Source organism: Pseudozobellia sp. WGM2 (genome assembly GCF_017810075.1).
Classification (GTDB): Bacteria; Bacteroidota; Bacteroidia; order Flavobacteriales; family Flavobacteriaceae; genus JADNYK01.
Window position 1 is genome coordinate 403,699 of sequence record NZ_JADNYK010000004.1, and the last position, 57,671, is coordinate 461,369.

General features: G+C 38.8%; 44 protein-coding genes and 1 tRNA gene (2 of these 45 only partly in view). 8 read left to right on the plus strand and 37 right to left on the minus strand.

Translation table 11 applies throughout. From position 1 onward, the window contains the following. The 8 genes from IV512_RS11625 to IV512_RS11660 all read right to left on the minus strand — a co-directional run. Window positions 1-2,648 carry the 5' portion of a T9SS type A sorting domain-containing protein gene (locus tag IV512_RS11625; protein WP_209403520.1) on the minus strand. It extends 469 nt beyond the left edge of the window, so only the first 2,648 of its 3,117 coding nucleotides appear in the window; the start codon lies at window positions 2,646-2,648; the stop codon falls past the left edge of the window. 24 nt (window positions 2,649-2,672) lie between these two features. Then, on the minus strand, window positions 2,673-3,218 hold the full coding sequence (locus IV512_RS11630) for a hypothetical protein (protein WP_209403522.1): 546 nt from the start codon (window positions 3,216-3,218) through the stop codon (window positions 2,673-2,675). A 951-nt stretch (window positions 3,219-4,169) separates the two neighbouring features. Then, window positions 4,170-5,300 (minus strand): Fic family protein, encoded by a 1,131-nt coding sequence (locus IV512_RS11635; RefSeq protein WP_209403524.1) that lies wholly within the window; start codon window positions 5,298-5,300, stop codon window positions 4,170-4,172. 355 nt (window positions 5,301-5,655) lie between these two features. Further along, window positions 5,656-6,123 carry a DUF6730 family protein gene (locus tag IV512_RS11640; protein WP_209403526.1) on the minus strand — a complete coding sequence of 156 codons (468 nt, stop codon included), beginning with the start codon at window positions 6,121-6,123 and terminating at the stop codon, window positions 5,656-5,658. Between the two features lie 4 nt (window positions 6,124-6,127). Then, window positions 6,128-6,997, minus strand: coding sequence for a relaxase/mobilization nuclease domain-containing protein (locus tag IV512_RS11645; RefSeq protein ID WP_209403528.1), 870 nt, complete (start codon window positions 6,995-6,997; stop codon window positions 6,128-6,130). After that, complete coding sequence (mbpA, locus tag IV512_RS11650; protein ID WP_209403530.1) at window positions 6,994-7,290, minus strand: mobilization protein MbpA; 297 nt, start codon at window positions 7,288-7,290, stop codon at window positions 6,994-6,996. The genes IV512_RS11645 and mbpA overlap by 4 nt, the downstream gene beginning before the upstream one ends. Before the next feature lie 267 nt (window positions 7,291-7,557). After that, a complete protein-coding gene (locus IV512_RS11655; RefSeq protein WP_209403532.1) occupies window positions 7,558-7,851 on the minus strand; it encodes an AlpA family transcriptional regulator in 294 nt (97 codons plus the stop codon). 119 nt (window positions 7,852-7,970) lie between these two features. Continuing rightward, the gene (locus IV512_RS11660; RefSeq protein ID WP_209403534.1) at window positions 7,971-8,642 is read right to left on the minus strand and encodes a DUF6617 family protein; all 672 of its coding nucleotides are present in this window, start codon (window positions 8,640-8,642) and stop codon (window positions 7,971-7,973) included. An 85-nt stretch (window positions 8,643-8,727) separates the two neighbouring features. Here IV512_RS11660 and IV512_RS11665 point away from each other — a divergent pair, with 85 nt between their 5' ends. Beyond that, on the plus strand, window positions 8,728-8,916 hold the full coding sequence (locus IV512_RS11665; RefSeq protein ID WP_209403536.1) for a hypothetical protein: 189 nt from the start codon (window positions 8,728-8,730) through the stop codon (window positions 8,914-8,916). A gap of 577 nt (window positions 8,917-9,493) precedes the next feature. Here the strand turns inward: IV512_RS11665 and IV512_RS11670 are convergent. The 5 genes from IV512_RS11670 to IV512_RS11690 form a co-directional block, all read right to left on the minus strand. Continuing rightward, window positions 9,494-11,821, minus strand: a complete 2,328-nt coding sequence (locus IV512_RS11670; protein ID WP_209403538.1) for a hypothetical protein — start codon at window positions 11,819-11,821, stop codon at window positions 9,494-9,496. 351 nt (window positions 11,822-12,172) lie between these two features. Beyond that, entirely contained in the window at window positions 12,173-14,074 is a 1,902-nt protein-coding gene (locus IV512_RS11675; protein WP_209403540.1) for an ATP-dependent helicase, read from the minus strand. Continuing rightward, on the minus strand, window positions 14,062-16,143 hold the full coding sequence (locus IV512_RS11680; protein ID WP_209403542.1) for an ATP-dependent endonuclease: 2,082 nt from the start codon (window positions 16,141-16,143) through the stop codon (window positions 14,062-14,064). Before IV512_RS11680 ends, IV512_RS11675 begins: the two co-directional genes overlap by 13 nt. A 326-nt stretch (window positions 16,144-16,469) precedes the next feature. Beyond that, the gene (locus tag IV512_RS11685; protein ID WP_209403544.1) at window positions 16,470-17,720 is read right to left on the minus strand and encodes a site-specific integrase; all 1,251 of its coding nucleotides are present in this window, start codon (window positions 17,718-17,720) and stop codon (window positions 16,470-16,472) included. A 226-nt stretch (window positions 17,721-17,946) separates the two neighbouring features. Further along, window positions 17,947-18,020 (minus strand) — tRNA-Pro (locus IV512_RS11690). Window positions 18,021-18,156: 136 nt separating this feature from the next. Here IV512_RS11690 and IV512_RS11695 point away from each other — a divergent pair. Continuing rightward, window positions 18,157-19,080, plus strand: a complete 924-nt coding sequence (locus tag IV512_RS11695; protein ID WP_209403546.1) for an aldo/keto reductase — start codon at window positions 18,157-18,159, stop codon at window positions 19,078-19,080. A 4-nt stretch (window positions 19,081-19,084) separates the two neighbouring features. Here the strand turns inward: IV512_RS11695 and IV512_RS11700 are convergent, their stop codons facing one another. The 3 genes from IV512_RS11700 to IV512_RS11710 are packed head-to-tail and all read right to left on the minus strand — an operon-like array spanning window position 19,085 to window position 22,688. Continuing rightward, entirely contained in the window at window positions 19,085-19,999 is a 915-nt protein-coding gene (locus tag IV512_RS11700; protein ID WP_209403548.1) for an alpha/beta hydrolase, read from the minus strand. Between the two features lie 18 nt (window positions 20,000-20,017). Further along, window positions 20,018-20,737 carry a M15 family metallopeptidase gene (locus IV512_RS11705; RefSeq protein WP_209403550.1) on the minus strand — a complete coding sequence of 240 codons (720 nt, stop codon included), beginning with the start codon at window positions 20,735-20,737 and terminating at the stop codon, window positions 20,018-20,020. Between the two features lie 22 nt (window positions 20,738-20,759). Then, window positions 20,760-22,688 carry a DUF5060 domain-containing protein gene (locus IV512_RS11710; protein ID WP_209403551.1) on the minus strand — a complete coding sequence of 643 codons (1,929 nt, stop codon included), beginning with the start codon at window positions 22,686-22,688 and terminating at the stop codon, window positions 20,760-20,762. A gap of 99 nt (window positions 22,689-22,787) precedes the next feature. On the opposite strand from IV512_RS11710, the gene IV512_RS11715 reads away from it, so the two are divergent. After that, window positions 22,788-24,608 carry an arylsulfatase gene (locus IV512_RS11715; protein ID WP_371743290.1) on the plus strand — a complete coding sequence of 607 codons (1,821 nt, stop codon included), beginning with the start codon at window positions 22,788-22,790 and terminating at the stop codon, window positions 24,606-24,608. Here the strand turns inward: IV512_RS11715 and IV512_RS11720 are convergent. The 6 genes from IV512_RS11720 to IV512_RS11745 form a co-directional block, all read right to left on the minus strand. Next, window positions 24,605-26,239: a sulfatase gene (locus IV512_RS11720; protein ID WP_209403553.1), complete on the minus strand. Its 1,635-nt coding sequence runs from the start codon at window positions 26,237-26,239 to the stop codon at window positions 24,605-24,607. The genes IV512_RS11715 and IV512_RS11720 overlap by 4 nt on opposite strands. A 110-nt stretch (window positions 26,240-26,349) precedes the next feature. After that, a complete protein-coding gene (locus IV512_RS11725; protein WP_209403555.1) occupies window positions 26,350-27,168 on the minus strand; it encodes a sugar phosphate isomerase/epimerase in 819 nt (272 codons plus the stop codon). Window positions 27,169-27,261: 93 nt separating this feature from the next. Further along, the gene (locus IV512_RS11730; RefSeq protein WP_209403557.1) at window positions 27,262-27,981 is read right to left on the minus strand and encodes a gluconate 2-dehydrogenase subunit 3 family protein; all 720 of its coding nucleotides are present in this window, start codon (window positions 27,979-27,981) and stop codon (window positions 27,262-27,264) included. Between the two features lie 2 nt (window positions 27,982-27,983). Further along, a complete protein-coding gene (locus tag IV512_RS11735) occupies window positions 27,984-29,702 on the minus strand; it encodes a GMC family oxidoreductase (RefSeq protein WP_209403559.1) in 1,719 nt (572 codons plus the stop codon). Window positions 29,703-29,822: 120 nt separating this feature from the next. Beyond that, window positions 29,823-31,997, minus strand: a complete 2,175-nt coding sequence (locus IV512_RS11740) for a thioredoxin domain-containing protein (protein ID WP_245224763.1) — start codon at window positions 31,995-31,997, stop codon at window positions 29,823-29,825. Continuing rightward, a complete protein-coding gene (locus IV512_RS11745) occupies window positions 31,994-33,382 on the minus strand; it encodes a sialate O-acetylesterase (RefSeq protein WP_209403561.1) in 1,389 nt (462 codons plus the stop codon). Before IV512_RS11745 ends, IV512_RS11740 begins: the two co-directional genes overlap by 4 nt. A gap of 114 nt (window positions 33,383-33,496) precedes the next feature. On the opposite strand from IV512_RS11745, the gene IV512_RS11750 reads away from it, so the two are divergent. The 3 genes from IV512_RS11750 to IV512_RS11760 all read left to right on the plus strand — a co-directional run bounded on the left by IV512_RS11750 (window position 33,497) and on the right by IV512_RS11760 (window position 37,305). Beyond that, window positions 33,497-34,870: a Gfo/Idh/MocA family oxidoreductase gene (locus tag IV512_RS11750; RefSeq protein WP_209403563.1), complete on the plus strand. Its 1,374-nt coding sequence runs from the start codon at window positions 33,497-33,499 to the stop codon at window positions 34,868-34,870. Between the two features lie 234 nt (window positions 34,871-35,104). Continuing rightward, window positions 35,105-36,217, plus strand: a complete 1,113-nt coding sequence (gmd, locus tag IV512_RS11755; RefSeq protein ID WP_100871663.1) for a GDP-mannose 4,6-dehydratase — start codon at window positions 35,105-35,107, stop codon at window positions 36,215-36,217. A 5-nt stretch (window positions 36,218-36,222) separates the two neighbouring features. After that, complete coding sequence (locus IV512_RS11760) at window positions 36,223-37,305, plus strand: GDP-L-fucose synthase (protein WP_209403565.1); 1,083 nt, start codon at window positions 36,223-36,225, stop codon at window positions 37,303-37,305. Between the two features lie 58 nt (window positions 37,306-37,363). Here the strand turns inward: IV512_RS11760 and IV512_RS11765 are convergent, their stop codons facing one another. From IV512_RS11765 to IV512_RS11785, 5 genes are all read right to left on the minus strand, one after another. Then, the gene (locus IV512_RS11765; protein ID WP_209403567.1) at window positions 37,364-38,674 is read right to left on the minus strand and encodes a Gfo/Idh/MocA family protein; all 1,311 of its coding nucleotides are present in this window, start codon (window positions 38,672-38,674) and stop codon (window positions 37,364-37,366) included. 18 nt (window positions 38,675-38,692) lie between these two features. Beyond that, window positions 38,693-39,811, minus strand: a complete 1,119-nt coding sequence (locus IV512_RS11770; protein WP_209403569.1) for a glycoside hydrolase family 105 protein — start codon at window positions 39,809-39,811, stop codon at window positions 38,693-38,695. 52 nt (window positions 39,812-39,863) lie between these two features. Then, window positions 39,864-43,394: a sulfatase-like hydrolase/transferase gene (locus tag IV512_RS11775; protein WP_209403571.1), complete on the minus strand. Its 3,531-nt coding sequence runs from the start codon at window positions 43,392-43,394 to the stop codon at window positions 39,864-39,866. Window positions 43,395-43,630: 236 nt separating this feature from the next. Further along, complete coding sequence (locus IV512_RS11780; protein ID WP_209403573.1) at window positions 43,631-44,299, minus strand: hypothetical protein; 669 nt, start codon at window positions 44,297-44,299, stop codon at window positions 43,631-43,633. Window positions 44,300-44,312: 13 nt separating this feature from the next. Then, window positions 44,313-45,221: a LysR family transcriptional regulator gene (locus IV512_RS11785; protein ID WP_209403575.1), complete on the minus strand. Its 909-nt coding sequence runs from the start codon at window positions 45,219-45,221 to the stop codon at window positions 44,313-44,315. A 93-nt stretch (window positions 45,222-45,314) separates the two neighbouring features. Between IV512_RS11785 and IV512_RS11790 the strand changes: the two genes are divergently transcribed. Then, window positions 45,315-45,920, plus strand: coding sequence for an NAD(P)H-dependent oxidoreductase (locus IV512_RS11790; RefSeq protein ID WP_209403577.1), 606 nt, complete (start codon window positions 45,315-45,317; stop codon window positions 45,918-45,920). A 51-nt stretch (window positions 45,921-45,971) separates the two neighbouring features. On the opposite strand, the gene IV512_RS11795 is transcribed toward IV512_RS11790, so the two are convergent. After that, window positions 45,972-47,201, minus strand: coding sequence for a glycosyltransferase family 4 protein (locus IV512_RS11795; protein WP_209403579.1), 1,230 nt, complete (start codon window positions 47,199-47,201; stop codon window positions 45,972-45,974). A gap of 350 nt (window positions 47,202-47,551) precedes the next feature. Here IV512_RS11795 and IV512_RS11800 point away from each other — a divergent pair, with 350 nt between their 5' ends. Continuing rightward, a complete protein-coding gene (locus IV512_RS11800) occupies window positions 47,552-48,619 on the plus strand; it encodes a hypothetical protein (RefSeq protein WP_209403581.1) in 1,068 nt (355 codons plus the stop codon). Window positions 48,620-48,689: 70 nt separating this feature from the next. Here the strand turns inward: IV512_RS11800 and IV512_RS11805 are convergent, their stop codons facing one another. From IV512_RS11805 to IV512_RS11845, 9 genes are all read right to left on the minus strand, one after another. Continuing rightward, on the minus strand, window positions 48,690-48,941 hold the full coding sequence (locus IV512_RS11805; protein WP_209403583.1) for a hypothetical protein: 252 nt from the start codon (window positions 48,939-48,941) through the stop codon (window positions 48,690-48,692). A gap of 452 nt (window positions 48,942-49,393) precedes the next feature. Beyond that, a complete protein-coding gene (locus tag IV512_RS11810) occupies window positions 49,394-50,542 on the minus strand; it encodes a Gfo/Idh/MocA family protein (RefSeq protein WP_209403585.1) in 1,149 nt (382 codons plus the stop codon). Window positions 50,543-50,581: 39 nt separating this feature from the next. After that, on the minus strand, window positions 50,582-51,394 hold the full coding sequence (locus IV512_RS11815; protein WP_209403587.1) for a sugar phosphate isomerase/epimerase: 813 nt from the start codon (window positions 51,392-51,394) through the stop codon (window positions 50,582-50,584). A 10-nt stretch (window positions 51,395-51,404) separates the two neighbouring features. Beyond that, window positions 51,405-52,211, minus strand: a complete 807-nt coding sequence (locus IV512_RS11820) for an alpha/beta fold hydrolase (RefSeq protein ID WP_209403589.1) — start codon at window positions 52,209-52,211, stop codon at window positions 51,405-51,407. A 30-nt stretch (window positions 52,212-52,241) separates the two neighbouring features. After that, window positions 52,242-53,267: a sugar phosphate isomerase/epimerase gene (locus tag IV512_RS11825; protein ID WP_245224765.1), complete on the minus strand. Its 1,026-nt coding sequence runs from the start codon at window positions 53,265-53,267 to the stop codon at window positions 52,242-52,244. 34 nt (window positions 53,268-53,301) lie between these two features. Continuing rightward, window positions 53,302-54,510, minus strand: a complete 1,209-nt coding sequence (locus IV512_RS11830) for a class I mannose-6-phosphate isomerase (RefSeq protein ID WP_209403591.1) — start codon at window positions 54,508-54,510, stop codon at window positions 53,302-53,304. Between the two features lie 25 nt (window positions 54,511-54,535). After that, entirely contained in the window at window positions 54,536-55,603 is a 1,068-nt protein-coding gene (locus IV512_RS11835) for an aldose 1-epimerase family protein (protein WP_209403592.1), read from the minus strand. Window positions 55,604-55,622: 19 nt separating this feature from the next. Then, window positions 55,623-56,432, minus strand: coding sequence for a DUF1080 domain-containing protein (locus IV512_RS11840; RefSeq protein WP_209403594.1), 810 nt, complete (start codon window positions 56,430-56,432; stop codon window positions 55,623-55,625). Window positions 56,433-56,460: 28 nt separating this feature from the next. Then, on the minus strand, window positions 56,461-57,671 hold the 3' portion of the coding sequence (locus tag IV512_RS11845; protein WP_209403596.1) for a VCBS repeat-containing protein. The gene runs 52 nt beyond the window's last position; 1,211 of the gene's 1,263 nt are visible here — the last part of the coding sequence; the start codon falls outside the window, past its right edge; the stop codon is at window positions 56,461-56,463.

Here is a 57,671-nt window from a genome sequence, read left to right on the forward strand (position 1 = left end):
CCTCCAGAAACCGATACCGTTATAGTACCATTGGGGTCGGCACCATTAGGAGCCGTGAGATTAATTACTCCCCCCAATGTAATCTGTTTGGATACCGTTATCGATTGACAATTGGACACTGAATTCGATATAGTTGCGGTAATGGTTGCATTTCCATTAAAACTAGAGCTTTTTGTAAATGTTTTTGAACTAGAAGATGCCGATGGAAAGGTTGCTGCACTTGATGGGCTTATTGCCCAATTAACCGTAGTTCCGGCTGGGACGGAAACACTGTAAGTACCGGTGGTACAAATGGAGGTACTCCCCGCAATGGTTTGAGAACTACAAGAGAAACTGCAATCAAAAGTATCGGAACCCGAAACCGCGTCCATTTCACTGGCAAGCCATTTACCATTTCGGGCATTGAATGAGATATGGGATTCGTTGGTTCCAGAATTGTTATATGAAGTGGAAAAGTTGACAAACGGTACGGCCTTACCGCCCGTTGGCGGTGTCGCTGACGAATACTTTGCCAAATAATCAGAACTTACCAATGTTGTATTGTTCCTTCCCACATCAAGTGCACTCGTTGCCGAGATAAAATTAAAATTCGGGTTTAAATTGACGGTAAACCCATACTTAATCAAGGCATTGCTGATGTAAGAATTAATATTAGGGCTATTTGCACCTGAAAAACTAGGATTGACACCACCTGGATAGGAATCCAATGGGAGTTGTCCCGAAGGTGAGTTATAGGTTCGAAAGGTAATGTCCTTGCTGATTGGCAAGACCCATAACAGGTTTTTGGTGTAACGTACCTTGCCATAATATACCTGTGCGGTTCCGGAAGCGGGATAGGCGATTACCCTAAAATCTGAATTTATCTTACTTCTTCCTGGTAGGATACCAAGCAGAAAACCGGGTTCGTTGGTGGTTCTTGCAATTATGGTAGCTGCATTACCACCATTGGTCAACAATGCTAAAAGAATATCCGTCAAGAAAGTGGTCTTGCCATCTGCCGTTGCCTTGAATATCTGGGATCCTGCGGTTACACTTTGACCGGAAGCACAATGGCTGGCATTGCTCAAGGCGATATTTCTGGTCTGGGCCGGATAACCAATAGTCTTTAATTCGTTTTGAAAGGATGTTCTTAGTGAATTGTCGACCGCAAAATTACTGTTGACGTTATTTATAAGTAGCTGACGTGTTGCGGGTGCGTCCAAGAGTTCCTGGATATCGGAAACACCGATACCGCCGGAACTAATGGGGATGTCCAAGACATTGAGTGCCGATTTTATATATTGGTTGACCACATGCCTTGCCATATATAAAAACCCTATAGGTACGTTTGCGCCTTGGTGCGGTGCATCATGGCTGATATAAAGGCCCGTTTTATGCTGCTCACCGCGATTTTCCATATCCTTTAAGGCATAACGAGCAATGATTCCGCCCATACTTTGCCCAAGTATCACATTGGGAGTAGTACTGCCTGCGGCCGCTTTTTGGGTATTTACCCATTTAATGACCTCTTGGAGTACATAGGCATTGCGCTGAATGTAGTCGGTACCGTTGTCCCAGTTGACATAGACTACATCATAGTCTACGGAAGTATTATTTGTGATAAGGTTTCTGAGTTCTGGACTCAAAGATTGATTTACTTGATCTTGAAAAGTTCTATAATCACTATCTCCAATGCTTCCAGAAGCAGCCAACAAACCCGTATCAAAGCCTTCCGCTACGATCAAAGGCTTGCGTATTTTGGTATCCGTGCCGCCATAGGCAATCTGTAGCGTGGCCGATCCGGCAATGTTTAGATAACTGCGGGTGGCGGTGATGTTCTGTTGCGCAATGGGAAGCGGCCCTTTTGACGTAGTGGTCGATGTTATATTGTTTACCTTTAGTTTTTGACGGCTATAAAGGTAGCTGCCATTTGTCAATCGTAGGCGATATGTTAAAGCGTAGACGCCCGTGGATGTATACGTATTACTGGCCACGGCATTATTGAACAGGGTCTTGTAACCGCCGCCGCTACCAAAATCCACCTCAATATTACTAATAGTAGAGGCCTGATTGGTGTGCCATAGTGTAGAGGGCAAACTCAAGGACAAGGTAGCCTTGTTGAGTTCCAATATCGGTGTACTGATTACAAAAGCGGTCTTGGTCTCATAGGGGTTTTGCCAAACCCCGTTGATGTACTTATCATCGTAGGTATTATTGACTACGGTAATCCTGTTGCCCGAAAGGGCATCGCTACGGAAGCGGGAGTAGTTGTAGTAGAGACCGCTAAGGAGCATTTGGGCGGAAGAAGTGCCTTTGGAGGTTGTATTCTTACTTTTTTGACCTGATTTTGCCGCAAGTTCATCGGTCATTGGGGCCACGATACCGGGCACATTTGTAGCAGTACAGCTAGAGACCAATGTGCTATAAGTATCTTTGTAAACCCCGTTGTCTACGTAATTATCGGTGCGTAAAACCCCATCGTATTTCGTAATGTCGATAAATTCTATACCGTAATCAAGTAAAATATTGTGGGGAATGCGGTTCTTTTCCAAGGGGGCGAAAATTGTATTGGTTGCAGTGGCAACGGAGGTATCGGTGGTCTGTGCACTTAAGTAAGATAGGGACAATAAAACCATCGTTACGAAAACGACGGTACAGGTTTTTTTCATTGATTTTTTGTGTTAAGGTTGTTGTTAATTTGTGTATTTTACATCAAAGCGACCATTGGTTACTTTTATTTCTTTATTGTTCTTGTCTAAGATTGTAAATTCAAAATTTCCGGATATAATAAAGTTTTCGGTATCATGGTTAGTAATTATTAGTTTTCCAGGTTTTAAATCTGAGGTGGGTTGAGCGCTATCATTCAATCCATTATCTGTGAAAAGTCCAGTGAAGTTTCCAATTTTATCAGAAGTTAGATTATAAGTTTGTTCTTCAACAGCAGGTACTGAAATTCCGCCAATTACTATGAATTGAGATTCTGTGTTTATTTCACCACTTTCAGAGGATATACTAAGTGTATATAACCCATTCATATTTTGATAAAAGGCGTTTAGGCTGTTCTGGCCGAATTTCTTTGGCAAGAAAATTTCCCCATTCACCAAACACCCAAAAGTTTGGGCACCAATTTGGGTAGCGGGTGGTAAGGCATCCAAAGGGTTTTGAGTTTCATCGTCATCCTTTTTACAGCTTGTGATAAACAGGATAAACGTAGCTAATAAAATGTGTGTTATTTTCATATTGATTTGCTTTTAAGGCAATTGCTATTCAGTGTGTTTTACATCAAAGTGGGCATAGGTCACATTGACATATTTCTTGTTCTTGTATAAAAGTGTTAATTCTGTAAACAACCCTTTTAGTGCACCGCAAACAAGTTTTTACGGTGTTTTAAATGAAAAATTAATATGGTAACTAAAGGAGGTTATGCGGAAATACAGGGTCGGCTTTGTCCATCTGAGGGCAAATTGCCAGAGGATAGTTATAGGGTCCGCATTCTATTAGAGTTTTATAGACTAAATATACGAATTCTCTTAACGTACTTTATAAACCGCTCATTTTTTTTTAACAGAAATAAGTCCGATTAAAAGGCCGTTTTACGAAACTACCTAAGGATTCTGAACAAGAATCAATCGCCAGTTCCATTTCCCGTTCTTATTAGTAGTATCGTAAATTGACGGTTTATGGGACTAAATTATGGAAGTAAAATATACTCAAGAAAACAACCCAAAAAGCACCTTTTTAAACATCACTAGCAAAAACAAATTGAAGTAGCTCAAATGAAGAGATATCTATGGCATCGACATATATTTTAAGTATGTCGAAATTTTAGCTTTTTATCGACACAGTTAAGTAATCTATTTTAGTAAAACTAATCGACCACAAGGCCAATCAAGTTGCCGGAAAGGACTGGAGGATTCTAAAATCCAAACTACGCGAGAAATATATTACATGAAGTCATCATCAAACTGCGTCGTGATTGAATCAGCTACAGGTTTAATTTCAGTTCCTATTTATGAATTAGTGCCCGGGATAATAACTAGAAGGTTTATAAAATATCAATTATAAGCACCTAAAATCATCTTTTTTAAACTATTATTTTGGATGGGTTTAAAAAAACAACGAAAGGAAATAGCTTCAATCTGCAAAATCAACATGACCTTGACCAGCTCGTTGCAAAATCTTAGTTATTTTCAAAGGCTATTTTTAAACAAATCAATATAATCCTTAAAATTATAAAGTCGGTCTCTTTGAGATCCTGTTATTTCATGCAAAATTTCCAGTTCCTCCATTGACTTTATCAGTTTATAGGCGGAAACATTGGATTTTTCAATAATGCTTTCGACCCTATGAACATCAATTACTGGACGAATATAAAGGCTTTCGATAACCTTTCGGGCATCAACACCTCTGTTTCCCAACGTCTTTAGTTTAATTTCGAGAGTTTTTTGCAATTGCATGATGCTGTCAAAGGTCGTTACTCCCGATTTAGCAGTTTCAATGACACCGGAAAGAAAAAACTTGAACCATTGAGAAATGTCGTTATGTGTTCTGACCCGCATTAAATTATCATAGTAGAGCGTTCTATTTTTCTCAAAAAAGTCAGATAGGTAAAGTATAGGCTGTTTTAGTATGCCTTTACTTACTAGGTACAAGGTTATCATTAACCTCCCGACCCGACCGTTTCCATCCAGAAATGGATGGATAGTCTCGAATTGATAATGTATCAAAGCGATTTTGAGCAGATCGGGAAGATAGTTGAGTTCGTCATTGGCAAATTTTTCTATGTCCGAAATCAAATCTTTTATTGATGTGTGGACGGGGGGAATAAATACCGCATCGTTTAAGGTAGCACCGCCTATCCAGTTCTGGCTGGTCCGGTATTCCCCTGGCAATTTATTTTCTCCTCTTACTCCCTGTAAAAGAATCTTGTGTGTCTGTTTAATCAATCTTGACGAAAATGGCAATCTATGAAGCATTTTTACCGCCTCGTTCATTGCGGCAATATAATTTTGTACTTCTTCCCAATCATCCCTTTTTTCAACTGAAATTTCATCTTCTTTCAAAAAAGCCTCTTCCATATTCGTTTGTGTACCTTCTATTTTTGAGGATTGTGTGGCTTCTTTGGCGATATGCATACTAATGAACAAATCAATATTTACATACTCCGAATACATATCCAATCGACCCAAATGACGATCTGCTTTACTTAAAAGCGCAAGTACTTCCATATCATCAACCTGCCATTCTTTGCTAATCGGGTTAGGTTGAAAACTCTTATAATATCCTTGGTTGATTATTTTGCCTGCTTTAAATGATTTCATTGTGTTCCTTTAATTAAACCTCTACTATTTAACAAAAATACAATATTTCTTAAATAGCGTGATTTTTATTTAAGGTTTGATTAGTATTTCTTAAATAACAAGGTTGCTATTGAAGTATTAGCCGTAAAATTTTGTTAGGTTTGTTTTTTTTCTTTTCCCCCTTTCCACAAAAAGTGCCCGTTAGGGCACAAATTCCTATCGACAGAACACATTCATTTAGCAACAATTCGATAGTAAGTTTTTTATGGTACGTCCGTCCCAAATCTTACCTCAAAACTTTGCGCGTGGATTCTGTCCGATTTTTGTAGCGATTCCGGCAGATTAGCGTTAAGCAAAAACCGGATAGGGCGCACCCCTACTCCCGATTTAGAACGCTGTCCTGCTTTTTGGCCCACCTCTTAAAATCTTTATAGATAATTGGATGATCATCGAAATAGCCCCTTGCCCTACCCAAACTTTCTTGCTTAACTTTCAAGATCGCAGCATCCATTTTCTGTTCATACTTGATATAATAGTAGCCGAGATAGCCAAACGCAATCGTGTTCAGGCACATAACCACATATATCATTGTAACCTCCCATTTTGGAGTCCATCTTGACTTCTCGATATTTTTTAGGACTTCCTCTATCCGTCTTTCATAGGAATCCTTTTTTTGTTCCTGTAACCTTAGGAATTCCTCTATTCGGAATTCTAGATGCGAGGTATCTATTTTGATCTCTACGTCATCAAACTTTTCAGAAAGTTCTTCGAGTTTGCTGATGGACTTGTTGAACCCCGATATTTCTTGGGTAAGCACTTCCATAATTTCGTCCAGCTTTGCCATAGTATTACATTTCCATTCCTAGTCCTATCGATTTTTTGACGGCCAATTTGATGGCCTTTTTTGCCAGGGTCGCGGCCAAGTTCGGTGATACTCCTACGGTCTTTCCGAGCAGGTTCACTGTATTGTCCTTAGCAATTTTTTGGTCGGCCGTTCTCTCCAGTCCTATCCGCTCGGCTATTCTTCCCATAGACATCGAGCGGTGTACATGGCTTCCCTTAAGACTTTCTCCTTTATACTCAAAACGGAAACCCTGGAGTTGGTTCTGTTTGTTGATACTCGGAACGACTTCCACATCACTCTGCTTCATATACTCGATATACCGGTCAAAATCCTTGGGTCTCATTTCCGTCATGACTTTTTCATGGATTTGTTTTATTTCAGCTCTTATGTCTTTGACCTTGTCCAGTTTTTGTTGTTGCACCTCCCTTACCGTTGTCATGCCCAATTGTCTTGCCACGTTTTCGGCAGCAAGTTGGCTCCGTTTTCCGATATAGTTGTCCTTATATGCTTTTCCTTGAAAGTTTATCCGGTTCACGTACAGGTGGATATGTATATGGCTCATGTTGCGGTGCACGAATGCAATGGCCTGTCGTTCCTGTAGTTTCATTTCCTTGACGAATCGTTCCGTTATTTCCCTTAGTTCCTTTTGCTTTAATTCCCGACCATCTTCTATGGTGGGACTCAACACAAAACTCAGGGTGTTCTTTTCACATTTATGATTTTGCAATTGAATAATCTTGAACTCTTGGGTAATTTCCTTGGGATTGTCTCCTGAAAGATGTTGTCGATACACCACTTCGGCATCTTTTTCCTGGTCCCATCCATAGCCCATTGAAGCTCCCGTATGCGATATGGATTTTCCCAAACCTATCATTTTCTAAAACTTAAGAGGTGTTTCCGTATCTCGTTGGCCAATTGCACCACTTCATCGGCCAATTTGGGGTTCCGTTTTCGATACATATTACCGATGCGCTTAAAGTTGATCTCGTACTTGGTCAGCATCTTGTACATCTCTATCTGTTCTTTGGTGAGACGTTCGATGATGCGATCATCAAAAGCCGCACGACGACAATATTCGCTTATGGAAAGTCCGCTCCTATCGGCTTTTACCCTGAGCAGTTTCTTCTCATAAATGGAACATCTGAATTGTACGAACTCCTTTTTCACTTTTGGTATTTCTGGATATAATTTCCAAGCATTTTTTTAAATAGTCCTAATCGAGATTCTGTTTTATAGCACATTTCGAAAACCCGATTACCAGTTCCTATTCTTTTGCGACCCATCGGGAGCAAAAGCGAGATTTGTCATGAAAATGACACATCTCGAATTCTCACTCATTATTAATTTATTGGATATCATTTAGTTTTTCATATTTCTGTCTTCATATGCTATTCTTAATCATTTTTTCGATTAAAAATTGATATTGGTATTGAGTTATTTTTTCTCATCAGATTTAAATTTTTTGTCGAATTCCCTATCCAAATATTCATCGGATAGATTTGGCTCGCCCAAAAGCCAAGCATCGATAATATCTTTGTCAAAGAATTTTTGGCGGATGTGCTTGTTACCGCCCATGGGTATCAATCTTAATTGGGTCAGCTTGTAGATCTTGCTTTTTGAGAGTCCCGTATAGGCCACAAGATCATCTACGTTCATCACTTTCTTTTGATGCGATAGTAATCCTTTAATCTCTTTTAGAATTTCTACCATCTCGTTTTCCGTTTCCATACTTACATGCTTTAAAGACAGCCGTTAAAGTGGCCGTTTGTGTTACAAATGTGCGATGCAATGTAAATGGATGAAAGCAAATGGAGGGGCGAAAAGGGGAAATCTCCCCCTAAAAAATTTCAATTATCCCCCAAAAAATCGAAGAAAGAGTCTATAAGGTCTTCGGTTTCCCTTGATAAGGGGTTTTTATTATAACCTTTTGAAAGCTTCTTGGCAGAAATCAGTTCCCCCTTATTGTAGATTTTCTCGGAGCGTTCGAAGGTGGAGAGATGTAGCCCTTTTTTGAACGGTTTGAATTTTTCCAAGATATACTTTAGCTCGGCCTGTGTGCAATTGAAATGGAGAACGGATTCATGATCATCGAAATCGAATAGTAGAACGTTGTAGAAATCTCTAAACCGGTTCAAGTTCTCGTCCAGAAATTCATACCGAATCAAGGAGGTATAGATTTGCCTCAGGATATGTTCGTTGAAATCTATATTGAAACCTAACAGTTTCATGGAAGGGTTCCTATACCGTCTTCTCAATTTGTCCCTGTAGGCATTTCTGACCAAAACAATGAATACCGTAATGGTAAATGCGAATACTGGAATCGATGCCAACCAGAGGTTCCCATAATCCCTATAAAGCTCGAATGCCATATACAGAAAAAATATCCCGAAAAGAACCAACCCGAATATAAGACCGTTGTTCCCCCTTTTCATAAAGGTGGCATAGTCCTCGTTGACCTTGGTTTTCTTTTCGTTCAGGGCCACCAGCCAATCGGCGATATGGTCGATTATCTTTTTCACTTCTCCCAGCTCTTGATTTCAAGATAGTTAAAAGAAGTTATTCTACTTTTCATTTTCAATGTCATGACCCATAAATTGGACGGAAGTGTGCCAGATTTTTGTGGGTAGGGGGAGGAAAGGTCAAGCGGCCCTTTCGCCACTTGTTCTTTCGCGGGGCTCCGAGGGTGTCGGAAAACCGGAACGGAAAGATTTCCCAGCGGGCGGGCGTAGCGTGTCCGTTTGGGGAGGATTGGAGTGGAAGGGTTTTTCGACTTCAGTAGGGGCTTGGACTTAAGATACCGCTGAATAGTTTCTAGTTTAACATAACAAAAATTATGATACAGATTGATATATAAGTATTTCAGGTTCAAGTCTTTATCTGTAAGTCATAATTCTATTATGTAAAATATCCCTTGCCAGTATTCCTTTTTTCTGCGTGGCAACAGGGTCATTAAACCTTTTTAATTTACGCTACGAGAAATATTTTCAATTGATTGGAATTATTTTCACGCTTAAACATTTCGCAAATCCTTACGAGAAACATTCCGTCTGTACTCATAATTTGCCGTTATGTAAAATTCTCGTATTCGAGGAAATGTGTACAAGATTTTTTTCTATGACATTCTCGTCAGCTTGCCGCAACAGCTAAAATTTTCTCTGCGAGCAAAATTCTTAGCCCTTGCTACCTCTAGTCTTGTTTGAAGCTTTTCTTTAAGTGTTCCTAATATTATGTAAAATAGACTTCCAATATATTAACCAGTAACCGTTTATTTCTATCTTTTTTTTGTAACAAACTTATTTCGAACCGACTACAATATGGCTGCTCCCCCTGCCTATTGTGTTGCCAAAATACTCTTGGGCTATTAAAACAACTATCTTTTCAAGGTAAAAGACTCGTAAATTTCATCAGCAGTTTTTTTGTGCTTTTTTTCAATTCCTCTATTGCTCGCCATAGAAAAATGCAATATTAATCTGTATAATTTAGAGTCTACTTTATAGAACATAAGTCTTCGGTATTCTGAAAAACCAAACATGGGGGGGCGCTTTTTTCTGTGTTCGGCATAAAATGACTTAAATCCATTAACATCACGTTCTACAAAATTCAACTCCTGATACTTTTCGTTTTGGATATTGTATTCTTTTTTTAATTCATTCATTATCTCCGCTAGGGGCCTTTCCTCGGTCAATTCAGTAATTCCAAAAACATAATTGTAGAACAGCTGATTTTTTTTACCCACTACATTCGAACTGAATGCACAAAGCGGTAAGGAATTCAAACCGTAGCCATTAGTCACTAGAACTTCATTCGGAATACTGTTCATTTTAACAGGCATTTTCACCTCTAACTTTTCATCTAAAAACTTAACTGGTTTAAGAACAATTTCCGTGTTTGGAGCAATTTTATTTGAACCGAATCCAGTTGCCTTGCCAGGCTCTGTATTTACTACATTTAAATATACCTTATTGTTGTTTTTTGATGATAGGTCAAGACTATTTAATTCCTTTCTTAACCCTTTTTGTGAGTTTTTCAATTCGAAGACTAAGAGCAATTTATTTAATGTTTGGCTTTTTAGTGTTTTTTTAAATAAAACTTTGTCTGTTTTAATATTGGCAAGGTCTGGAAAGTATTCTGCAGGATTAAAGTCATAACTTGATATTAAATTCAATACCATAGCTAATTTCAAATCATAAAAATCTTTCTTCTTAGAAAAAATACTATTGTTGGTAGTATAACTATTTATGCCACGCCCTGAAAGTATTACTTCCTCTCTAAAATTGTTATGAATACTAAGGCTTGAAGAAATCAAGAACTTTTGTTTTTCTAATTCTAGATTTTGAAAAATATCTTGATATTTTTTATGAATTGATAAATCATCAAGTTCATAATGGTGGTATAAATACAATTGGATTTTTTGGTAATCATCTAAGATGTGGCCTTTCTCGTTATATTCAAATCTCTTTCTAGAAAAACTTTCTATCGATTCTACCAATTTGTTGTGATAATCACTATTCTCTATGGTATTTGCCGCATTAATCCAAGCTAATGCTTCAAGATTTGTTTTCATAATTTCTATCTCCTTAAGAAAATAAGACTGCACGTCCTTATCCAACAGTAGCCTATTGCTTTGTTGTATTAATTCTTCAACATTAACAAGGGTAGAAGTATAATGTTCTTTTGCATTTCTTTTTTTCAAATTTCTTGCTTCCTTTATATCTTTTATTAAAGATGTAGTCATTCCAACACCAACTGCGGCCATAGCCCCATAAGAATCTCCTGCTTCGGATAAACTTGTTATTGCCCCCGCAAAATCACCTTGCATAAGTGATGCATACCCTTGAGATTGTAGTTGCTCATTTATTTGAACATTTTGAGAGCTAGCTTCAGTATTCAGTTGATTTAATTGATACTTCAAACTTTCTTGCTGCTCGTTATTGCTCATACTCTCCCATTCTTCTTTTGAGTATTCATATGGCTTTTTAATAATAACTGTGCTAGATTCAATATTTGATGTTTCGTCCTTCTCATTAAATGAATTTGATTCATTTTTTCCAGTTATTGTATTGTTCTCAACTTCACTTGGGTTATCTAATATTTTATTAATAAAATTGGAATCTGTTTGCTGGGTGCCGCCTGTAAGTATAAATTTTTTCAACGTGATTCCCGTATTAGGGACACAGGCATAAAATTTTTCCTTATCAGCATATTGAAGTGGTAATCTTATAGAATATGTATTTCCAAAGATGAATGGACCAAACCATTCATCATCCCTTTTTAATCCTTTTGCCGCCGTTGCAATTCTATTATGGTTGTCGTCAAGGCATTCAAAAATTACCTCTACTGCTTCAAATTCATCAACTCTATAATTAGTTTTCACTTCAGTATTATATCTTGAAGTACTAATGCCTAGTTTATTAAGAGCATCCAAATTGTAAGTTCTGCCATGGTTTGGATAATGATAAGCATTTTGGTTATCGGGAGTGAATCTATTTAGTTTTATTTTTATAGTAGCCATCTCGCCTTGAACTATAACTCGGTAGTCTAAATTTAATTTTCCGTAGACCGCCCCAATATCCTGTTGGTCAGAACCAAGTCCTTGTCTCGAATAGGATTGCCAGTTTGAATCAAAATCTGTATTGAGTTGAGCAAATAAGTTATCAGTTATTGAAAAAAGAAGAATATAAAAAACTAATTGTTTCATTTGGTTGGTTTTGAGTACTTTGTAAATTTAATTAATAAGTTAAAACCTAACAATACCCAATTAGAGGTATTCAATGATGACCCATATTGCACACTTGTGTAGTTGTTGTTCAGTATAGTTTTCTTTTTTTCTTGATAAAAAAAGAAACAAAAAAATCAAGGCTTACAGATAATTTTAGAAACAATGTACGGCTCAGTCGCTATATTCTAGAAAGCATTCTAATTCTTAAGACTGCTTTCAACTCTTTTAAACATTAAGGTGGTCAACCAACCTAATTACCAGCCCTCTAGAATATGGCCGCTCCCCTCGCCTATTGTTTAGCTAAAATTCTCTTAGGCCTTTTAATCCCGATTATAAAGCCACAATATTTCCTTCACCGAACCATTCGGTAGCTTTAGACAAAACTCCTTCACTTGGAGATTTAAAGTAAATGGCAAGCCTTTCTTTAGACCTGGTGCAACATACATAAAATAGTTTTTGCGTTCTTTCTAAAACTGATGCAGTGCCCGTTTCTAAAAAAAGATTCTGGAAATTATAGCTTCTCCACCCACCATTATCAAGAATAACCAAAACATTATCAAATTCAGCTCCTTTGGTTTTGTGTTGTGTAGAAAACGGAGTGTATCCCTCTAAGTAAAAATATAACTTTTGAAATTCTTTATATTTTACACTTTTAACTCTATTGAAAATATACTCTTTGTCAGTTCTGAATCTCTCTAATTTATCATCAATTATGCAAATTCCATTTTCATTAGCTTCAGTTATGACTTCTTCTATAGTTTTTTCTCCTACATTAATCAGTGATTCAATATTTGTCTTTAAAACTTTCTTGTCTTCTATTCTTTTTATATTAAATCTATAATCCGTAGCCCTTAAAAACTCATTATATCTTTTACTGGAATAAAGAAATATATTGGTTTCAATTTTAAATAAATGTCTAATTAGGGCGTCTCTTTTCGAACCTTTTTTGTTATCATCATCTTCACTCTGTTTTTTATCATCTAGTAATTGGTCTTTGTCAACATACATTTTAGAAAAAATATCCCAATTTTGATGTCTAGCTTCTTCATATAATTCGGGATTAGCGTCAATAAATTCTTGCATCCTTGGAGTTGGGTTTACACCGTCAAAGTAGTCAATAACCTGTCCGAAAGTCATAGCGGAGAAGTCTTCCATAATATCATTATCCTTTATATGCCTTCGAATTCTATTCTTATAATTAATTATTCCATCATTGTTATAGATATTCATCAAATTCCTTATTCCAGCTTTATCGGCAATAAGGCTATGTGTTAGATTTAGTTCTTTTGTATTTTTTGAATCTTCGAAATCCCATGAAAGATATTCTTTTACCGCATCTATGTCTCCGTTATTAGAATATATAAACTTTATATCTCCAACTTTTAAAGTGCCATCTTCATTCATGTTTGGAGCCTTTTTATCCCCTGACATCGTTTGTGTTAAACCATCTGTTCTTAGTCTATTGGCCAAATCGATTACTAATTTGGGGTTTCTTCTATTTTGTTCTTTTTTGACTTCTCGAACTTTTTCATCTTCTGTTCCTTTATATGAATCTAAATCTCCAATAGTATTATCATAAATACATTGCATTGAATCACCAAAAAAACCGAATACATTTTTTTTCTCACTTAATTTGAAATGTTCCAAAAAGATTTCAATTACTAATTTATCGGTATCTTGATATTCATCTACAAAAATGAACTTAAACCTATCTTTCAGGATACTACTTAGTTTAGGATATGTTTTAAATAAGTGATTAGCCAAAATCAATAATTCATCATGAGATATGATACCTTCTTGTAAACGTAAATACTCTTTATATTGAATTCCTTTTTCCAATTCATCGAAAAAATCGTTTGGTACATTGGTAACAGTTGAAATATTAATTCTGGTAATTAATTCATCATTTGCTAAGGCAATAAGACTTTGTTTTAACTCTTTTTGAAAGTGCTTGATATTATCCCATAGGAAATCGTGAATTGTCGTAACATTTAAATTTTTATGATTTACTCTTTCTTCAATTTCTTTTACCGCAGCATTGGTATATGTCATACAAGCTACTTTTGAAGTAGGGAAATCTTCAATACATTTTTTGATAACTTGAACTAGAGTATATGTTTTCCCACTACCGGCTCCACCGCTTAATATGAAATTATTACCATTCCCTATATGTTCCATTATCTGTTGAAATTCATCTAACGCCTGTATATTTCCTTCCACTACTTCAGCCATAACAATCCTTCTTTAATATATTGTGGAATTTCCCAATTAGTAAATTCTTCATTAGTATGATATAAAATATCTAATGCAAAATGTGTTTTTTTCCTAACACAATCTTCAGCTAATTTGTAAGAATCATTGGCAGCTACATCAAAGAAGGTTCTATTCTTTAACCCCCTGAAATCATCCTTTTTTTCCTTTATAAACTCCCTATTAATATGAATAAAGGCATCCTCAAAACTTCTAGCAGTTACATCATTTTCCTCTGTTTGATATACTACACAAATATTACCTTGGATATCAGATTGCCATACTTCTCCGTTGTTTGAAATGTTCTTATCATCAATTGTAAATGCTTTCAACTCCTTCAAAGTGGCATTATTAAAAAATAACTTTAAAGCATCGTTGGAATAATTGGTGCCATCAGCAACTCTACACTTAGTGTTATCATTCCCAACCGAGTCTAAATCGGTAATGATAAGAGATTTAATTCCAATGAATTCGATGAATTTTTCAAAAACCTGCGAGTATGCTCCAACCTCAATTATGGTAATATTCTGTGAGCATAGTGGTAGTTTTGGGTCCTTTTCTGCTAAAGCTGCAAAACGTCTTTCTTCATCAAAATCTAGCTTTTTCATTAAAGTTGGAATCAAAATTCTTTCAGTATCTCCTTCAATTAAAATCGATTTATCCGCAAAGAATATTTCAGCTCTACTGATTGTCAAATATTGTTTTAAAAATTGATATTGTTTAGAATCTTCTTCATACTGAATTTTAAGGTCAATTAAGTTTTTTGCAATTACTTTATTTTCACCATCTTTTTTAAGATACTTGATATCATCGAAATCACTTTCTGAAACTATATGTGATGAATGAGTTGTAATAACGGTTTGCAGTTTTCTATTAATACCGTCTTGTCGAACTATACCTTTGTCCAAAATTGACTTAATATTTTTGATGAAAACGTACTGCATTTGAGGGTGTGTGTGAGCTTCGGGTTCTTCAATAAATAATAAGTTTATATCGGCTGGTTTTTCATCTTTACTCTTTTTGAATTCTTGAATTAATATTTCAATCTGAAATATCATGCTAATCAAGTTCATGTAACCTAGACCATTATTATATTCTGGTAAAGTTGTGTCGTTATGTTTGTACATAACTGTTGTGTTTCCAGATAATAATTCTCTATGCTGTAAAGAAGATTCTATTTTAATTGTTGAATCATCACTTTTTATTCCGCCAAATAATCTTACTTTTTCGACAACATCTTCAAAAAGAGTTTCATAAATTTCTGATAAAGCATAATCAGTTGAAATCAGTTCTTCTTTAAACTGTTCTATTTTTTCGTTTTGCTCATCCGTTTTTTCTGTTTCATTGTAGATTTCTGATGTTTGTCCTGATAGGGTTTTATCGTTCTCCTTATTAGTAACACTTCTTTTCGCACTAATGAATTTGAAATTTATAATGTCTTTAATAGATATTTTCTCAGCATCTAAATCGATAAAATTTTCTTCATTTTCAATTTTATCGACTCTATTGTATTCTAGAGATTTGCGCTTAGAATTAAAGAACTCACTTTGATATACCTTCAAAAAATAGAATATATCTCTTTGTCTATAATTTTCATCTTCACCAAGTTTTGCTGCTTCCTTAGCTAAAAATTCTGAATATTTCAGCTTAATCTTTTCTAATGACTCGTATGTCAAATGATATTCAAAACCTAAAACGATAAACTTGTTTTCAGGATCTAAGTCCATCATTACCCTACTGAGGTTGGCTAGATTGTCTTCCTCATTATATTCGATAAAAAGTTTAAGCTTAATTCCAAAAGAGCTATAGTCTCCTTCAAGTGGTAACTCTCCTTCAATTAGGACTTTCAACTCATTTTTAAAATCAATATTGAAATCATCAAATGAAAATCTACTTTTATCTGAACCATTAAGAAAACTATTGATTACAGCTAATAGTGAAGTCTTTCCTGTATTGTTTTTACCAATAACTAAAGACATTATTTCTTCTAAATCGATTGAGAATTCTTTTAATAGTCGATAGTTTTCAATTTTAATCTTCTTAATTTTCATACATAATTAATTACGCTTTATAGGCGACGCCACTATAAAGCTGAATTGGATTTAGATTTTTTAGGGAAATTTTCTAACTCAAAAGGCTGTATTTCAAATATATAAAATTTTAACAAGTAACTATTTACGGAAATCTGTAAAATATTTTATTTAGAAAGAATATTCCCATTACACACACATTCCCCTACTCTACCGTTTCGGGTAAAGAGTGTTCCATTACCTTTTTATAACTAAGCTTTTAGATAGAAAAAAATCAAAGAAGAGAGTAACAACTTTCGCTTTTAACCAAAGCTCAAGTTACATAACGCAGAACATTATGATTCAAACTAAGAGACTTCCTCAGCCCTATAATTTTTTTGCTTCATATGAGCCATGAGATTCTGCATATCCTCCCCTATTTTCTTTTCTACCACCTTAGCGTAAATTTGGGTGGTCGAAAGTTTCGTATGGCCTAAAAGCTTGGAAACGGTTTCAATGGGCACTCCATTTGAAAGTGTTATCGCTGTGGCAAACGTGTGCCGAGCCACATGAAATGTCAAATTCTTACGTATGCCACAGGCCTCGGCAATATCCTTCAATGTTCTGTTAATCATATGATTGCTATAAATGGGCAACAGTCTTTCGTTGGCGATGATATTGGCATCCTCTTGATATTTCTCTAGTATTTCCTTGGCTTTTGGCAACAATGGAATTTTTAACGGTTCATCAGTCTTTGTCCTTTTAGTGTATAGCCAGTCCCCACCATCAAGACCAATGACCAAATGGTCAGCTTTCAGTTCTTTTACATCTATATAAGACAACCCTGTATAGCAGGCAAAAACAAAAAGGTCTTTAATCTTCTCATAACTCGGCACCTTAAAAGTGGTTTCCTCGATAAGTTTTAGTTCTCGTTCTGTCAAAAACTGGCGTTCCGTTTTTTTAAATTTCAGTTTGAAGTTTACAAAGGGGTCTTTGTCCACCCAATCTAATCGCACAGCTAATCGCGACATCTTTTTTAACCGCTCCATATGCTTCATCGCTCCATTGTTGGTGCATCCCGTGCGAGTGGCTGGTTTGTATTTCCGTACATACTGCTCATAATCGACTATAAAGCGATAATCCAATTTTTTAAGGGGTATGTCCTCTAAGTTATATTCGTCTTTTAGAAACCTTTTAATGCACCGCTCCGTGATAAAATAATTTTTCATGGTTCCAGGCTTAAGGGAGGTATGCATGGTGGTATTATGATAGGTGATCAAATCGAGTAAAGTTTTACCCTCCTCTTCATCTTCTCCCAAATATCTGGCTTTTACTGTCGAGGATGTAATTGTTTTATCTTCTTCCAGAAGTTGGCGATGCGCCTCGTGTAAACCTGTAAAAACCTGATCTAAATATTTGTTCAGGGATAGTACATATTTAGAATATCCCTTGCCTCTTTTCCGGTTTTTATCCCATAATTCGGCTTTTAAATCCCGATTTAAACTGAATTCAGCTCTTTTGCCGTCAATAGTAACCCGTGCATAAATCTTTAATGCATCGCTTTCTTTCTCGTGTTTTCTAGTGAAGAAAAGAATAGATAATCTGCTGTTTTCTAGCATGATAGGTAGCTTTTAATTAATAAAACTAGAAAGTAAAAACACTAGTGTAAATACCCTCAAAAGCTACTCCAAGATACAATATTTAAGATGCTTTCAAAATCCCGATATTGACACCTTTGATTAGTTTTCAGCTAGTTTCATGTGGTTTCATGAGCTAACCCCAAAAACACAAAAAGCTGAAAATCAAAAGATTAACAGCTTTATGCAACTACATGAAAATGTAAAGTCGGGATGACAGGATTTGAACCTGCGACCACACGGCCCCCAGCCGTGTGCGCTACCGGACTGCGCTACATCCCGAAATTGGTCTGCAAAAATATAAAACTTTACTAGAATTGACCCACAAAAATTTGTTCTTATTTTATAACCATCAAATTACAACTACCATAAAAAACTCTTAACTTGTTGATTACTAATCATGCGAAGTAAAAAAACCATGAAAAACTATACGAGAAGAAGGGTTGTTCGAACCATCGGTGCAGCTGCTGCCGGAGCACTTATCTGCCCCACCCTAGCATTTGACAAGCCAAGCGAAATAAGAACACGTAAGATTAAATCTTCAGGAGAAGATTTACCTATTGTAGGCTTGGGAACCTGGCAGTCATTCGATGCCCAAAATAATACCGAACTCAGAAAACAACTCACTGAAGTTTTAGTAAAAATGAATGCCAACGGTGGTAGCGTTATCGATAGCTCACCTATGTACGGTTCTTCAGAAAAAGTCGTCGGTGACCTCACATCGCAACTAAAAACCAAAGATTCTTTTTTCTATGCCACTAAAGTATGGACATCAGGCAAACAGACGGGCATTGACCAAATGAACCAATCGATGCAAAAAATGCAGCGGAGTACGATGGATTTGATTCAAATACACAACTTGGTGGATTGGAAAACCCATATGGCCACCTTAAATGATATGAAAAACAAGGGCCTGATTAGATATTGGGGCATTACTCATTATACCGACAGTTCCCATGATTCATTGGCTAAAATTATCAAAGATGAAAAACCAGACTTTGCCCAATTCAATTACTCGATACGCGGCCGTCATGCAGAGAAATTCTTATTAAACACTGCCAAAGAAAATGGTTGTGCGGTAATTATCAATGGTCCTTTTGAGGGCGGATCTCTTTTCCGTACTACCAGGGGCAAGAAACTCCCCGAATGGTGCGCAGATTTGGGCATCAACTCATGGGCACAATATTTTCTAAAATATATTCTTGGCGAAGAAGCTGTGAATTGTGTTATACCCGGAACTTCAAAACCTCACCACGTGGTTGATAATATGATGGCCGGTCACGGTAGGTTGCCCGATGCCAAAGAGCGAGCGAAAATGGTGAATTATCTGAACGACCTTTAAAACGCTATTCAAGGCTTTCCATCCATTCGAAAAGTCTTTCCGTCCAACTTCTGAGATGATGATCTTCACGAGCCAAGGAAAACCCGTGGCCCCCTTTCGGATAAATATGCATGGTTGCAGAAACCCCTTTATCTTTTAAGGCTTGAAAGAAAAGAAGGCTATTTTCGACCGGTACCGCTTTATCATCCGTTGCATGAATCAATAAAGTCGGCGGAGTATCTGAAGTGACCTGTAATTCGTTCGAAAAATGCCTTTCTAAATCGGGATTGGACGTTTCTCCTAATAAATTATTTTCTGAGCCCGAATGTTTGGTGGTTTGTGTAAAGGTCACTACAGGATAAACCAAATTCATAAAGTCGGGTCTGGCACTTTGTTTATCGGTATCATCGATAGCATCATACACTTTCTCGTTATAATGGGTACCTAAGGTCGAAGCTAAATGCCCTCCAGCAGAGAAACCCATTATTCCAATTTTGTTTTCTAAAATATTCCAATCTTTTGCCCGGCTTCGCACCATGCGCATAGCACGCTGCGCGTCGATTAGTGGAACGTTATATTTTTCTTTCTGGGAGACATCCGATGGCAAACGGTATTTTACGACGATACCGGCAATACCTTTTCCGTTTAGAAATTTGGCAATATCGGTACCCTCCCAATCGTAGGCCAAAATACCGTATCCGCCACCCGGAAATATAAGCATAGCCTGACCGGTAGCATTCTGCCTGGCCGGCAAATAAACTTCAATTGTAGGCTCTTGCACCTTACTGATTCGAAGAATACCTTCCTTTACATGAACTTCTTTTTCAGATGATGCAATTCGGTTGGGTATTTTGCCTGTGGGCCACAAAGGTAAAATGGTGTCTTGCGCAAATGTGTTCATTGTAATTAGTGCTAGAAATATTAAAAGTATTTTGTTCATTTTAGATGAATTTACTTGTTACTTACAGGGCCATTTAAAATTGGCCACTTTATCATTCGAACCTGCTGCCAAATTATAATGCCACCATTCCGTTCTAATGGACCAAAAGCCATGCTTTTCCATAGTTTCCTTCAGTAATTTTCTGTTGTCCAAAATTTCTTTGGGCAAATCTGTATTATCATGATAGGCTCTTTTTCCGAAAAAATCAAAATCGGTTCCCATATCAAGTTCTTCACCATCCAAGGTCTCTAGGGTAATATCAACTGCGCCACCCTTGTTATGAATAGAACCTTTCTTTGGGTTCGCCACGTATTGCGGATTGGGTACAATTTTCCACATTTTGTACTGTACCGAATTGGGTCTATAACAATCATAAAATTTGATTCGCACCCCTTTTTCATGAAAATCGGAATTTGCTGCAATCAGTGCTTTGGCCGTTTTTGCTCGGGTATAGCATTCAGCACAGTCGTAAACTTGCTCCTTTAGAAAATTGTTCTTGGTGGCATATCGTAAATCGTAAGCGAAACCGTCACTAAAATCGACCAACCGTACAAAAGTGGTGTCAGCTAGGCCTTCAAAACTTCGGAATGTTTTTTCAGGGGCTGCTTTCTTAATTTCATTAGTATCTATTGGCTTTAGAACATCAAGTTTCGTTTGTTCTTGTTCTGTTTTGTTTGGCGACTCTTTGCAAGAGAAAAAAAGAATGCCGAGCACTAAAAATGCAATACTATACTTCATTAAATATGATTATGTTTCAAAATTAGGGGTCACTTCTAGCAATCAAAATTACCCAATCTTTATCTGTCTGCCCATTAAAAGCAGAAAGTTCAACACTATTCGGTTTGGTAATCTTCCAACCTTCGTTTTGCTTATCGTAAAGCATACCCCCTTTCATTGGATCATAAAATGCTATGGAGAAGGCGCCGTTTGTTATTTCCAGGTCTGTTTTTTCTCCTTTAGGCAGGTACACCACATAAATTTCGTCCTTTTTAGCAAAACAGAAAGCCTTATCATTACTTAAGAGCTCATCATGGTTCTGCATCTCCCAAAAAGGAAGATGGTCTTGAAAAAATTTTACAGCATTGGTACAAATAGTCCACCATTGGTCACGTGCCCTGAAATCTTCTGCCGCCATATCGCTATTTGGGGCATCTAAACCCCCAAAATACCAAGATGCTCCAGCAGCACCCGACATCATGCTGCCCCAAAGACTACTTCGCATTACCATACCGTAATTATTATTCGCTGCACTATCGGTGGTCACGCCGATTTCCCAATGTCCGATTTCATCGAGATAAACCACCCATGGTTTCTTTTTTTGTGAAAGGTCTACCCATTTTTTAATTTCTTGGTGAACTTCGGTGGTATCGAACATCTGTATTGATGGAATCTCGAAATTTTCATACCCCAGCAAGGGTTCGAAGGTCTCTTTGATAGGGTCTAGCGGTCTACCCTCTACCCTTTCGCCTGTAACCCTGATATGATTGTGCACTGCAATGGAGTGGTCGTAAGGATCTATGCCGCGAATGAATGATGCATAATTTTTTAATTGCTCTGTAGTGCGATTGGTTTCTTCTCCCAGATTCCACACCACACCCAAATGATGGCCGAAACGTGCTATAAGTTCTTTATAAAAGAGTTTTCTTTCCAAACCAAGTTCACCTTCGTTCAAAAGTGAATCGTTTTCCGTTTCCTGGGTAAATACGTTCATGGCAATGCCCAATTCATCCATGTGGGTGAAAACTTTTTCCCACTGAGCGAGCTTGCTCACATCATAGGTTAATTGTTCTACAGGCCCCGTCCATGGCCATACATTATCTCCATCACCTCTCACGTTCATCACCATAAAATATAGGCTGTTCATCCCCTTTTTGGCCAAATAGTTTAGTGCGCCATTTATAGCTTTACCTTGATCGCTCTTCCATGTGGCTTCATTATCTTCCCAAATGGCCGTACTGTCTTTCCAATCCTCAAGATGAGGCATGTACTTATGTAACCCCTCTTTCAAAGTGGGGGTTTCAATACCACCATTATCATAGGTACCGTCAAATTCGTGATAAGCCAAAAAAGTTTCAGGGCTACCCACACCATTCTTTAAGAATGCTTTTTTAGTTTCGCTTTCCTCTAAATAACGACTCCCGTTATAGGCTAACTTTCCGGTCTTATAAAATCCGGTGGCCAAACTGTCAACAGGCAAAACTTCAAAGCTGCCCGTAATGTTCCAAATTTTCCCATTTTTTTTAGGGACTGTAAATTGCTTTACGGCTATATCTTTACCCTGCATAAGAAAAGCTTCGAACTCCCAAACTCCTGTTCTATCAGGTGAGAACTTTACCTCCCATTTGTTTCCGCTTTCGGCACTCGTATCTGCAGCATCGCCGTCAGCGGCAAAGTAACCGTGAACAGTATAGTTGGCAACTTCATTCTTAAAATTGACCAATAAACTGTAATCTAAAAATGGGTTCAAACTATCTTTTTCTGAAGCTGACGGACCGTCGAAGGTAAGCGTAATCGGTTGCCATTTCTTAAGACTTCCTTTAATCTTATAATTTTGCTGCTCCCTCTCTTCTACGCAACCGAATATGCAAAAAATCAGCACAAGAAAAGTTACAACAAGTTTGCAAGCTCGCATTGATGGTCGTTTGTAATTGATGCCATAAGATAGGAATATTTTCTGAAGCGAAATCATAACGAACATCTGGTCTTTCAGGCAATAATCAGTATCTTGATACCAAGATAAAAAAGCCGAAATCTAATACAAAACTTATTTTATAATTGCCCAACCACCGTGAATGCAACCAAAATTTTTCAGGTCGCCAAGTCGAGAATATTACGTCTTCCTATTATTATTACACTGCTTATATTTTCTTGTAAGGAAGAAACAAAGCCTGAACAGATTTTAGAAACTAGGGACGATAAAAGACCCAATATAGTTTTGATCGTTGCCGATGACCAGGGATGGGGCGATTTATCAAGCAACGGAAATAGTAATTTAAACACTCCGCACATCGATGCTTTGGCCAAATATGGTGCTGCCTTTGAAAACTTTTATGTACAACCTGTTTGCTCGCCGACCCGAGCCGAACTACTCACGGGCAGGTATTTTACACGAACTGGGGTATACAGTACCTCTGCTGGTGGTGAACGTATGAGCCATGACGAAACGACCCTAGCAGAAATACTCAAAGAATCAGGATATAAGACCGCCATCTACGGAAAATGGCATAACGGTATGCAACCCCCATACCACCCTAATTCACAAGGCTTTGATGATTTCTACGGATTTGCTTCAGGACATTGGGGAGATTATTTCAGTCCGATGTTGGAACATAATGGTAAACTTGTTCAGGGCCGAGGTTTTCTTATAGACGACCTCACCGATCACGGATTAAATTTTATAGAAAAATCAAAATCGGAACCCTTCTTTTTATACCTACCATTCAACACCCCGCATAGCCCGATGCAAGTACCCGACGAATATTGGAACCGATTCGAAAATAAAAAGATTCTAAAATTCGCTGACGTAAAAGCCAATGAAGATTTGCAATTCACCAAAGCTGCATTGGCCATGGTCGAAAATATAGATTATAATGTGGGGCGAATAATGACAAAACTTCGAAAGCTGTATTTAGAAGATAACACCATAGTAGTTTATTTATCAGATAACGGGCCCAATAGCTTTCGATGGAACGGAGGAATGCGCGGTAGAAAAGGGTCAACGGATGAAGGTGGGGTTCGTAGCCCACTGTACATACAATGGACTAATTTTATTGAGGCCGGAACAAAAGTAGATGTGGTATCAGGTGCTATTGATATTCTACCCACGTTGGCAAAGATGGTAGATGTTTCAGCTACGGCATCAAAACCAATTGACGGAGAAGATCTTACCCCCCTAATTTTCAATGAAAATGTGAATTGGAAAGACCGAATTCTGTATAACCATTGGAACGGTAGAACCAGTCTTCGAACCCAAGACTATCGTTTAGATGCGGAAAATCGGTTGTACAATATTAAAAAAGACCGGTCTCAGAAGATTGATGTTTCAGTACAATTTCCAGAACTGGTCGATTCATTGGTCAGATCCAAAAAGAAATGGCTTGAGACAGTTCAACCGTTAAGCCCCAAAACCGACCATCGGCCTTTTACCTTGGGGCATCCGAATTATAAGCATACCCAACTTCCTGCCCGTGATGCCGTGGCGCATGGCAAAATAGAACGGAGTAATCAATACCCTAACGATAGTTTTTTTACCAATTGGACCAGCCTTCGAGATTCTATCACCTGGGACGTTGATGTTTTGGAAGGAGGTCAATTCGAGGTGAATCTGTATTACACTTGCGAGGAAAGTGACATAGGTTCAATTGTAGAACTCAGTTTGGGAAACAGCAGAATTGCAAACCGAATAAGCGAACCTAATAGTTCTGACTTACATGGAATGGAAAATGACCGTGTACCCCGTATGGAATCTTACGTAAAAGATTTCAAACCCATGAAATTAGGTAATATCATCTTAAAAAAAGGCAAGGGTACGCTAACCTTAAAAGCGACCGAAATACCCGGAAATCAAGTAGCCGACTTTCGATTGTTACATTTTAAACGTATGAACTAATCTGCACTATACTGTAATAGTTCACTATCAATATAACCGATTCTTTCGGCTTTTGCTTCAAAAGTCACATCTTTTGAAATAGGTTGAGAGTAGATATTCCATATAGAATCTTGGGGCTGCTTCCAGACTATACTCGCATCAGATTTAGAAGATATCAGTTCAATGCCAGATTGCGATTCTTGCATATGTATCGGTTTCAACTTGGGCTGCTGCCCATTTGCCAACCATTTTTCCATTAACTGTCTTTCCGGTATTTTTCCCAAATCATTGGTATCCTCCATCCAATCTTTCAAAAGCTGACGATATTTGGCCAAGGTATCTTGCATTTTTGGGTTATCGACCAAGTTATTCAATTCAAAAGGATCTTTCTGTAAATCATAAAATTCCTCGACAGGCTTAGTGGGGTGCAACCACTTCGATTGCTCTTCGTTCAAATTACCCGAAGCATATTGTCTACGTAATTCTCGCATCATAGGCATTTGTGCTCTATAAATTAAAGGCATCGCATGACTAATTTCGGTATTGAAGCTCTTTATATATTTATATCTTGGTGAGCGTACCGCACGTAGGCGATCGTAAATTTCATCAAAGCGGTCTGAAGTATGGTAGGTATAATTTGGTTTTTTATGAGCCTCAAATGTACCGAACTGAGCAGTACCCTGCATTACCTTGGGCGGTTCGATACCTGCCAATGATAAAACCGTCGGGGCATAATCTATAAAACTGATCTGTCGTTCATCGCGAGTACCTGCTTTTTCGTTTTGAGCAAATTTAATCACTAAGGGCACTTTTACTCCGGTATCGTATAAGGCTCTTTTGTGTCTAGGGAACGGACCGCCGTGATCGGCATAGAAAAATATAATACTATTCTCGTATAGACCATCTTCTTTTAGATCATCAATTACCTTTCCTATCTGATTATCCAATCTTTTAAGGTTGCTATAGTTCACCGCCAAATCGTGACGAATAGTATCATTATCAGGAAAATATGGAGGTACCTTAACATCTTTCGGGTCAACAAAAAGAGAATCTTTACCTCTCTTCCATATTTGTGATTCATGGCACACCGAGAAATTGAATACCGAGAAAAATGGCTGACCATCTTCTCGTTTTCGAAAATGTCTATTTTTGCTGCTTTCGTCCCAAGCACCATCCGTTTTTGCAAAATTATAGTCTTCTTTGGGGCCGTTAGCAGTATAGTATCCTTCTTTTCGAAGGTATTCGGTGAACATTTTGACCCCATCGGGTACTATGGGCGAATAGCTGGGCAGACTGTCTAGTAATGGTTCACTTATCTTGCGCCATGCCGTATATGTTCTCATGTTATGCGTACCCAAGGTTGTGGGATACATACCCGTAATCAATGAACTTCGAGAGGGTGCACAAACTGGAACGGGAGCGACCGCATTATCAAAAGTGACCCCATCAATAACCAAACTTTCTATGTTCGGCAATGAAATCGTACTATCGCCATACATAGGAAACCATTCTGGTGATTGGTCTTCCGCAACCAACCAGATAATATTGGGCTGGTCTTTTAGACTTGATTCTTCTTGGGTTTTTTCAACATCCTTACAGCAAATAAAAAATAAGGGTATCGCTGTAAATACCCATAGGTTTTTAATCTTCATTTTAGGTTGAGTTGTATACTCTATAAATATACTAGAATATACCTTTAAAATAAGAAAAATCCCCCATTATCAAGTAATGAGGGATTCTTTATATTTTGAAAATTCTTTATCTACTCTAGGCTTTTCAAATACTCTAAACTTTCCGGTACTTGTTCAACTACCCGAGAAGACTCATCTTCAATGAACATATATTCAATACCCAACTTTTTAGCTTCCGCCACGGTGCCTGCAATATCTACTTGACCTTGACCGAGCACTACATTGGTCTCTACATCTTCATGACCCGTATTGTTGCCCTCCACTCCGTTTTGCATATCTTTCAAATGCATCAAAGTGAACTTTTTCGGATATTTTTTCATGAGCGCCAAAGGATCGGCACCGCCATGGTGCGCCCAATACACATCTAATTCAAAAGTAAAATGCTTGGCATTCTTAGCCATATAATCGAAAAGTGTTCCATTTTTGTAGGGTCTGAATTCATAACCATGGGCGTGATACGCCAAGGTAATACCGTGTTTTTTTAACTCCTTTCCCGATGTATTGAACACTTTTGTGGCATGTTGGGTTTCTTCTAGATCCCATTTATTGTCATCATGGGGTACCCATGCACACATCACGTATTTGGCGCCAAAAGCTTTCGCATTATCGATAACCTTCTGCACATTGTTCTCTAAATCTTCAAAGCCGGCCCCTACGCTCACCACATCAAGGTCGTTTTCTTTGAGCAGGTTTTTAAATTCATCCATAGAGAGTCCATATGTTCCGCCTCCCTCGATTTTAGTAATTCCCCAACCATTAATAATCTTCAAGGTACCGGGAACATCTTCTTTAAATTCGTTTCGCAGACTGTACAACTGTAAGCCCACTTCTTGTGCTTGTATAGCAATTGTGCACATCAAAACCATTGCTATCGTAAGTACTTTTTTCATATTGTGTTTGTTTTAAAGGATAATTAGTATTTAAAATACAACACCTCCTAATTCATTAAGAGGTGTTGGTATTGTGCTCAATCTAATCTTGGTCTAGGTCAAAAGATTACCTTCTTCGTCCCATACGGCAATTTCATTACGTTTGCTCTGATCTACACATTTGGCTATCCACTCGGGATCATATTCGACTCCGTGTTTTTTAAGCACATCATCTGGCACGCCGTCCCAGACATTGGGTGAATTTCCTTTATAGCCCAAATCGGCTATACCTACTTTAGAAGTATAGTACCCGGTCACGACCAAATTACGCATCAATGCAAAGAACTGAATCTCCAAAGGCTGGTCATCTAGGGAGACCTCCATATCTTGATTACAGATTTGATCAAGGATCTCTTTCTGCTGCTCAAGGCTGGCCGACTTGAATTCTACTTCATAATCGGTATTAGATTTATGATCCAGCCACATTAAGCCGCCCAAAAGGGTGTTTTGCATTTGAGGCATATCTTTACCGATAAATTCGATAAATTCTGGCACATCAGCTTCCAACGGACCTCCATGTGGTTCTTTCGGGGGGAGGATTACCGTGCTCAACACTGCAATAGTTTCCATTTCATGCTCGTTGAACAGCTGTTCCTCTCTCAGTTTTGCATCTCGCTCGGCCTCTTGGGGCGTTCGACCATAATATTTTTTATCAGTAGTCGCTACGGTTTCTGGAGCGGCAGCCTCACCTCCTTCGGTCTTACATCCATGAAAGGCAAGAGCAGAAGCACCTGCACCGAGAATCATCGTTTGTATACTCTTTCTTCTGTCCATCATTAAATGTTTTGTTGTTTCAATTGTTCAATAATATAGTCAGACGCCCTCCATGACAAGGCTAAGATGGTCCAAGTACAGTTCTTATCCGCTTGTGAAACGAACGGGCCCGCATCAACGATAAAGACGTTGTCAACATCGTGCAATTGATTGAACTTATTGGTTACAGAAGTTTTTGGGTCGTTGCCCATACGAGTCGTACCTACTTCATGAATAATTTCGCCTGGAGCATGAAGCCCGTAGTCTCTATCCTTTCCTGGTTTGTTCAAATAAGTTCCGCCCATATTATGCGTAATCTCTTCGAATGTATCTTGCATATGCTTGGCCTGACGTACTTCTATATCTGACCATTTATAGTTAAATTTCAAAACAGGAATACCATAATCATCAACAGTGGTTTCGTCTATCTCGCAATAATTCTCTTTTCTTGCCAAACCTTCACCTCTACCACCGAAACCGATTACGGCACCGTAGTATCTCTTCACCTCATCACGTAATTTATCACCATATCCGCCAGTTGGCAATCCTAATAATTTATTGAAATTGTCTTGATCAAAACCGAACCCATAATTTGGTTGGCTCATACCGCCCCAAACTTCAATATGGTAACCTCGTGGAAAATCTAATTTACTATGGTCGCCCCACCAAGGTGAATAAACGTGCATACCACCTACCCCATCTTCATTATAGGTCACATCTCTATTCATTAAATCGGGTACGAAGGCCGCGCCACTACTTCCTGTAGAGTCATGTAGATATTTGCCGACCAAATCGCTGCTATTGCCCAATCCGTTGGGGTGTTGCTTACTTTTCGAATTCAGAAGAATACGCGCCGAAGAACATGCTGACGCTGCTAGAACGACTACCTTTCCTTTAAGCTTATATTCTTTTCTATCATCTTTACTGATGTATGATACACCCGTAGCTTTTCCTTCTTCATTGGTAGTTATTTCGCGCACCATAGAGTTCACGAATAATTTAACCCTACCACCACTTTTCTGTGCTGGAAAAATTAAACAGCTACCTGCCGAGAAATCTGCATATACCTGACAAGATCGACCACACTGGCCACAATAAAAGCATACGCCACGTTCGTTATTGATTCGTTTGGTAAGCATCGAAAGTCGACCAGGTATTACAGGTATACCGGACTTCTTTGCTCCCTTGATATAAAACAGTTCGTGTAAGCGAGGTTTTGGGGGGGGAAGAAAAAAACCATCAGGATCATTTTCACGGCCTTCATTGGTGCCGAAAACACCGATAAGCTTATCTACCTTATCATAATAAGGCTTGACATCATCGTACCCTATTGGCCAATCTTCACCATGGCCATCACGGGTTTTTCCTTTAAAATCTTTTGGTCCGAAACGCAAAGAAATACGGCCCCAGTGGTTGGTACGGCCACCAAGCATTCTTGCACGCCACCATTTGAAGGTAGTTCCTTCTTCATGGGTATAGGGTTCACCATCAACTTGCCAATCACCCCACGACTGGTCCCACTCGCCAAAAGCACGAGTAGTACCCGCACCTCTTCTTGGAGATTCGTAAGGCCACTTTAATTGGGTCATGGTTTGGGGATCGGCAGGATCGAAAAACGGACCAGCTTCGACCACCGCTACATTATATCCGGCATCAGCTAATTGTTTGGTAGCCATACCACCACCGGCGCCGGAACCGACAATGATAACATCATATACTTCAGATGATTCCTTAATCTGCATAGTTAGTTTAGTTTTAATTAGCCCACAATTTAAAAATTAAAAATGATATTTATACAGTTTGAGACATGTGATATGGCATATTGGCACAATATGTATTAGAATAGAACAAAAAAGTATTGGCTAGAAATCAGCCATCTGCTCGATTGCCTGCTGTACGGTACTCACAGGTAATTTGCATGTAGTATTTTGACATACATAAATGTAAGTATCACCCTCTACGTAGCGGTCTTTTAAAAGTGGGAGTTCACTGCTAGAAGTACTACCGACCACCAATGTATTCGGAAGGTGTTTTTCGTTCAAACTAGCTACCAATAAGTTAGAGGCATCACCTACCACCGCAACCTCAAAATAAGGGAAGATATTTTGTAGCAACAAAGCGTTCCATTTTGAATAGCTCGGAGCACTTTCTTTAATCATCGGAACCATGGCCGAAATCATTTTCTTCGATTTTTCGGTATAATTCGTATTATAATCGATATGCCCTAATTCAAATAAATTATGAGCCATCACAGCATTTGGTGATGGAAGCACCCCGTCATCGGTCTTAATAATTTTAGCAATAAGTTCATCACCTTTATTGTAGCGGTACATTCCCGAAGCCTCGTCGTGAAACCTGATTTCTACCAACCCCGTCAATTTTCTAGCAAAATCAAGATATTCCGTTTTAAAAGTTACGGTATACAACTGAAGCGCCGCCTTAGCTAAAAATGAGTAATCTTCCAAAAAACCTTCTTTCTGTTGGCTTCCCTTTTTATAAGTATGAACAAGAGATTCATTTTGGTACGAATTCTTTTTTAAGTATTGGAATATGTTTTCGGCTTCCGATAGAAATGATTTTTGACCGAATGCCTTGTAAGCATCTACCAGCCCGGTTATGAGTAAAGCGTTCCATGAAGTAATGATCTTATCGTCAGTGCTCGGTCGGGTTCTTTTTGCCCTGGCTTTCATTAATTTCTTTTTCCATTCAGATTTAGCGGCATTCAATACATTGCCAGTTATTTCATTTTGCGCAATGAAATCTGAGTCGCTCATGATTCTACGTAAGACATGATTTCCATCTTCCCATACCGTGTCATCAGCAATGTCATAATACGAAGCAAATAAATTAAAACCATCCCCTAAAATTGTTTTTAACTCTTCTTGCTTCCAAACATAGAACTTACCTTCTTCCCCGTCGCTATCGGCATTTAAAGCCGCGTAATAGCCCCCACTATTATTTTTCATTTCATTTTTCAAAAAATCGATAGTCTCCCAGACTACATTTTTATACTCCATTTTCTTGAAAATTGTATATGCCTTCGAATACAGGCTTAGCGCCTGTGCATTGTCATAGAGCATTTTTTCAAAGTGAGGAACTTTCCACTCTGAATCTACACTATAGCGGTAAAATCCTCCTCCTATATGATCATTGATGCCCCCCAAGGCCATTTGATCTAAAGAGTTTTCTACATGGGCCTTTGCTTGCTCATCCTCTGAAAGGGCAGCATAATCAAGTAAAAAGCTAAGATTAGACGGAATCATAAACTTTTGAGAACCCGTATCGCCGCCTTTTTCGAGATCCCAATTAGCTCTCCATTTTTCTACACTATGGTTCAATGCTTCTTTGGAAAGAAGGGAAAAATCACTAGATGGTTGTATGAGATTTGTTTCTGCTATTCCGCCAGCGACCATATCGGCATATTCGGCTGCTTTATCGGGGTCGTTCCTATAGAGCTCATTAATTTTAGTCAAGACCTGCGTCCACTGCTCTTTGGTATGATACGTACCCCCATATAAAGGTTTTCCATTGGGTAAAGTAATGACATTTAAAGGCCAACCCCCATTACCTGAAATCAATTGAAGGGCCGTCATGTAAATCTGGTCGACATCAGGGCGTTCTTCACGGTCTACTTTGATGTTAATAAAATTTTCGTTCATGACCTTGGCCACCTCTTCATCTTCAAAGGTCTCCTCTTCCATCACATGGCACCAATGGCACGAAGAATAACCTATGCTGACCAATACCAGCTTATCCTCTTTTTTGGCATCATCCAGCGCATTTTGGCTCCATGGTCGCCAATTTACCGGGTTATGTGCATGCTGTAATAAATAAGGACTCGTCTCATCAACCAGGGCATTCGTGAATTTATGCTCCACGGTTTTTTCAGATTCTTGATTCTCTTTACATGAATAAAATGAAGTGAACACAAGAATCATCAATATGATGAGGCGTCTGGAATAATTAAATTGCATAGTAATTTTATATCTGTCGAAAATACAATATTTACCGACCGAAACGTCGGCAAACAGATTCATTCGCTAATGAATGTGGATGCCGGAAGTCCCGCCCCATTGAATAAGTTGGGTTCGGCAGTATTACTAAACGCAAATCTTACATTGACTGGTTGAGGCACATTCTTTGAAGAAACAATCACCTTGTCATTTTTTATAGTAGCTTTCGCCGGATGGTACTTTCCATCTGAACCTGCAACTTCAAAGTGGGTGAGTTTTTTTCCTCTAACCATCAAGCCCTCTGCATGGTCAAAAGTTACCTCAACCTTTTTGCCATCTATTTGATGCTTTTTAAAAAGTGGACCGTTCACCTCATCCTCATAACTCTTATACGTTTTTTTCAAGGCCAAATTGGCCAATCTCAAACCAACGTCTTGCTTGTTAGGCGGGTGAATATCATTTACAGTTGCAATATCGCTTACGACCACCATACCAGAGTTTGGTATAACCTCCAATGCTTCTCGCTGAACATTTCTCAAATGGGCACCCTCTTCTGGATTGTCATATTTATAAGGCGCAATTTGTACATAGTAAAATGGAAAATTATAACCCCAAGCTTTTCGCCAAGAACCGACCATCTCTGAAAACATTTTCTTGTAATGTGCATGCCGACTTACATTCGATTCACCTTGATACCAAATTGTACCGGCAATTTTAAAAGGCGTCAAAGCATGCACCATGCCGTTATAAAGAAATGACGGTGTAACAGGACTCCAAGGAGTGTCTTCCAGATTTTTTGCCACTTCTCTCAAATCATCATTTTCATCAAAAACAGATTTCGTGGCCCATACTTCGGCTGGTGAGCCGCCCCAAGCATTATCAATAAGACCTACGGGAATATTAAGCTCTTCTTGCAACCTTCGTGCAAAAAAATAGGCAACCGCACTAAAATCTTTCATGGTTTCCGGAGTACATTCATCCCACCTTCCAGGAAGGTTTTCTTGAGGATGTTCAGAAGTTCTACGGGGTACCGTAAAAAATCGTATGTTGGGGTAATTGGCATTCTCTATTTCGTACTGGGCGTTATCGATTCCAGCGGAAGTAGTTGCGCTCCATTGCATATTCGACTGACCAGAACATACCCACACTTCTCCAATCAAAACATTTTTTAAAACCACTTCATTCTCATCACCTTTAATGGTAATGGTATAAGGGCCTCCTGCTTCGGGAGTGGAAACTTCGATTTCCCATTTTGCAGCAATAGACGTTTCAACTTGATATTTTTTTGAATTCCAGCTGGTGGTAATTTGCACTTTTTCACCTGTATTTGCCCAGCCCCAAAGCTTTACATTTTCATTGCGTTGTAATACCATTCCGTCTGACAAGACGTTCGGCAAAGTCACCTCTGCAATACTAAGTTGGGTCGAACAAACAAACAATAAGGTGATAATAAAATGATGGAGCTTCATGATAGATTTAAATTATTTTCAGCTTAAATATATCGATTATATCCATATTTATTGGGGCGCCTCTATTTGATTAGATTTAGATATCTTTAGAATCAACTTAAACTCACTTTTAGAATGCCAAGCAAGAACATATACATCAACCGTCGCAATTTTTTAAAAGGAACATCCGCTGCCATAGCGTTATCCACATTCGGTGCCTACGGAATTGATTTAATGCATCGCGAAAAACCTTTGAGGGTAGGACTTATTGGCACTGGATGGTATGGTAAAAGCGACCTATTCCGTTTAATGCAGGTCGCCAATATTGACGTAGTGTCGCTCTGTGATGTCGATAAGAAAATGCTTGCTGAAGCCTCAGAACTGGTCAGTCAACGTCAGAAGTCGGGAAAAAAGCCTAAAACTTTTTCTGACTACAAGAAAATGCTTTTCGAAAAAGACTTGGATATTGTTCTTATCGGCTCTCCCGACCACTGGCATGCACTACAGGGTATTGAGGCTATGAAAGCAGGTGCACACGTCTACCTTCAGAAACCCATAAGTGTCGATGTTGTTGAGGGTGAGGCTTTAATAGTGGCCGCACAAAAGTATAACAAGGTAATACAAGTGGGTACCCAGCGCAAAAGTACTCCGCACCTTGTCGAAGCCAAAAAAAACATTGTAGATGCTGGGCTTTTAGGTAAAGTTTCTCATGTAGAAATTTGCTGTTATTATCACATGCGCGACACTAAAAACCGACCAGAAGCACCCATACCTGATTTTTTCGACTATGATATGTGGACAGGGCCCGCCCCCATGCGTGAATTTGACGGCTTGCCACATCGTAGATGGCGGGCTTTTATGGAGTACGGTAATGGAATCGTAGGTGATATGTGCGTGCATATGTTAGATACCGTTCGGTGGATGCTCGACCTCGGTTGGCCAAAACGAATCAGTTCAACAGGCGGTATTTATGTACAAAAAGATGCCAAGGCCAATATAACCGACACTCAAAATGCGGTATTCGAATTTGAGGAACTAGAGTGTATTTGGAAACATAGATCATGGGGTACCCCACCAGACCCTGAATACCCTTGGGCCTTTAAAATTTATGGCGAAAAGGGAACGCTTAAAGGAAGTGTTATGCAATACGAGTTTATCCCAGTTGGAGATGGAAAAAAAATTCAAAAAGATGTTATCTATGAACGGGAGAAATATCCTGAAGATTTAACCGAAAAGGATATTGAATTGCATGCCGCACCTGCTACAAGAGGCCATATGCTAGATTTTTTGTCCGCCATCGAAACAGGTGAAAAGCCGGTCGCCAATATTCAAGAAGGTCATATTTCTACAGCAAGCTGTATATTGGCCAATATGGCACTACAACTTCAAAGACCCTTATCTTATGACCAAGAGAAGCAAATCGTTTTAAATGACCCAGAAGCTACGAAACTTTTACAACGGAGTTATCGGGAAGGTTGGGAACACCCACTTCCTAAAATGTTTAATTGATAAAAATTTCTCGCAAAACAATATCTGCTGAATTTACAGAGCAAGAATTTATTACATTTTTATGTATCGGAGTATTATTAGTCTTACTCTCTAATCTTGTGTAAATACTTAATGAACAAAGGGACATATTTTCTATTCCTTAATTTATTTAAAATACAGAAGTCAACTTTTTTTGTTAATAATTTAATTCTTCATATTTGTGCAATTAATTTAAACAACCAATCTTCTTAGCAAATGAAAAAGTGTTTGATTACAGGTATAACAGGTCAGGATGGAGCCTATTTGGCCGAATTTTTATTGAAAAAGGGTTATCAGGTACATGGCCTAAAACGAAGATCTTCTCTTTTCAATACTGATAGAATTGATCACCTATATCAAGATCCACATGTAGAAAACCGCAATCTACATTTGCATTACGGTGATATGACCGATAGCACCAACCTTATTCGACTGATTCAAGAAATTCAACCCGATGAAATCTATAACTTGGCCGCTATGAGCCATGTTGCAGTATCGTTTGAAACCCCAGAATATACGGCGAATGCCGATGGAATCGGAACACTTAGAATTTTGGATGCCGTAAGACTTTTAGGTCTAGAAAAAAAGACTAGAATTTATCAAGCTTCAACTTCTGAACTTTATGGTAAGGTTCAAGAGGTTCCTCAGTCTGAAACTACTCCGTTTTATCCACGTAGCCCTTATGCGGTTGCGAAAATGTATGCCTATTGGATTACAGTGAACTATCGAGAAGCTTACGGTATGTATGCTTGCAACGGCATTCTTTTTAATCACGAATCTCCTATTCGAGGGGAGACTTTTGTAACCAGAAAAATTACCCGTGCCGCTTCTAAAATTGCTTTAGGCCTTCAAGACAAGGTTTACTTGGGTAACTTAGATGCCAAAAGAGATTGGGGACATGCAAAGGACTATGTTCGAATGATGTGGATGATTCTTCAAGCTGAAGAAGCTGAAGATTGGGTAATCGCTACAGGAAAAACGACTACGGTTCGTGATTTTGTCAAAATGAGTTTTGGCGAAGCAGGAATTGAAGTGGAATTTAAAGGTGAAGGTGTTGACGAAAGAGGTTATGTAAAAGCTTGCAACAACCCTGATTACCAGTTAGAAATAGGCAGTGAAGTTGTTTCGGTTGACCCAAGATACTTTAGACCGACTGAAGTAGACTTATTGATTGGAGATCCAACTAAAGCAAACACAAAATTGGGGTGGATTCCTAAATATGAGTTGGCCGATCTGGTCAAAGACATGATGCAAAGTGATTTGAAATTGATGAAGAAAGACACTTATTTGAAAGAAGGTGGCTATCGCATCATGAACTACTTCGAATAAAAAAGATGGATAAGAGTTCCAAAATTTATATTGCCGGACATAGAGGTCTTGTAGGTAGCGCCATTTTAAAACAACTCAAGGCTCAAGGATTTTCAAATTTCGTATTGAAAACCCATTCTGAGCTTGATTTGGTCGATGCCAATGCCGTAGCTACTTTTTTCGCAAAAGAAAAACCGGATTACGTTTTCTTAGCTGCGGCCAAAGTTGGAGGCATTGTTGCAAACAATACTTATAGAGGAGATTTTATTTATGCCAATTTAATGATACAGAACAATGTAGTTCATCATAGCTATCTTAATGGGGTAAAAAAATTGTTGTTCTTGGGAAGTACATGTATTTATCCGAAGGAATGTGCGCAGCCGATGAAAGAAGATTATCTTCTGACGGACACCTTAGAGTATACCAATGAACCTTATGCAATTGCAAAAATAGCAGGAATCAAACTCTGTGAGAGCTATAATTTGCAGTACGGTACCAATTTCATTTCAGTAATGCCTACCAATCTTTACGGGCCGAATGACAACTTCGATTTAGAAAAATCACACGTATTACCTGCCTTAATTCGAAAAATGCATTTAGGCAAGGCATTAGAGAACCAAGATTGGACCACTATTCGAAAAGATTTAAACGCGAGACCCATTGAAACTGTTGATGGAAGCGCTGACGAATCGGCAATCAAGACTATGTTGGGTAAATATGGAATAGTTGCCAAAGAAAATGGAATCGCCGTAGAAATTTGGGGCAGTGGTAAACCCATGCGAGAGTTTCTTTGGTCTGAAGATATGGCTGAAGCTTGTATTTTCATCATGCAAAACCGCAATTTTGATGACACCTATGAATCGGGTCAAAAAGAAATTCGCAATACCCATATTAATATCGGTACAGGTAAAGATGTCTCGATTAAAGAGTTGGCCGAAATGATAAAGGCTATGGTCGGTTTTGAAGGTGCCTTACAGTTCAATGCCGATAAACCAGATGGCACTATGAAAAAACTGACCGATGTTAGCAAACTACATGGGTTGGGCTGGAAACACAATATAGAACTACAAGACGGACTGAACCAGATGTATTCTTGGTATAATAGTTAATCTTGACCAAAAATCCATAAATAAAAATGGGCCAATTGATGTTGGCGCATTTTTCAATTTAGGCGTATTTTCTGTTCTTACGTTTACACAGTTTATTGGCTTCAGAATCGCCTTTAAATTTTTCCTTTACGGGATCCCATTTTAATGGCCTACCCAATTCATAAGCGATATTTGCAACATTACAAACCGTTGCAGAGCGATGACCTGTTTCGACATCACAAATAGTTTCGCCTTGATTGCGAATAGCGGTCAACCAATCTTCGTAGTGATTGCCCCTATCGTTAAAAAGTTCTTTGGGGTCACCGCCTTCCGGCATTAAAATATTGGCGGGTGTAGTTTCCAGAAAACCCCTACTTACATCCATAGTGCCTTCTGTTCCAATGAAACGGACGGCCCATTTTCTACCGAAATCCTCATGTACCATTTCAATTCCGTTTTCATAGAACATCTGTAGACCGCGAACGGCATTCGGGTCTTTAGGAGGAATATAGCTTACCGGCCCTGTTCTATCCATACCCAAACACCATTGAGCAATATCGAACATATGTGCGCCCCAATCGGAGAGAATTCCACCGCCAGTCTCTTTAAAATCTCGCCAATCAGGGTACTTATCTACCACCTCTGGCGCAACAGTATGGTGATAAGTCAACAAGGGCGCAGGACCACACCAAAGATTCCAATCGATTCCGGCGGGTGTAGGTTCTACAGGTAAATCATATGCTCTAGCAGGGTCGCCAACATTCACCAAAACCTTTTTGATATCCCCCAATTTACCCGAACTAACAATTTCTTGGGCCTTTTTAAATCTTTCCCAAGAGCGCTGCATACTTCCGACCTGAAGAACGGTGTTGTTTTTCTTCGCCGCATCGACCATCATTCTACCCTCAACAATCGTATTGGTCAAGGGTTTTTCACAGTACACATCTTTTCCGGCATTCATGGCATCAATAGATTGTATGGCATGCCAGTGATCAGGGGTAGCTACTACGATACCATCGATATTTTTATCTTCTAACATTTCCCCGTAGTGTAAATACGTTTTTACTCCGTTGTACCCTTTAACATTTCTTTTCTCAGCATAATACCCTTCGACGATAGTTTTAAAACGTTCCATTTTAGATGTCCACACATCACTCCCGGCCACCACTTGCGCCTGAGTTTCACCTGTGAAACGATTGGAAAGAATACTACCTTGTTTACCCAAACCGATATAACCTAAATTGATTTTGTCGTTTGGTGCTATAAAACCACGCCCAAGTACATGTCGGGGCACAATGGTGACCAAACCGGCCGCTAGGGCACTATTTCGTAAAAATTTTCTTCTAGAAAGAACAGATTCGGTAGAATTACTTTTCTTTTTCCTTTTCATATTTGATTCTTTAGGGTTCTATTTGTTGAGTTTTAAAATTTCGCTACCCGCAAGTAGAAAAGCGCCTGTTCCGAAATTTTGCCAGCTATCTGCCGATGCAGGTTCGGGGCTGGCCCCTATATCTTGTACCCAACCGACCATTCCGTCTTCTTGTTGGCATTTTTGAAGGGCATGCCAAGCTTTGGTCACCACCGGAGTGTATTCTTTTTTGTTTAAAATACCGTTATTAATTCCCCAAGTGAGGGCGTAGGTATAGAAACCGCTACCGCTGACCTCACCATGGTCATATGATTCTGGTGAAAGTAGGCTTGTACGCCATAAACCATCAGAATGCTGTACCGATTTAATTTTTGTAGCCATTTCTTTGTACAGGTTCAGGTAAAAATCTCGATGTTCGTAATCTTCTGGCATATCTTCTAAAATCAATGCAAGACCGCCAATAACCCAACCATTTCCTCTAGACCAAAAAATCTTTTTCCCGTTTTCTTCTTTCATATCTTCAGCAGTTCCCTTCCAGAGAAATCGTATATCCCTAGCAAAAAGATGTTCCTCTTTATCATACAATAAGTCATAGGTTTCCATATAGAGTTTGTGCATCTCATCAAGGTACTTTTGTTCTCCTGTAAGCTTGGCATATACCGTAAGTACTGGCGGAGCCATAAACAAAGCATCGCACCACCACCACAAAATTTGCTGGTCTTTGCCTTCTATACCTTCCCTCCATGGGTGTGGTCTGTACAAGTGGTCAAGTATAAATTTTTCGGTAGGTTCTAAATCTACCATGCCTTTACGAATTTCATTAGCATAGAGATAGGTATATGAGATAATGATATCATCGGCGTGATAAAAACGGTCCCAAGGTTTCCATTCGTTTTCATAACCCATTGTTTTTAAAGCTGCCGAAAAAATTGGATTTTTGGTAGACTCATGTGCTTTGGAAACTCCTACATAATAGGCTCCGTTCGTCCAGTCTGTTGGGGAAGAAGTAAAAATCGGATGTTGTTCTTGCCATTCCATAGCCTTGACCATCGAACTTTCCACATTTTTGGAATCTATTTTTTGAGCAGTCATCAAGGTTATCGATACAATCGGCAAAAGCCTGAGAACGTATTTCATTAAGCGTAAAACGTGAACCATAAAATTGAGTTTTTGTATTTGAATTGATTTAGATTTTATGAAAATAAGATATTTAAAAAGAATTGATGACCAGCTCTATATTATGTTTACCAGGATTCAGCCGAATACTTTCAAAACCGGAGTTGACCTTCTTGCCGTTATGCCGAATTACATTATTGGCTAAAGCCTCAACCTCAAATTCCGCTACCATATTGGCGGGTATCTCAATGGTATAGGTTTGTAACCTGTTGTTAACGTGCCTATATTCTCCTTTTATCGTTCCTTTTATAGTAGGCACCTCTATGCTACTTTCTTTTAGTTTGCCCATTTGAGGATTAATTCGGGCTACCGAATAACCCGGAGTTTTTGGAACAATACCCCAAAGCCCTCTCGGGATAATATTCGCCGGAACAGCTCCCCAAGCATGGTTCCAATCGGCATTGGGTTTATATTTCATGTCCCATGCTTCCAATGTAATCGTAGAACCGATTCGGATCATATTGTACCAACTGCGATCAGAGGTCGAAGTCAATAACTCAAAAGCATAATCACCGGCCCCAGCTTCATAAAGTCCTTCCATCAAATATTGCGATCCATAAACGCTACAGGCCATTCCCCTTGATTTAATATAATCTACTACGGAATTCTTCCTATTTTCTGGTACCAAACCGAATGCTAAGGGCATCATATTTGCGTGCACCGAAGAATGTGTAGAACCTTCCCCATCAACATAAGCACCAGTAGTATCATCAAATAACTTTTCATTGATCGCTTTCTTCGCCTTCAAGGCTCGTAACTTAAAATCGACCGCCTCTTCAGGCCTGTTCATCAGTTGTGCAAATTCGGCCATTATCAACATGTTCTTATAATAAAAACTGTTGACCACGGTATTATAAGGTTGAAAATCAAAACCATCCCTTTCTCCTGTCACATTGGGGTCGCCACCCCAATTTGCGGGAGGCCAGTCAACAATATCTCTAAAAGTTTCTTCTAAATCATCAGGGAAGCCCAATTTTTTCATAAGCTCTGGAGTCATCTTAGAAGAGGTAATCAAACCGTCTTCCCGAGCCAACTCATATAGCGTTTTATGTTTTAACTGGTCATAATACTTTTCAATCAGCTCGGTATTTCCCGTATACATATAATCAGCATAGAACATCAACGCCATGTGCTGCTGCCATTCGGTAGGCCAGGTCGGGTTTTCCATAAAATACTCTATCGTCTGGCGGGCAATGGCATATTCATTATCAGTGGTATAATGGCTCAATTGATTGAGATATGCGTCGGCCTCATAGGGTATGCGCTCTCGGTCTCCGTCTACATATAATCCATTAAAAGTCGTCGCCTTTATAGAGTACTTGCAAAGGTCCCACACTTGATTCAATATATCGTCAGAGCTAGAGAATGAACTTGAATCGTCTTCCCAATAACTGTGGAAAGCCAACTGGGTAAAGTTTTCTCTGGAAATCGTTTCTTCGACCCCATCTATTTCGGCATATCTAAAAGGCATTAATACCGGAAAGCCTTCAGGAAGTGGTAACGCCTTACCGGGCAAGGTGTTTCGCTTGTTAGTTTTTACGGGAAGTTGGTATTCTGTCTGAACGGGATTTACCGCCACTTCAATTTCTTGATACCGAATATGACTACGTTTCTCGGGCGTGCGGTTAATGCTTCCATTTTGCAACTGTTCACCTATTCTAAATGTCAGGGTATGCGGATTTGTAGCCTTGTAAGTGAAGTTAAGGGTAGCAAAGGCCGCTTTTCCGAAATCAAGAAAATATTCTTTAGCTCGCTTTTCGAAAATGACAGGCTGTATGCTATCTATCTGAAAACTGTTGGCTGTAGTGATAACTTCGCTTGGGTCGGAAGCTAAAGTAAATCTTTGACTTTGTGAATATTTCGTAAGCCGGTTATCCTCATCCCAAATGCGAACTTTCCAGTAATAGGTCTTTCCTTTTTCTAATGCATTACCATCGTGCTCGATATCGGTAGATTGATTGTTGCGAACTTGACCGCTATTCCACACATCACCAATATTATTATCGATATTATCTTGTGAGGATGCGACCAATATTTGATAGGCACTTTGGGTTACAGCCCCTGACGGAACCTGCCAACCAAATTCAGGTTTTGAATCGAGAATCTCAACACCCGTAGGTTGACGAATAAATTCTACAATTAATTCAGAAGGGCCGTCAGAAAATGAATCGCTGTACTTTTGAACAAGTTCATTGGTCTTTTTTCGAAAGGCTTTCAGAACATCTACATGATTTTGACTTTTGGCCAAATTATCGATTTCCTGTGGGTCATTTTTTATGTGGTAAAGTTCTTCAAACGATTGGTCGTTTACGTATCTAAAATACTTCCAATCTTTTGTTCGAACACCTTCACTTGGTGGAATATGATCAAATTCCCATAGGTGTTCGATTAGCACCGTATCACGAGCTAAGCTTTTGGTTTCTTTTGATATCAAAGGTTTCAAACTTTTTCCCTGCCATTCCGCCGGCACTTCCAATCCCGCAAAATCAAGAATTGTTGAGGGAACGTCAACATTCATGGCCTGCTCTTTACTATCGTTCTGCTTTTTTAAACGAGGGTCATACACAATTAAGGGTACCCGTACCGAGTTGTCATACAACAACCATTTACCGGCCAACTGCCGTTCTCCCAGAAAATAGCCGTTGTCGCCCATCAAAATAATTATGGTATTCTTATCGAGACCTTTCTGCTTAAGCACATCTCGTATTTTGGCAATTTCATTGTCGATGCCCGATATCATTCGGTAATACCCCTTAACACTGTGTTGGTATTTTTCCGGAGTATCGTAACGCCAATGCCAACGCGTGCGATTAAAACCGTCTCGTACAAATTGGGGTTGCGCTTCGAAATATTTATCGTCTGCCAAATCAGGGTCGGGTATGGTCACCCCTTGCAACAACTTATCAGTTTCGGGTTGCCAGAAATACTGATCTTCTGCACCGTCATGTGCGTGTGGGGCGCTAAAGCTTAAAGACAAACAGAACGGCTTTTCTTTAGAAGATTCTTTAATAAAATCGATGGCCTGTTGCCCCGTATAACGTGTTAAGTGAACTGTGTCTTTACCTAACTGTTTGTAGTAGTAGCCTCTTTTGTCTTTAAAAGCATTGTTTCTGTCATACGACTTATAATCGTCGAATTGTTGCTCAAGTCCGTCATACCTTACTCCATATTTGCCATAAAACCCTGTGTGATAACCGTTTTCCTTTAAAATTCGTGGGTAGGAGGTTTCCATATATGATTCTCGAATATTACCAGTCTGGAAGTTATAATTATGGGTACGCTCATAAAGCCCCGTAAGAATGCTAGCCCTACTTGCGGCACAAATGGGAGTACTTACCATAGCGTTTTCGAAATAAGTGCCTTCTTTGGCTAACTTATCCATCTCAGGGGTAGAAATCAACTTATTTCCCGCGTAGCCCAAAGCATCATGCCGCTGGTCATCGGTCAGAATAAATATGATATTCGGTCTTCTATCGTCCTCTATATTTTGCGCAAAGGTGGCCCGATTTGATAAAAATGCGGTCAGTAACAACACCCCGTAAACAAACTTTTTATGTATTCCCATTAATTCTCTTTTAAGAATCTGTTTTAAATTTAAGACCAGTTATCGAACTTAACCATTTACCGGTTTTCAGGTATCCTGTACTGTCATGGACAAGCATAATCTACGCTTCTATGGTTTTCATTTTACCCGGATAATAAAAGTAAACAAACTGTTTATTGACTGACTCCTAGCTCTAAGACTTCATTTAAGAGCAAGAAGAGTTGCCTACCCTAAGCAATGTAGAATACAGCCTATGGTCAACTATTTTGGTCAGCAAGTATGTTACTCATTTTTCTAATTTTATCTTGATGAGCACGCAAGGTTTCAATATTGGTCGTAAAAGTTCTTGTATTCATTAGATTGGGCAAAGAGATTTTTTTAGCAACAAATGATTTTGATGCTATCAGGGCGGGGTAGTTTAAAAGTAGAATAAGCATTTGAATACCCTCTGGCCTTTTGGACACAAAACCGATTTTTTGAGCAGTTCTTTCATTCAACACATAAGTAGTGCCCTTAATTTGAACATCTGCTTTAATTTCATTCTTTTGAGCTAAAACTGAAAGCCCTCTTAAATATTCTGCCAAAACCAGATTCCTTCTTTTTGCTCCACTATCATTTTTAGACAGGGTAAAGTAATAGTCAAAAAGTGTACCCCCGTGTATGACTATCTGGTTGTTCTTCTCTTTTTCCGCCAATAGCAAATGTGAATAATATTTGAGCCGGCCTGATTTCACCATTGATGGTGTATCTACAAACGATGCCAAAATGGAGAGAAGCATCCAAAAGCCTAAAGGCAAAAATAGAAAGAAGTCTGAAAAATGGAATAGACAAAGGAGTAAGACTGTAACCGCAACAACTAAAAAGCCTAGTTTAAAATTTACTATTTTTCTCTCTTCTCTTGTCTTCTGATAATACCTATGTTGCAAAATTAATTTGGTTTTAGAGTTTGTTTCCCATTCTGCTTTTGAAAATAGTCTTGATTGTATCTACCTCTTTTTTAAACTGCAAATCGGTTCGGGTTGCAAAATACAGAGTATTGTCAACCACCACTTCGCCCTTCCAGATTAATTTAAGTTGTTTCTCTCGCAACTCGTTTTCTACTAAAAAGTCAGGCACTACAGCCAAACCTTCATTCCCCCTTAAACTTCGAATAACCGAACCTATATTCGGCAAAATATAATTAGGTTTAAAATTCGGTCGTTTTTTAAAATTATCGAACCAAAAACGGTTAAAGTGATGCATTTCATTAGAGGCACTGTACCAAACATTACCTTTTAATACTTCTTCAAGAGCAATCATTTGCTTTGCGGATATTGATTTAGATATTTCTTCTATCTTAGTTTTGTAACCGGCCACCAAGACAATAGTTTCTTTGGAAAATGCTTCGTAATCTACCAAAGTAGTTTTATTGTTGACTTGGGGGGTAATGACCAAATCTAATAGTCCGTTATTTAAATCTTTAATCAACTCTTTATGGTTCCCGAATTTTGCCACTAGATTAAAGGAGAAATGGGCAATTTCGGGTTCCAAAATAGCTTGAAATGTTTCTGTGCACATACCTATATGTACCGAGGGCACATGCTCTTTTGAGGTTTTTTTAAAATGTTGTTCGGCCTGCGCTAATTTTTCGAGAGGGTCGATAATAAAATTGTATAGCTGTTTGCCTTCTTCCGTAGGAATCATTTTTCGCGAGGTACGCTCGAAGAGTTTCCGTCCAACATAAGCTTCTAGTGCATTTAAATGAAGACTCACACCCGGCTGTGATGTATATAGCGATTGAGCCGCTTTGGTCAATGTGTTGTTATCATAAATTGCTACAAATGTGCGATACCATTCCAAGTTCACCATACTATAATTATTATTATGCAAAAGTATAATTTATATTATTTTTGTAATAGTTAAATCTGTTATAGTTTTGTGCCGAAATCAATTATAAGTAGTATGAAAAACATTTTTATTTTAAATGGCGGCCATCAATTTGCACATTCCCCAGGCAGGTTCAATAAAACCTTATTAGAGTCGGATTTAATATATTTTAAAAATAAAGGTTATGAAGTAAAAACTACACATGTTAGTGAAACATATGACCCCACTGAAGAGGTCGAAAAATTAAAATGGGCAGATTTAATTATTTACCACACCCCTATTTGGTGGTTTCAATTGCCCTTTAAATTTAAAGAATATCTCGATAAGATTTTAACAGAAGGTAATGATAAGGGTATTTATGACAACGATGGAAGAAGCCGAAGCAACCCTGCTATCAATTACGGTACAGGCGGAAAACTTCAGGGAAAAAAGTATATTCTAACCACAAGTTGGAATGCTCCAAAAGAAGCTTTTGAGTTGAAGGGTGAATTCTTCGACCAAACCAGTGTCGATGCTGGCCCTTTATTCGGATTTCATAAAATGAACCAATTTATCGGACTAGAATCTCTAGCCACTCTACATTTTCATGACATAGAAAAAAATGCAGACGTACCTACTGAATTAAGCAGATACACTAAGTTTTTAGACCAGTATTTTAAGGTTGAGACAATTGAAGTATAAAATGATGATTTAGATATAGAGCTCTTCAATTTGTCTGATTATGACAGAAATTTAATAAAATTCAGTGGTTACTCTTTCAATTTTATTGGCCCACGTATTTTCCATGGCTCGTTCATAAGCCTTTCTCGCAGCTTTCTTTCTAAACTTTGGATTATTGTACATAAACTCTATGGCATCACCGATATCTTTGGCGGTGCCATCGGTTGTAGTAGGGTTTATTTTTATACCGCATTCATCAGTTACTATGGTACGCATACCACTTATGTTCATGGTAATAATCGGCAATCCGAAGCCCATGGCCTCAGTGGCTTGAAGGCCTGCCGTATCTCTAAGCGGACAAAATAACATTACGTCAGCTTTTTCATACTCTTCGTGCATCTGCGAATAAGGCACCCACCCTAAATGTTCAATTTTAGAAGGATCTAACTTATATTTTTTAATCCACTCTGAAACTTTAGGCCCTTGTTCGCCATCACCTACAATAACAAGCTTATAATTGACATCAGCAGACAGATAAGATAAGGCTTTAAGTGATAGTTCTAATCCTCTTCGAGGTATAAGCCTCCCTACCCAAAGTATTCTAAATTCTTCGTTGGAATCCTTTTCTTTGAACTGATTTTGTTCAAACTGAACCGGCAATGCCGAATCACTGACATAAAAACTTTTACCCTCTTTATAGTATTTTGTAGATTCAAAGAGAGTTTGGGTCTCTTGATTTACCATTAATACCACATCTGCCTTTTTTAAGGTTCGAATTAATGAAGTATTGAAATGTACAAGAAACTTTGACATATACTTTCTGATAATCTCAATAATCCAAGAAGAGCCGAAATACGGTTTAAAGATCGGTAAAGACATCTGACCCCCGCCGACAGGTCCAAAAATGATTTTACAGTTATCTAACCTATACAAACTACTACCCTGTTGAAAACTGCCATAACTCACATGATGAGCTATATCGAAGTGATGTTTTTCGTGCAAATCTTTAATGATTTTAGAAGCCTTTCTCTTCCATAAAAAATAGTGCAGATATATAACCTTTTTAGAGTTGTTGAGCCAATTCTTGTCCGCAAAATCGTGAAGTTCAACAGATACGAAATGAAGGTTCTGAATTTCTAAAGCTTTTTTTTCTTTTAGACAGTCTTCTATATCCTCGACATTAGTTACACACCAAACTTCGAGGCCCTTTTTAGCTAGCCCAACGGCCCAAGACCATCCTACACAATATTCAGACCCCTTATAAGGTGAACAAGCATAGGCACTCAACACTACTTTTTTCATTCAGGTTTTTAGTTGGTTTGGAATATACTTCGACCTCATTGGTCAACTGAAAATCATTTTAATAGGTCTACAGTATAACGTCGATACAAAAGTATAAATTATAAAATGAACACATTTAATGCAAAATGATGATTTCACTCTATAGTGGATGTATGTTTTTAAGAGCTATTACTAGAATTATGACTTAATACTTATCTTGAAAAAATGATTTGGTCGATACCAGATCTGATTTTATCGATTACCTTAAAAACTCCTACCCTATTTTTTAACAAAGACCTTATATTCGCGCGTAATAAATGATTTGCCTTTTATTATGAATCGTTCACTTGAAAATAAATAAAGTTCCTCGTATGAATTCAAAAACAGTGCAAGTTAAATACTGCTTGCTTGGGTATGGCTATGCATCATTGATAGCATATGACAAATTAGTTGAGAATAATAATCATGATGATATTTTAATTTTAAAGAACAAGAACTTCTCACCTATTTTCACTTTAGACCATGAGAATACTTCCTTTAGCCCCTTACCCATTTTTCCTGTTAAGGAGTCTGAACTGTACAATTCGAGTTTATTCGAAGGCGTTTCAAAACAAGAACCTATCAGTGTCAGTTTCTCGGAGCTAACCAATTTTGACCACACAGAGTACGAGTTAAAAGAGGGATCACTTGCCGATTTCATGATAAAAAAGCAAGGGGTAGACAAAAATTTATGCCTAGGGCTAAAACAATGGGGAGATACTATGTTTTCAAGACCCTTTAGTCAAGTTCAATCAAAAATTGCAAGGCATTATATATCTAAAAAAGGCAATACCCGAGTAGGTTACATTGATGGCAAATCGCTGTTCAAATATGCAGTTGACAAATTTGACCCCGAGGTTTTGGAATGTAATGGAGTAAACGAAATAAATATTGAAAAAAAGGAAATTTATACGGATGAATATACTATCAAATATGACAAATTAGTATCTACAATACCTTTTTCTATTTTACTCAAGCTTTGTAATCTAGAAAGTAATCATGATGATAGTTATGCAAGTGCCTTTTTCTATTTCTTTAAATATGAAGACGGTTTTAAGGAAAATCAGATTATTTACGATTGTGATTTGAATTCCGATATTCTTCGCGTTTTTTCACTGACCGATAATTTCTTACTCACCCAGTTAAGAAGTGATAAATATGGGGAGATTCCTGTAGAAAAAATTAGAGATAGGGTTTATGAGCTGGTTCCCGAAATTGAAAAATTAGAATTTGCCCAAGAACTTTATGTACCTATGGCTTACCCTCTAGAACTTATTTCAGGAGCCTCGACTTTAAAAAGTCTAGAAACTCTTAAAGGTAATGATGTAGTGCCTTTTGGCCGATTCGGTCAGTGGGAATATTCTGATTTACATGAATTAGATTGGACTCTCATCAATTAAAATAAGGCACTCAACAAATACGTTAATAGACCAAACTCTTGAAACTTATTTAATCAGAATTTTCGCTTTTCTATTTTGGTAGCAGTCTTTTGCAACCAAAAAATGCAGAGAGACCACCCAGCAAAGCTCCGAGGGGTATAGTCACAAATAGAAAAATCCAGCCTACGGCTACATAGCCTCCTCCTTGTGAGGCACGGGCAGCATCTTGAGCATCTAAATATTCACAGATCCAAAAAAGGCCAAAGAAACCTAGCACACCACCAATTACTAGCCCTACAATGATAATGGCAAACATTATTAAAATTCTAAGTGTTTTATCCATTTTAATCGAGCTGGTACGTTTATTAACGACAATAATTTGAATGGATTGTATGTTGTCTATTACTGAGATGTACGTTCTATCATAAAAGAGGTCTTCACATTTAGCAATCGCATTTTTCTTTCTCACGAATTAAATTGAATTCAAAACGCTAAAATTTCCGTTCGATTTAATCTTAACAAAATTTAAGGGCGCAGCAGTACAGTACAGGATGGACAAGCCACAAATTTAAACTAATATAGTACTTGAAAGGAGTGATACCCTTTTGAGTTGTTTGAGTTAGTTTAACGAAAAGGGGCGAATGTTGTTATTTGTCCCTTTTTTACTTTTTAAAAGCTATAGATAATATTATAAATTACTCAATTCTATAATAACCAACCCTTATATTTAAAAATCCCGATTGAAATGAGTTCATCATTTCAAAGTCGGGATTTTCTTCTCTAAGTTAGTTACTCTTATAGACCGGTATCTTTCCAACTTTTTGAGTTGGCAGAATCAATGACCGCTTCACAGACCTTCTGGGTCATCATGGCATTTTTGAAAGTTGGTTCACAAGGTTTTCCTTCCTCTAAACTTTTCAAGAAATCGGCTACTTGATGAACAAAGGAATGTTCATAACCGATTGAAGTTCCAGGAATCCACCAGCGATCCATATAAGGCTGGTCGCTATCGGTAATCAAGATTTGCTTCCAACCTCTCACAACAGCATCATCGGCATGGTCGAACATTTCCACATAATTCATATTGTGCAAATCCCAACGTAAAGAGGCGTGCTCGCCATTTATCTCTAATGTATACAAAGCTTTATGTCCTCTGGCATAACGAGTAGCCTCAAAAAGACCTAAAGAGCCATTTTCAAAATGACAATGAAAAATACAGGCATCGTCAATACCCACTTTTTGCTTTTCACCTGTACCTTGGTGTACTCTTTCTTTGATAAATGTCTCTGTAACGGCCGAAACATCTTTTATGGGTCCGTTCAGCCACATGGCACCGTCGATACAGTGTGCCAATAAATCACCGGTTACACCAGATCCGGCAGCCTCAACATCTAATCGCCATAATGCTTCCCCACCTTGCGGAAGGTCAGGACTAATCGTCCAGTCTTGTAAAAAGTTTCCTCTGTAGTGGAATATTTTACCCAATTTACCGGAGTCGATAATATTCTTAATTAAAGTTACGGCGGGTATTCTACGGTAGTTGTAAAAAACTGTATTGGGCACACCTGCTTTTTCGATTGCATCGACCATGGGTTGTGCTTCGGCAACAGAACGTGCCAATGGTTTTTCACATAATACCATTTTCCCTGCTTCAGCCGCCGCTATCGCAATATCGGCATGCATATCATTCGGCGTACAAATATCGACAGCATCGATATCATCTCTGGCAATAACCTTTTTCCAATCGGTTTCATACGATTCATAACCCCATTGCTCGGCAAATGCCTTTACTTTTTCCTCGGTTCGTGAGCAAACCGTTTTCATTACAGGGTGATATTCCAATTCAGGGAAAAAATCACGAATTCTATTATAACCATTACTGTGGGTTCTGGCCATTAAACCCGTGCCTATCATTGCGATACGTAGTTCTTTTTTATTTGCCATTATTCTCTTTATTTAATTTAAGTTGTAGTTAAAATTCAGTTACAAAAGAGGTCTTAAAACCTTTTCTATATATATTCCATCTTGTTCGGTAACACCGTCCGGGTCGGTAATTGCTTCATCACATTCATCTTCAACTATTATCCAACCCTCAAAATCGGTTTCTTTCAAATAAGTGGTAATTCCCTCAAAGTCTATGATACCGTCGCCCATTTGTGCCCAGCGACCATCTATGAACATATCTTTATAATGAACGCAGTTGACAATATCACGATATTCTTTTATCACTTTTAAAGGATCCATACCACCTTTGGCCATATGCCCGACATCCGGTGTATATTTGATAACATTACTATTCAAACCATTGAGCAAAATTTTATAGTCCTCTTCTGTTCTATAGATAGACCCCTGTGGTGAATTGGGGTGGTATGAACAAACAATGCCCTCGCCCGTTGCCCTCGTGGCAATTTCATTAACACAACTCAACAAGTTCTGCTGTCTTTCTTCTAAATTATCCCGATTTTCTCCAGGCATTTGAACCAATAACAAAATGGCCTCTGGAAAATGTTTCATGAACTCGATCCATTGATCCGCGTTTCTTTTTTCTTGATCGGTCTCTTTTGGATTCCTCCAATCTTCGACATGGCATAATACAGATAGTTCAATATTATTCCGGTCCAATGCTTCTTTAAAAACTTTAGGGTCTGTAAAACCATTCATGAAACCCGTATCCGGTTCGATACTTTTAAAACCAGATTTAGACATTACACTGAGTATATGTTCTAGTTTATTTTTGTATTTATCTCCGGACATGGCCCAAGTATAGGTCTCACATCCTATTTTAATATTTCCCATTTTGTTATTTTCAGTAGTTCTCGTTTAACCAATTCAATACTCTTGGATTAAAGTCTTCCAGTTTTTCCCAATGAAAGGCATGACCGGCATTCTCATATAGGTGAAGCTCGCTATTAGGTATACCGTTAGCAACCTCATTGGCCATCCATTCAGGAATGAACTGATCTTCTTTTCCGCCAATCACTAAAGCAGGTTTTTTTATGTCAGGAAGGTTTGCTACCACGTTATGCGAAATACAGGCATGCGCCTGTCCTTCTAATCCGTGCAAGGGCTGCTGCATTCCGGCAAGAGCGGCCTCTTTTTGCCCCTCCATCAAGTCATTGTACTCCGAATCGTCATCCCATGTAGACTTATGGAAAATAAGCAATTGTACAAAGTTTGAAAATTGTTCTGGCCGCAAATGCGCCTTTGCATGCATCACATGCTTAAAGATAGCCTCCGCTTTACGATCGCAACTGGCCCAAGGGCACATAAGCACTATAGACTCTATTAAATCACTATGCCTAATAGCCAATTGTAAGGCAATGGCACCCCCCATAGAGACACCGACTACCGCAGCTTTAGATATATTCAAAGCTTGCAACAAGGCGGCGCCATCATCTGCCATTTGAGCGGTCGTATAAGGGCCTTCAGGTTTGTCGGATAGGCCCACCCCCCTATTATCAAAGAGGATACAACGGTAACTTTGCTCCCAATACGAGACATGCTTTTCCCATACGGAAAGGTCTGCCGTAATACCCATAACGAGCAGTAAGGGCTTTCCTTTTCCTCTTTCTTGATAATGAAGGTTTATTCCGTTAACAGCGATATAAGGCATTTTTATTGAAAAAGTTTAGATTATTGGTTTCTAATTCCAGCCATGCATATCTCGAACTTCGACCAACTTGGCCAAAATATCGTTCCACGTTTGCTGTTTCATCATCACATCGTTGCTGAACATACAACCATCCCAACATATATGTTTGAACGCTTTGGTAAGATTGCCTTCATTGTCTCGAAGCCAGTAACCTGCATCTTTAGCCACATCTAATTTTCCATTGGGGTCGGTAGCCAAGCAGTGTCTACCGGTCTTGTCATGAGAACCGGTTCCGTGAACGGTTCCATCATTTTGTGCGACATGAAAATCGATGGTCCAAGGTCTTAGGGCATCGGTAACCGTTTTGAGTCCGCTCTCTAAAGTAGCTCTATCTGACCAATCGAAATTCTCGGGCAATATTCTTTGTTCCGGAGCATTGTACCCCAACAGATATAACAAAGTATGCGACATATCGGCCTGAAAACCGATGTTCGGCCTATCAACGGCTTCTAAAGTTTCTACCATCGTCTTCCAACCATGCATTCCACCCCAGCAGATTTCACCTTCTGCGGCCAATTTTTCATCATAATCAGCGGCTACGTCACAGGCTGCCCTAAAAGTTTCGACTATCAACTGAGTGTTCTTCGCTGGGTTTTTTGACCAATCTTCAGGACTTGAAGCAGAATCTATTCGGATAACCCCGTATTGACGTACGCCGTGCTCGCGAAGCACTTTACCGAAATGGCATGCCTTACGCACCATTTCTACGAATGTCTTTCTATCGTTATCGGAACCCAATGTCGGCCCTCCCCAAATGGGAGCTACCATACTGCCCACGTTAAGGTCGTAACCTGCAATTTTATCGGCCAATCTTTTTATTTCATCATCTGAACTATCGATATTGATGTGTGGGTCTAAAAGACCTATATCAACCCCATCGAATTTATTGCCGTTCACCTCGGCGGCGGCAGTCATTTCAAGCATTTTATCAAAAGGAATGACAGGTTCAGAATCTGGCCCCTTACCTACGATGCCGGGCCAAGTAGCGTTATGTATTTTTGGAAAATTATTTTGCATGATTTCTATATTTAAAATTAGACTTCATTATTGATTACAGCTTTAAATCCGGATTATCAGGACCAAAATGTTTTAGCATTACAATAGGATCGGTAGCACTCAAATTAGTAATCGTTACCCCTTTTTTGGCGGCTTTCTCTGTCACGAAATATTCATCGTGTGTCAATTGCCCATAACGGATCAAAGATGGGGTTTCGATTGCCCAATCGCCCATGGTGCCGTGCCCTTGCATCATTATCATGCCATAGCACGCGTTATCTTTGATAGTTACCGTTTGACCTGGCAACACTGTTAATTCCTTTGCACTGAAAGCATCGGAGCGATAACAGATCCATTTATCGATATAGCCTTTGGCTTCCATTTCCTCTAAAGGTTCAACTGGTATTGGATTCATAAATCTGGTTTCTAACATATTCGGATCGGTATTCAATTCCCAATCGATAACTTCCATCAGTTGGTCATAATCACCCATTCGGTCTTCGGGGGTACCATTCCATAGTAATTCTTCAGGTATGATAGCTTCGTTTACCAAAGATTGATACATGGCAAAAACATCGGAAGCCTTTTGAGGCTCATAGGTACACATACTACCGGGGGCATGGAGCATTCCCGGTGGAACATCCCAACCGGTACCGGGTTCCAAACGAAAAGCGGAAGAAAAGTTAGTAATTTTATTATCCCCTTTTGCGAAATTCTTCAAACATTCTTTGATTTGTTCTTTGGTAGTACCAGGCGTAATTCCGAAAAAGGTATACGGAAAGTCACCTCCGTGATTGTTAACTTGAGGCGGAAAATAATAGGCTTCCGGTTTACCCTTTTGGCCAATTTTTGCCGCATGCTCATCGTCATGATGAATATGATGCGGAAGCGGCCCCATATTATCGAAAAATTTAGAATACATTGGCCAGCTTTGGTATTCGTCCCAAAGTCTGTCACCAATAACTTCTCCTTTCAGCTCATCGATTACGTCTCTTAATGTAATCTGAACTTCTTTACCGTTTTCTTCAACTACAACATGGCTGAGCCCTTCGTTTTCACCAGTTAACGGTCCGTTTTCTGCAGGGGTAGTTGAAGAAAACCAACGTTCATCAATACCTCCTCTTTCCCCTCCAAGCACATAATAATCGTCTGGGTGTAATTTAATTCTTCTTCCTGGTACACAAAAAGATCTTGGTACCCAGGTTGGCGACAAACGTAAAATACCCTTGCCCTGTTCCAATGCTTTTTCAGCCAATGTTGCCATATTTCTTTAATTTATTAGTTTAGGTTTAAATTGATTTTATAAATTCTTGTATTTCTTCTTTCTTGAATACTTGTATTTTTAGTGAGTAGTTTTTTCGTTCTCCCGGTTCTAAAAATAGAAGTGTCTGTTGTTCTCGAGCCCTTTTCTGCCCAATGGGCGGATTTGTTGCCGGTTCTAAAGCGGTCACATATTCATTCTCGCCCCAATGTTGCCAATTAACCAACCATGGCAACTGCTTTTTAGAAAAACGTATTCCTACGGCCAAATTCAATTTTTCGTTATATATCCCACATTTTGCCATATCGTTTTCATCACTTTCAATATCAATAAAAGCTACATCTTCCCCTGTTCCTGAATGAGATTTCATGGGGGGTGGGCACGTTTTAAAGTCTGTGTCTTCTTTAAATAATTTCTTGTCGGAATCAGGAGTTGGAGAATGCCAATCACCTTTCCAAAGCAGTTTAGATCCTTCATCGACCAAAGGCCATCCGAAGTTAATATGGTACAGGAGCATATGGGGTGCTTTTTGATTTCCTCGGTTGATTACCTCATCTTTAATGTTAAGTTCAGCCTTACCCAATTCACCGGAAATGGTACGTCGCAATTCTAAAGAGGGACCGAAAACTCGAGTTTCCCGAATAATTCCGGTAATACTCATTTCGAGTTTACCACTCATCGGATCTGGTTGAACGATGGAAATAATTTCCGCCGGAGTATTACTAATTTGACCGTGAAGACCGCGATGACCTTTCTCATCTTCTTCCGGACCCCCCACATGCGATAGTCCGCATGTGGTCAAAAGTCCTCCACCAAAATTTCGAATCCAGCCCATACCATTATCCGAAAACCTATCTGCTGGCATGGTACCCGCGTGGCTTAACCAAGCTAAACTGAACTGATTGTAAAAAGCATCACCAACATCCATCGCTCGGTCAAGTAAAATCTTGTATCGGAAACCTGTGCCGGTATTGATCCACGCGATTCTTGAACCTCTACCCAAACCATTATCCAGAACGGACGTTTCTATTCCGCCCACCTGCGCAGCGTTACCTACCTTATTTCGCCCTTTAAGAATTCTATTGGTTTCTGCCATTCTACTTACCGCCTAATAATTACAGTTCTTTTAATCGAATATTCTTGAATTCAACTTTCATTGGCGGCCCAACATGAACCTGCACGCCAAGATGACCAGAAGACATTCTGTTAACCGAATCTTCGTCGGTCACATCACTCATAAGTACACCATTTACATAATGTTGTAGTCGGTTGCCTTTAATGACGAGGTGAACCTCATTCCAATCTTCATGATTGATTTTAGTCTTTAAAGAATCTGACTCGCCCAATGACTCTACCACCTCTCTACTCTGCCAGCAGTTGCGCTGTACATTTGCTCTAAGCGACCCTGGTTCATCAGGATTATCTTGGGTGTTAATGATCACTTTTTCGCCACGATAGGCCAAAGTGGCCCGCTTTTTCTCCTCATAATTTTGGCCGGTATATCGAATTTTGCCATCAATATCGGCCTGATAGCCTCTTAGGGCGTGCGGTATTGTATCAATCTTTTCGCTTCTATAATTAATACCACTATTACCTGCTTCCGCAATTTTAAATTCTAGTTTTAGTTCGAAATCGCTGGGCTGACCACCCTGCCAGACAATAAAGGTATTGTTCTCCAACAAGGTTTCAGGAGTAACGGTACCTGTCAAATTTCCATTTTCAACACTCCAATATTTTGGGTCTCCCTCCCAACCTTCAAGTGTTTTTCCATCGAAGATTGACATAAATCCGTCAGCGTCTGTTACCACTTCTTGACTCGTTTCTTCTTCAACTACTTGCTCTTTTTTGGTTTCCTTACACGATTGTATCGAAAGGGCAAATACCAATGTCAGGCAAGCCGCTAAATTTTTATAGATTTTTTTCATGATATAATTTTATTCTACCTAGTTGATTTTATTTTTCTTTTACTGCCTTGTTCAAAAAGATGGTCAACCCATCTTTTCCCGCTACAATCACGTCTTTTCTATTGTCTTGGTTAACATCGCTAACTGCAAAATAGACACCTGTTCCCTTACCTTCACCATAAGACCCATAGTCGATTACTTGTTTGCTGAAACTTTCTCCCGTCCACCGGAAATAATAAAGCCCAATGGAATCATATCCTCCAGGGTCTTTACCGTTATGGGCTTTGTAGCGTTTACCGGTGATCAGTTCTTTGATACCATCTCCATCCAAGTCTTCCATTTCCATGGTGTGGTACTGCGAATTATAGGGATCGATATTGTGCTTCTTCCATTTTACATCTTTCTTTTTGTTGACAGGAAGTTGTTCGTACCAGAACAGGCCATAACCGTGACCTTGACCTACAATCATATCTGAAAGACCATCTTTATTGACATCTGTCACCATTATTGGGACGCTAGCCGTACCCAACTGAAATTCTTCATGAAGCTTCCACTCCCCTTCAAATCTATTTTCAGGGGCTTCTAACCAGCCATGGGGCATAATTAAATCACCTCTTCCATCTCCGTTGATATCTCCGTAGCCAATACCATGACCTTGCTTATCTGCAAGAACTTTTTCTTTGAAACTTCCATTTTCTAAATAGAATATTCGTAGTGGTCCATTGGGGGTGTTCGGAATAATTTCAACAACACCATCACCGTCAATATCCCAAGCTCGGGTAGATTCTATATTTCCTACTTCGGCAATCAGGTGTTCTGGCCAAGGACTTTTATCTCCAACATTCTCTTTCCAAACCAAACGACCTTCATACCATCCACCGGTAACAAAATCGATATTGCCATCACTGTTAACATCTAAAGGAATGGTTGAAAAATGGTCGTAATATTCACCGAATCGCTTCGGGCCTCCCATATCATGTCTTTTCTTGAAAGAAGGGCCCTGATACCAAAACGCTCCGGATACAATATCAATAGCACCATCATTGTTAACATCAAAAACACTTACCGATTCGTAATTCTCGGAAGCTATATGCCGCTTTTCGAAATAAATGGCCTCAGCGATTTGAGGCTCGACAGAAGGGTCGGTCTGTGCTTTCAACGTACTTGAACCCAATACAGCAAACAAATAAATGACATAAAACCTGTACGCTAGGCGCACAGGTTCAGTGTTTTTGTGTTTTTTTAATTTCAATTCTTTAA

What these genes read in the sequence shown, in the direction of transcription:
- IV512_RS11630 (WP_209403522.1), bottom strand. Translation starts at nt 3,218, where the DNA reads ATGAAAATAACACACATTTTATTAGCTACGTTTATCCTGTTTATCACA.
- IV512_RS11635 (WP_209403524.1), bottom strand. Translation starts at nt 5,300, where the DNA reads ATGAAATCATTTAAAGCAGGCAAAATAATCAACCAAGGATATTATAAG.
- IV512_RS11640 (WP_209403526.1), bottom strand. Translation starts at nt 6,123, where the DNA reads ATGGCAAAGCTGGACGAAATTATGGAAGTGCTTACCCAAGAAATATCG.
- IV512_RS11645 (WP_209403528.1), bottom strand. Translation starts at nt 6,997, where the DNA reads ATGATAGGTTTGGGAAAATCCATATCGCATACGGGAGCTTCAATGGGC.
- IV512_RS11655 (WP_209403532.1), bottom strand. Translation starts at nt 7,851, where the DNA reads ATGGAAACGGAAAACGAGATGGTAGAAATTCTAAAAGAGATTAAAGGA.
- IV512_RS11670 (WP_209403538.1), bottom strand. Translation starts at nt 11,821, where the DNA reads ATGAAACAATTAGTTTTTTATATTCTTCTTTTTTCAATAACTGATAAC.
- IV512_RS11675 (WP_209403540.1), bottom strand. Translation starts at nt 14,074, where the DNA reads ATGGCTGAAGTAGTGGAAGGAAATATACAGGCGTTAGATGAATTTCAA.
- IV512_RS11680 (WP_209403542.1), bottom strand. Translation starts at nt 16,143, where the DNA reads ATGAAAATTAAGAAGATTAAAATTGAAAACTATCGACTATTAAAAGAA.
- IV512_RS11685 (WP_209403544.1), bottom strand. Translation starts at nt 17,720, where the DNA reads ATGCTAGAAAACAGCAGATTATCTATTCTTTTCTTCACTAGAAAACAC.
- IV512_RS11695 (WP_209403546.1), top strand. Translation starts at nt 18,157, where the DNA reads ATGAAAAACTATACGAGAAGAAGGGTTGTTCGAACCATCGGTGCAGCT.
- IV512_RS11700 (WP_209403548.1), bottom strand. Translation starts at nt 19,999, where the DNA reads ATGAACAAAATACTTTTAATATTTCTAGCACTAATTACAATGAACACA.
- IV512_RS11705 (WP_209403550.1), bottom strand. Translation starts at nt 20,737, where the DNA reads ATGAAGTATAGTATTGCATTTTTAGTGCTCGGCATTCTTTTTTTCTCT.
- IV512_RS11710 (WP_209403551.1), bottom strand. Translation starts at nt 22,688, where the DNA reads ATGATTTCGCTTCAGAAAATATTCCTATCTTATGGCATCAATTACAAA.
- IV512_RS11720 (WP_209403553.1), bottom strand. Translation starts at nt 26,239, where the DNA reads ATGAAGATTAAAAACCTATGGGTATTTACAGCGATACCCTTATTTTTT.
- IV512_RS11725 (WP_209403555.1), bottom strand. Translation starts at nt 27,168, where the DNA reads ATGAAAAAAGTACTTACGATAGCAATGGTTTTGATGTGCACAATTGCT.
- IV512_RS11730 (WP_209403557.1), bottom strand. Translation starts at nt 27,981, where the DNA reads ATGGACAGAAGAAAGAGTATACAAACGATGATTCTCGGTGCAGGTGCT.
- IV512_RS11735 (WP_209403559.1), bottom strand. Translation starts at nt 29,702, where the DNA reads ATGCAGATTAAGGAATCATCTGAAGTATATGATGTTATCATTGTCGGT.
- IV512_RS11740 (WP_245224763.1), bottom strand. Translation starts at nt 31,997, where the DNA reads ATGAATCTGTTTGCCGACGTTTCGGTCGGTAAATATTGTATTTTCGAC.
- IV512_RS11745 (WP_209403561.1), bottom strand. Translation starts at nt 33,382, where the DNA reads ATGAAGCTCCATCATTTTATTATCACCTTATTGTTTGTTTGTTCGACC.
- IV512_RS11750 (WP_209403563.1), top strand. Translation starts at nt 33,497, where the DNA reads ATGCCAAGCAAGAACATATACATCAACCGTCGCAATTTTTTAAAAGGA.
- gmd (WP_100871663.1), top strand. Translation starts at nt 35,105, where the DNA reads ATGAAAAAGTGTTTGATTACAGGTATAACAGGTCAGGATGGAGCCTAT.
- IV512_RS11760 (WP_209403565.1), top strand. Translation starts at nt 36,223, where the DNA reads ATGGATAAGAGTTCCAAAATTTATATTGCCGGACATAGAGGTCTTGTA.
- IV512_RS11765 (WP_209403567.1), bottom strand. Translation starts at nt 38,674, where the DNA reads ATGAAAAGGAAAAAGAAAAGTAATTCTACCGAATCTGTTCTTTCTAGA.
- IV512_RS11770 (WP_209403569.1), bottom strand. Translation starts at nt 39,811, where the DNA reads ATGGTTCACGTTTTACGCTTAATGAAATACGTTCTCAGGCTTTTGCCG.
- IV512_RS11775 (WP_209403571.1), bottom strand. Translation starts at nt 43,394, where the DNA reads ATGGGAATACATAAAAAGTTTGTTTACGGGGTGTTGTTACTGACCGCA.
- IV512_RS11785 (WP_209403575.1), bottom strand. Translation starts at nt 45,221, where the DNA reads ATGGTGAACTTGGAATGGTATCGCACATTTGTAGCAATTTATGATAAC.
- IV512_RS11790 (WP_209403577.1), top strand. Translation starts at nt 45,315, where the DNA reads ATGAAAAACATTTTTATTTTAAATGGCGGCCATCAATTTGCACATTCC.
- IV512_RS11795 (WP_209403579.1), bottom strand. Translation starts at nt 47,201, where the DNA reads ATGAAAAAAGTAGTGTTGAGTGCCTATGCTTGTTCACCTTATAAGGGG.
- IV512_RS11800 (WP_209403581.1), top strand. Translation starts at nt 47,552, where the DNA reads ATGAATTCAAAAACAGTGCAAGTTAAATACTGCTTGCTTGGGTATGGC.
- IV512_RS11805 (WP_209403583.1), bottom strand. Translation starts at nt 48,941, where the DNA reads ATGGATAAAACACTTAGAATTTTAATAATGTTTGCCATTATCATTGTA.
- IV512_RS11810 (WP_209403585.1), bottom strand. Translation starts at nt 50,542, where the DNA reads ATGGCAAATAAAAAAGAACTACGTATCGCAATGATAGGCACGGGTTTA.
- IV512_RS11815 (WP_209403587.1), bottom strand. Translation starts at nt 51,394, where the DNA reads ATGGGAAATATTAAAATAGGATGTGAGACCTATACTTGGGCCATGTCC.
- IV512_RS11820 (WP_209403589.1), bottom strand. Translation starts at nt 52,211, where the DNA reads ATGCCTTATATCGCTGTTAACGGAATAAACCTTCATTATCAAGAAAGA.
- IV512_RS11825 (WP_245224765.1), bottom strand. Translation starts at nt 53,267, where the DNA reads ATGCAAAATAATTTTCCAAAAATACATAACGCTACTTGGCCCGGCATC.
- IV512_RS11830 (WP_209403591.1), bottom strand. Translation starts at nt 54,510, where the DNA reads ATGGCAACATTGGCTGAAAAAGCATTGGAACAGGGCAAGGGTATTTTA.
- IV512_RS11835 (WP_209403592.1), bottom strand. Translation starts at nt 55,603, where the DNA reads ATGGCAGAAACCAATAGAATTCTTAAAGGGCGAAATAAGGTAGGTAAC.
- IV512_RS11840 (WP_209403594.1), bottom strand. Translation starts at nt 56,432, where the DNA reads ATGAAAAAAATCTATAAAAATTTAGCGGCTTGCCTGACATTGGTATTT.